This window comes from Sulfitobacter sp. SH22, from assembly GCF_965641905.1.
GTDB lineage: Bacteria > Pseudomonadota > Alphaproteobacteria > Rhodobacterales > Rhodobacteraceae > Sulfitobacter.
On record NZ_OZ282573.1, the window covers coordinates 228,782 to 286,452 of the forward strand.

Annotated in this window: 51 protein-coding genes (2 of these 51 running past the window's edge); 31 read left to right on the forward strand and 20 right to left on the reverse strand. The window is 58.5% G+C overall.

Translation table 11 applies throughout. The features are described from left to right. Positions 1 to 1,046, reverse strand: the 5' portion of a protein-coding gene (locus ACSQ13_RS03235; protein ID WP_295509636.1) for a homoserine dehydrogenase. The gene continues 256 nt to the left of window position 1, outside the view; 1,046 of the gene's 1,302 nt are visible here — the first part of the coding sequence; the start codon lies at positions 1,044 to 1,046; its stop codon lies off the left edge, out of view. A gap of 103 nt (positions 1,047 to 1,149) precedes the next feature. Beyond that, positions 1,150 to 1,446 (reverse strand): hypothetical protein, encoded by a 297-nt coding sequence (locus ACSQ13_RS03240; RefSeq protein WP_176248457.1) that lies wholly within the window; start codon positions 1,444 to 1,446, stop codon positions 1,150 to 1,152. A 79-nt stretch (positions 1,447 to 1,525) separates the two neighbouring features. Between ACSQ13_RS03240 and ACSQ13_RS03245 the strand changes: the two genes are divergently transcribed. Then, positions 1,526 to 2,113, forward strand: coding sequence for a TetR/AcrR family transcriptional regulator (locus ACSQ13_RS03245; RefSeq protein ID WP_295509639.1), 588 nt, complete (start codon positions 1,526 to 1,528; stop codon positions 2,111 to 2,113). 26 nt (positions 2,114 to 2,139) lie between these two features. Here the strand turns inward: ACSQ13_RS03245 and ACSQ13_RS03250 are convergent, their stop codons facing one another. Beyond that, positions 2,140 to 3,051 carry a pirin family protein gene (locus ACSQ13_RS03250; RefSeq protein ID WP_176248455.1) on the reverse strand — a complete coding sequence of 304 codons (912 nt, stop codon included), beginning with the start codon at positions 3,049 to 3,051 and terminating at the stop codon, positions 2,140 to 2,142. Between the two features lie 189 nt (positions 3,052 to 3,240). Between ACSQ13_RS03250 and ACSQ13_RS03255 the strand changes: the two genes are divergently transcribed. Continuing rightward, positions 3,241 to 4,191, forward strand: coding sequence for an NAD(P)-dependent oxidoreductase (locus ACSQ13_RS03255; RefSeq protein ID WP_176248454.1), 951 nt, complete (start codon positions 3,241 to 3,243; stop codon positions 4,189 to 4,191). 291 nt (positions 4,192 to 4,482) lie between these two features. On the opposite strand, the gene ACSQ13_RS03260 is transcribed toward ACSQ13_RS03255, so the two are convergent. The 3 genes from ACSQ13_RS03260 to ACSQ13_RS03270 form a co-directional block, all read right to left on the reverse strand. Next, the gene (locus ACSQ13_RS03260; RefSeq protein ID WP_176248453.1) at positions 4,483 to 5,163 is read right to left on the reverse strand and encodes a nitroreductase; all 681 of its coding nucleotides are present in this window, start codon (positions 5,161 to 5,163) and stop codon (positions 4,483 to 4,485) included. Between the two features lie 92 nt (positions 5,164 to 5,255). Continuing rightward, on the reverse strand, positions 5,256 to 6,629 hold the full coding sequence (locus ACSQ13_RS03265; protein ID WP_176248452.1) for an L-serine ammonia-lyase: 1,374 nt from the start codon (positions 6,627 to 6,629) through the stop codon (positions 5,256 to 5,258). Beyond that, a complete protein-coding gene (locus tag ACSQ13_RS03270) occupies positions 6,629 to 7,315 on the reverse strand; it encodes a glutathione S-transferase family protein (protein ID WP_295509644.1) in 687 nt (228 codons plus the stop codon). The genes ACSQ13_RS03265 and ACSQ13_RS03270 overlap by 1 nt, the downstream gene beginning before the upstream one ends. Positions 7,316 to 7,551: 236 nt before the next feature. Here ACSQ13_RS03270 and rpiA point away from each other — a divergent pair, with 236 nt between their 5' ends. The 7 genes from rpiA to ACSQ13_RS03305 all read left to right on the forward strand — a co-directional run bounded on the left by rpiA (position 7,552) and on the right by ACSQ13_RS03305 (position 15,349). Continuing rightward, complete coding sequence (gene rpiA, locus ACSQ13_RS03275) at positions 7,552 to 8,340, forward strand: ribose-5-phosphate isomerase RpiA (protein WP_176248450.1); 789 nt, start codon at positions 7,552 to 7,554, stop codon at positions 8,338 to 8,340. 23 nt (positions 8,341 to 8,363) lie between these two features. Then, positions 8,364 to 9,836 (forward strand): FAD-dependent oxidoreductase, encoded by a 1,473-nt coding sequence (locus tag ACSQ13_RS03280; protein WP_295509647.1) that lies wholly within the window; start codon positions 8,364 to 8,366, stop codon positions 9,834 to 9,836. A gap of 69 nt (positions 9,837 to 9,905) precedes the next feature. Then, a complete protein-coding gene (hflK, locus tag ACSQ13_RS03285) occupies positions 9,906 to 11,126 on the forward strand; it encodes an FtsH protease activity modulator HflK (protein WP_176248448.1) in 1,221 nt (406 codons plus the stop codon). Next, positions 11,126 to 12,025, forward strand: coding sequence for a protease modulator HflC (gene hflC, locus ACSQ13_RS03290; RefSeq protein WP_295509650.1), 900 nt, complete (start codon positions 11,126 to 11,128; stop codon positions 12,023 to 12,025). The genes hflK and hflC overlap by 1 nt, the downstream gene beginning before the upstream one ends. A gap of 259 nt (positions 12,026 to 12,284) precedes the next feature. Further along, positions 12,285 to 12,779 (forward strand): GNAT family N-acetyltransferase, encoded by a 495-nt coding sequence (locus ACSQ13_RS03295; RefSeq protein ID WP_295509653.1) that lies wholly within the window; start codon positions 12,285 to 12,287, stop codon positions 12,777 to 12,779. Between the two features lie 259 nt (positions 12,780 to 13,038). Next, positions 13,039 to 14,523 (forward strand): DegQ family serine endoprotease, encoded by a 1,485-nt coding sequence (locus ACSQ13_RS03300; RefSeq protein WP_176248445.1) that lies wholly within the window; start codon positions 13,039 to 13,041, stop codon positions 14,521 to 14,523. Between the two features lie 139 nt (positions 14,524 to 14,662). Continuing rightward, positions 14,663 to 15,349 (forward strand): TetR/AcrR family transcriptional regulator, encoded by a 687-nt coding sequence (locus ACSQ13_RS03305; protein WP_295509657.1) that lies wholly within the window; start codon positions 14,663 to 14,665, stop codon positions 15,347 to 15,349. A gap of 37 nt (positions 15,350 to 15,386) precedes the next feature. Here the strand turns inward: ACSQ13_RS03305 and ACSQ13_RS03310 are convergent, their stop codons facing one another. Next, positions 15,387 to 15,809 (reverse strand): Fur family transcriptional regulator, encoded by a 423-nt coding sequence (locus ACSQ13_RS03310; RefSeq protein ID WP_295509660.1) that lies wholly within the window; start codon positions 15,807 to 15,809, stop codon positions 15,387 to 15,389. 173 nt (positions 15,810 to 15,982) lie between these two features. Between ACSQ13_RS03310 and ACSQ13_RS03315 the strand changes: the two genes are divergently transcribed. The 13 genes from ACSQ13_RS03315 to ACSQ13_RS03375 all read left to right on the forward strand — a co-directional run bounded on the left by ACSQ13_RS03315 (position 15,983) and on the right by ACSQ13_RS03375 (position 34,833). Beyond that, on the forward strand, positions 15,983 to 16,837 hold the full coding sequence (locus tag ACSQ13_RS03315) for a metal ABC transporter substrate-binding protein (RefSeq protein ID WP_435988242.1): 855 nt from the start codon (positions 15,983 to 15,985) through the stop codon (positions 16,835 to 16,837). A 13-nt stretch (positions 16,838 to 16,850) separates the two neighbouring features. Further along, positions 16,851 to 17,747 (forward strand): manganese/iron ABC transporter ATP-binding protein, encoded by an 897-nt coding sequence (locus ACSQ13_RS03320; protein ID WP_255200074.1) that lies wholly within the window; start codon positions 16,851 to 16,853, stop codon positions 17,745 to 17,747. Next, a complete protein-coding gene (locus ACSQ13_RS03325) occupies positions 17,744 to 18,619 on the forward strand; it encodes a metal ABC transporter permease (protein WP_176248442.1) in 876 nt (291 codons plus the stop codon). The genes ACSQ13_RS03320 and ACSQ13_RS03325 overlap by 4 nt, the downstream gene beginning before the upstream one ends. Further along, complete coding sequence (locus ACSQ13_RS03330; protein ID WP_176248441.1) at positions 18,616 to 19,467, forward strand: metal ABC transporter permease; 852 nt, start codon at positions 18,616 to 18,618, stop codon at positions 19,465 to 19,467. The genes ACSQ13_RS03325 and ACSQ13_RS03330 overlap by 4 nt, the downstream gene beginning before the upstream one ends. A gap of 92 nt (positions 19,468 to 19,559) precedes the next feature. Continuing rightward, complete coding sequence (locus tag ACSQ13_RS03335) at positions 19,560 to 20,717, forward strand: acyl-CoA dehydrogenase family protein (RefSeq protein ID WP_295509666.1); 1,158 nt, start codon at positions 19,560 to 19,562, stop codon at positions 20,715 to 20,717. 740 nt (positions 20,718 to 21,457) lie between these two features. Further along, the gene (locus ACSQ13_RS03340) at positions 21,458 to 21,748 is read left to right on the forward strand and encodes a hypothetical protein (RefSeq protein ID WP_295509667.1); all 291 of its coding nucleotides are present in this window, start codon (positions 21,458 to 21,460) and stop codon (positions 21,746 to 21,748) included. 89 nt (positions 21,749 to 21,837) lie between these two features. Further along, a complete protein-coding gene (locus ACSQ13_RS03345) occupies positions 21,838 to 28,809 on the forward strand; it encodes a Hint domain-containing protein (protein ID WP_435988146.1) in 6,972 nt (2,323 codons plus the stop codon). Between the two features lie 325 nt (positions 28,810 to 29,134). After that, positions 29,135 to 30,265 (forward strand): TRAP transporter substrate-binding protein, encoded by a 1,131-nt coding sequence (locus ACSQ13_RS03350; RefSeq protein ID WP_176248438.1) that lies wholly within the window; start codon positions 29,135 to 29,137, stop codon positions 30,263 to 30,265. 75 nt (positions 30,266 to 30,340) lie between these two features. Beyond that, positions 30,341 to 30,925: a TRAP transporter small permease subunit gene (locus ACSQ13_RS03355; protein ID WP_176248437.1), complete on the forward strand. Its 585-nt coding sequence runs from the start codon at positions 30,341 to 30,343 to the stop codon at positions 30,923 to 30,925. Beyond that, positions 30,922 to 32,340 (forward strand): TRAP transporter large permease, encoded by a 1,419-nt coding sequence (locus ACSQ13_RS03360; protein WP_176248436.1) that lies wholly within the window; start codon positions 30,922 to 30,924, stop codon positions 32,338 to 32,340. The genes ACSQ13_RS03355 and ACSQ13_RS03360 overlap by 4 nt, the downstream gene beginning before the upstream one ends. After that, positions 32,330 to 33,694, forward strand: coding sequence for an amidase (locus ACSQ13_RS03365; protein ID WP_295513021.1), 1,365 nt, complete (start codon positions 32,330 to 32,332; stop codon positions 33,692 to 33,694). Before ACSQ13_RS03360 ends, ACSQ13_RS03365 begins: the two co-directional genes overlap by 11 nt. Positions 33,695 to 33,707: 13 nt before the next feature. Next, on the forward strand, positions 33,708 to 33,869 hold the full coding sequence (locus ACSQ13_RS03370) for a hypothetical protein (RefSeq protein WP_295513022.1): 162 nt from the start codon (positions 33,708 to 33,710) through the stop codon (positions 33,867 to 33,869). Between the two features lie 4 nt (positions 33,870 to 33,873). Beyond that, on the forward strand, positions 33,874 to 34,833 hold the full coding sequence (locus ACSQ13_RS03375) for a 2-hydroxyacid dehydrogenase (protein WP_295513024.1): 960 nt from the start codon (positions 33,874 to 33,876) through the stop codon (positions 34,831 to 34,833). Between the two features lie 33 nt (positions 34,834 to 34,866). On the opposite strand, the gene ACSQ13_RS03380 is transcribed toward ACSQ13_RS03375, so the two are convergent. Beyond that, on the reverse strand, positions 34,867 to 35,514 hold the full coding sequence (locus tag ACSQ13_RS03380; protein WP_176248432.1) for a GntR family transcriptional regulator: 648 nt from the start codon (positions 35,512 to 35,514) through the stop codon (positions 34,867 to 34,869). A gap of 142 nt (positions 35,515 to 35,656) precedes the next feature. On the opposite strand from ACSQ13_RS03380, the gene dctP reads away from it, so the two are divergent. The 6 genes from dctP to ACSQ13_RS03410 all read left to right on the forward strand — a co-directional run bounded on the left by dctP (position 35,657) and on the right by ACSQ13_RS03410 (position 41,617). Then, a complete protein-coding gene (gene dctP / locus ACSQ13_RS03385) occupies positions 35,657 to 36,643 on the forward strand; it encodes a TRAP transporter substrate-binding protein DctP (protein WP_295513025.1) in 987 nt (328 codons plus the stop codon). Positions 36,644 to 36,717: 74 nt separating this feature from the next. Continuing rightward, on the forward strand, positions 36,718 to 37,266 hold the full coding sequence (locus tag ACSQ13_RS03390; RefSeq protein ID WP_176248430.1) for a TRAP transporter small permease: 549 nt from the start codon (positions 36,718 to 36,720) through the stop codon (positions 37,264 to 37,266). Further along, positions 37,266 to 38,582 carry a TRAP transporter large permease gene (locus ACSQ13_RS03395; RefSeq protein WP_176248429.1) on the forward strand — a complete coding sequence of 439 codons (1,317 nt, stop codon included), beginning with the start codon at positions 37,266 to 37,268 and terminating at the stop codon, positions 38,580 to 38,582. The genes ACSQ13_RS03390 and ACSQ13_RS03395 overlap by 1 nt, the downstream gene beginning before the upstream one ends. Beyond that, positions 38,579 to 39,817, forward strand: coding sequence for a malonyl-CoA decarboxylase (locus ACSQ13_RS03400; protein WP_295513026.1), 1,239 nt, complete (start codon positions 38,579 to 38,581; stop codon positions 39,815 to 39,817). The genes ACSQ13_RS03395 and ACSQ13_RS03400 overlap by 4 nt, the downstream gene beginning before the upstream one ends. An 11-nt stretch (positions 39,818 to 39,828) precedes the next feature. Further along, positions 39,829 to 41,343 carry a malonate--CoA ligase gene (locus ACSQ13_RS03405; protein ID WP_295513027.1) on the forward strand — a complete coding sequence of 505 codons (1,515 nt, stop codon included), beginning with the start codon at positions 39,829 to 39,831 and terminating at the stop codon, positions 41,341 to 41,343. 61 nt (positions 41,344 to 41,404) lie between these two features. After that, positions 41,405 to 41,617, forward strand: a complete 213-nt coding sequence (locus ACSQ13_RS03410) for a DUF2805 domain-containing protein (RefSeq protein WP_295513029.1) — start codon at positions 41,405 to 41,407, stop codon at positions 41,615 to 41,617. A 7-nt stretch (positions 41,618 to 41,624) separates the two neighbouring features. Here the strand turns inward: ACSQ13_RS03410 and ACSQ13_RS03415 are convergent, their stop codons facing one another. The 9 genes from ACSQ13_RS03415 to glpD all read right to left on the reverse strand — a co-directional run bounded on the left by ACSQ13_RS03415 (position 41,625) and on the right by glpD (position 52,020). Beyond that, on the reverse strand, positions 41,625 to 42,767 hold the full coding sequence (locus ACSQ13_RS03415) for an iron-containing alcohol dehydrogenase (RefSeq protein ID WP_295513030.1): 1,143 nt from the start codon (positions 42,765 to 42,767) through the stop codon (positions 41,625 to 41,627). A 29-nt stretch (positions 42,768 to 42,796) separates the two neighbouring features. Further along, on the reverse strand, positions 42,797 to 44,284 hold the full coding sequence (gene glpK, locus ACSQ13_RS03420; protein ID WP_435988147.1) for a glycerol kinase GlpK: 1,488 nt from the start codon (positions 44,282 to 44,284) through the stop codon (positions 42,797 to 42,799). 137 nt (positions 44,285 to 44,421) lie between these two features. Next, complete coding sequence (locus tag ACSQ13_RS03425; protein WP_176248423.1) at positions 44,422 to 46,143, reverse strand: ABC transporter substrate-binding protein; 1,722 nt, start codon at positions 46,141 to 46,143, stop codon at positions 44,422 to 44,424. A 67-nt stretch (positions 46,144 to 46,210) separates the two neighbouring features. After that, positions 46,211 to 46,483, reverse strand: a complete 273-nt coding sequence (locus tag ACSQ13_RS03430) for a DUF2160 domain-containing protein (protein WP_176248422.1) — start codon at positions 46,481 to 46,483, stop codon at positions 46,211 to 46,213. A 12-nt stretch (positions 46,484 to 46,495) separates the two neighbouring features. After that, a complete protein-coding gene (locus ACSQ13_RS03435; protein WP_176248421.1) occupies positions 46,496 to 47,344 on the reverse strand; it encodes a carbohydrate ABC transporter permease in 849 nt (282 codons plus the stop codon). Further along, the gene (locus tag ACSQ13_RS03440) at positions 47,344 to 48,216 is read right to left on the reverse strand and encodes a carbohydrate ABC transporter permease (protein ID WP_176248420.1); all 873 of its coding nucleotides are present in this window, start codon (positions 48,214 to 48,216) and stop codon (positions 47,344 to 47,346) included. The genes ACSQ13_RS03435 and ACSQ13_RS03440 overlap by 1 nt, the downstream gene beginning before the upstream one ends. Positions 48,217 to 48,218: 2 nt before the next feature. Beyond that, a complete protein-coding gene (locus ACSQ13_RS03445) occupies positions 48,219 to 49,298 on the reverse strand; it encodes an ABC transporter ATP-binding protein (RefSeq protein ID WP_176248419.1) in 1,080 nt (359 codons plus the stop codon). A gap of 11 nt (positions 49,299 to 49,309) precedes the next feature. Continuing rightward, positions 49,310 to 50,398: an ABC transporter ATP-binding protein gene (locus ACSQ13_RS03450; RefSeq protein ID WP_295513033.1), complete on the reverse strand. Its 1,089-nt coding sequence runs from the start codon at positions 50,396 to 50,398 to the stop codon at positions 49,310 to 49,312. Further along, entirely contained in the window at positions 50,398 to 52,020 is a 1,623-nt protein-coding gene (gene glpD, locus ACSQ13_RS03455; RefSeq protein WP_295513035.1) for a glycerol-3-phosphate dehydrogenase, read from the reverse strand. Before glpD ends, ACSQ13_RS03450 begins: the two co-directional genes overlap by 1 nt. A 297-nt stretch (positions 52,021 to 52,317) precedes the next feature. Between glpD and ACSQ13_RS03460 the strand changes: the two genes are divergently transcribed. The 3 genes from ACSQ13_RS03460 to ACSQ13_RS03470 are packed head-to-tail and all read left to right on the forward strand — an operon-like array spanning position 52,318 to position 54,795. Next, positions 52,318 to 53,076: a DeoR/GlpR family DNA-binding transcription regulator gene (locus ACSQ13_RS03460; protein ID WP_176248416.1), complete on the forward strand. Its 759-nt coding sequence runs from the start codon at positions 52,318 to 52,320 to the stop codon at positions 53,074 to 53,076. 46 nt (positions 53,077 to 53,122) lie between these two features. Further along, entirely contained in the window at positions 53,123 to 53,989 is an 867-nt protein-coding gene (locus tag ACSQ13_RS03465) for a carbohydrate ABC transporter permease (protein WP_295513037.1), read from the forward strand. Further along, complete coding sequence (locus tag ACSQ13_RS03470) at positions 53,986 to 54,795, forward strand: carbohydrate ABC transporter permease (protein WP_295513039.1); 810 nt, start codon at positions 53,986 to 53,988, stop codon at positions 54,793 to 54,795. The genes ACSQ13_RS03465 and ACSQ13_RS03470 overlap by 4 nt, the downstream gene beginning before the upstream one ends. Before the next feature lie 3 nt (positions 54,796 to 54,798). Here the strand turns inward: ACSQ13_RS03470 and ACSQ13_RS03475 are convergent, their stop codons facing one another. From ACSQ13_RS03475 to ACSQ13_RS03485, 3 genes are all read right to left on the reverse strand, one after another. Next, positions 54,799 to 56,430: an alpha-D-glucose phosphate-specific phosphoglucomutase gene (locus ACSQ13_RS03475; protein WP_295513040.1), complete on the reverse strand. Its 1,632-nt coding sequence runs from the start codon at positions 56,428 to 56,430 to the stop codon at positions 54,799 to 54,801. Between the two features lie 203 nt (positions 56,431 to 56,633). Next, the gene (locus ACSQ13_RS03480; RefSeq protein WP_435988148.1) at positions 56,634 to 56,822 is read right to left on the reverse strand and encodes a hypothetical protein; all 189 of its coding nucleotides are present in this window, start codon (positions 56,820 to 56,822) and stop codon (positions 56,634 to 56,636) included. A 537-nt stretch (positions 56,823 to 57,359) separates the two neighbouring features. Beyond that, positions 57,360 to 57,671: the 3' end of a hypothetical protein gene (locus ACSQ13_RS03485; protein ID WP_295512523.1), read on the reverse strand. Its footprint extends 1,794 nt past the window's final position; the window shows 312 of its 2,106 coding nt (coding positions 1,795-2,106); the start codon falls outside the window, past its right edge; the stop codon is at positions 57,360 to 57,362.

A 57,671-nucleotide genomic window follows, 5' to 3' on the forward strand; every position in this document is an offset into this window, starting at 1 on the left:
TGCGACATGGCGGATGTGGCATCGGTCAGGGTGCTGGCCTTTTGACCAAACACCGGCCCCTGCCAGCCACGGGCAAGATCGCAGATGTCGGACAAAACGGCGCTGGCAGTCGGGCCTTCGCCGGCACCGGGGCCGCGCAACACGATCTGGCCAACGGCGTCGCCCTCAAGCACGATCATATTTGTGCCGCCGGACAATTGCCCCAACGGCGATGTATCAGGCACAAGGCAGGGCTGCATACGTTGCTCAAGCCCGCGACCGGTCATCTGGGCAACCCCCAGCAATTTGATCTTGTAGCCCATGCCAGCGGCCGCGCGGATGTCTTCGATGCTGACCCGCTCGATGCCCTCAAGGTGAATGCCGTTGAAATCAACGCGTGACCCGAATGCGATCGACGACAGGATCGCCAGCTTATGCGCGGCGTCGATGCCGCCCACATCCAGCGCCGGATCTGCCTCAAGATAGCCCAACCCGTCCGCTTCGGCGAACACATCCTCATAGGGCAGGCCCGCGTCTTCCATGCGGGTCAGGATATAGTTGCACGATCCGTTCATCACGCCCATCACGCGGGTGATCTGATTGCCGGCCAACCCTTCGCTCAACACCTTGATCACGGGAATGCCACCCGCGACCGCCGCCTCATAGCGGATATTCTTGCCTGCGGCCTCGGCCTGTTCTGCCAGTGCCTGACCATGGATCGCCAGCATGGCCTTGTTCGCGGTCACAACATCCTTGCCCGCCGCCAAAGCGGCTTCGGTTGCGTCCTTGGCCGGACCTTCGTCGCCACCGATCAATTCGACAAACACATCGACATCATCGCGCTTGGCCAATGCGACGGGATCGTCCTCCCATGCGTAGTCCGACAGGTTCACGCCGCGGTCTTTGCCCTTGCTGCGGGCGGATACGGCAGAAATGGTGATCGCGCGGCCTGTGCGTGCCTCAAGCAAAGCGGCCTGCTTGCGGATAATGCGCACAACGCCCACACCCACCGTGCCCAATCCGGCAATCCCAAGACGAAGTGGCCCAGACTGAAGCGGATGTGACATATGCAGTTCCTTTAAGATGATGCGCGGGCGCGCCAAGACTATTCTATGGCGGCGATGTAACGGGTTCAAACCCTACGTGCAACGCAGCCAGTTACAAATTTGCCTATCTCAGCCCTTGGGACAAACGCTGCTTTTCCACACCCGTCAGAACCGAGCCGCGCAACCGGGCCGCACGCGCCTGCAATCCGGCAACCCGGGCCGCCAAAGCCTGTTCGGTCTGGCCCGTATCAACCTGACCGGCAGTGGCCTGCGCCAAAAGCGGATCAACAGGCACCAAAGCGGGATATTGCGCGGCCAGCATTTCAGGCGTTGCACGGCTATCAAGGGCCGGAAACTGCGTGCAAGCGGCGGGCAGCAGCAGGGCAAGGGCGCAAAGGCCGGAAAGGGCGCGAGTGTTCATGGGGTCAATTCATGCACCAGCAACGGTTTTCGCGCAAGCGGGGTTTGCCTTTGAACGGTTGTTCAATTAGCCTTTGATCATGGCACGCACGACCGGATCACATTCAGACATCACCGGACCCAAAGTCCGAGAGGCCGCCTTGCGGTTGTTCGCGAAAAATGGCTATGCCGCCGTGTCGATGCGGGCCCTCGCGAGCGAGGTTGGCGTGCAGGCGGGCGCACTGTATAATTACACGCCCGACAAGCAAACGCTGCTTTTCACCCTGCTTTGCGCCCATATGGAAGAACTCCTGGAGGCATGGGAGGATGACATCGGGCTTTCCCCCCTGGACCGGCTGCGCAAATTCGTGGATTTTCACATCCGGTTTCACGCCGACCGCCCGGACGAGGTTTTCATTTCCTACATGGAATTGCGCAATCTGACGCCCGAGAATTTCAGCACGGTCGAAGCGCTGCGCCGCAAATACGAGGACCGTCTGGAAGATATCTTGCGAAGCGGTGCCGCGACGGGCGATTTTGCCATAGCTGACACCAAGATCGCGACCCTTGCCGTGATCGCCATGCTTACCGGGGTGAACACATGGTTCCGCGCCGGGGGCCGCCTGTCGCTGGATCAGGTCATTGCGCAATATTGGGATATGGTGCGCAAATCGGTGATGTCGGGGTAGGGCATGGCTGCCCGTACCCCGTTGATTTAATGGGCCGCTTTGATGAACGTGCCGTTGTTCAGATCGCGCATCGCCTGACGCAGTTCGGCCTGTGTGTTCATCACGATGGGGCCATGCCACGCCACCGGTTCATCAATCGGCGCGCCTGATATCAGCAAGAAACGCACCCCCTCTGGCCCGGCCTGCAAGGTCACTTCGTCGCCGGTACCAAAGCGGATCAACGTCCGATCGCCGCTCAGATCGCGGATGTTCACCTCTTCGCCGGCGATTTCCTTTTCCAGCAACACGCCAGAAGGTTTCGACGCATCTGCAAAGGCCGCCGCCCCCTCAAAGACATAGGCAAAGGCACGGCGGTAGGTGTCGATCCTGAAAGTCTTTTTGACACCGGCTGGCACGGTAATATCCAGATATTGCGGATCGGCGGCAATGCCATCGACGGGGCCGGTCTTGCCCCAGAATTCGCCGGTAATGACTTTGACGACGGTGCCGTCATCATCGGTGATCACCGGAATATCCTTGGCCGTGACATCCTGATAGCGCGGCGCGGTCATCTTTTGCGCGGCTGGCAGGTTTCCCCAAAGCTGGAAGCCATGCATCTGGCCGCGCGCATTACCGTGCGGCATTTCCTGATGCAAAATGCCCGACCCTGCGGTCATCCACTGCACATCGCCCGCCCCCAGTGTGCCGACATTGCCCAGCGAATCGCCGTGATCAACCGTGCCGGCCAGCACATAGGTGATTGTTTCGATGCCGCGGTGGGGATGCCACGGAAAACCGCGTTCGAAATCCTGCGGGCGTTCGTTGCGGAAATCATCAAACAGCAAAAAAGGGTCCAGCTCGCTTGGGTCCTGAAAGCCAAATGCGCGGTGCAGCTTGACGCCCGCCCCCTCAAGGGTGGGAACAGCCGCGCGGGTCTCGAGTGTGGGTCTGAGGGACATTGTCGCTCTCCTATCATGGGTTGGGATGAAGATAGGGTCGTGCCGCCTGTCTCGCAATATCGCAGTCGCGAACCAAATCTGTGCAAATCCGCACCTTTGCGCAGTCAGCGGGGCAGGTGTCGCAAACAGGCGCGACCTGTCGGGGTTGGGGCGGTTCACCTATCGTTAACTTTAAAGGGGAGCAGGCAGATGAAAGTTGGGTTTATCGGGTTGGGCAATGTGGGCGGCAAGCTCTCGGGCAGTTTGCTGCGCAACGGCGTGGACCTTTATGTTCATGATCTGAATGCTGATTTTGTGGCGGCCAAGGTGGCGGCGGGGGCCAAGGATGGCGCATCGCCTGCCGATCTGATGCAGACCTGCGATGTGGTGATCACCTGCCTGCCCAGCCCGGCGGCATCGGCGGCGGTGGTAACAGAAATGCTGCCCCATGTCGGCCCCGGCAAGATCTGGATGGAGATGTCGACGACAGATGCCGCCGAGATCAAGCGCCTTGGCGCTGAGGTGATCGCGGCGGGCGGTGCTGCGGTCGATTGCCCGGTTTCAGGCGGCTGTCACCGTGCCGATACCGGCAACATCAGCATTTTCGCCGCCTGTGACAGACCCACGTTCGATCGCATCCTGCCATTGCTGACGCTGATGGGGCGGCGCGTTTTGCATACCGGGGATATCGGCACAGCCTCGGTTCTCAAGGTGATGACGAATTACCTTGCGACCGTGAACCTGATCTCGGTCTGCGAGGCGATGACGGTGATGAAAGCCGCAGGCATGGATTTGGCGACAACCTATCAGGCCATCGCGATGTCTTCCGGCACGTCCTTTGTCCATGAAACCGAAAGCCAGCTGATCCTGTCGGGGTCGCGGGACGTGAACTTTACCATGGACCTGATCCAAAAGGATATCGGGCTTTTTCAAAAGCTTGCGGATGATTTCGCGGTTCCCTTGGAAGTATCCCCGCTGATCATCGACATCATGACAGACGGGCAAAAACGCTATGGGGAACGCGCGCAATCCGACCGGATAATAGAACGGCTGGAGGACGCGACGGGCCTGAAAATACTGGCGGACGGATTTCCACAGGAATTGGTCGATGATGAGCCCGAAGAACGCGGCTATGAGGTCACGGCGCGTTCATCTTTGTAAATTCTAATGTGATGGTGCAGCTGTGTCGTGCAAGGCATTGCGGCGGGTGGATTTCCCTTGATCTAAACCAAGGCAGATCAGGAATCAAAAGGGTCAAACTGTTAAGAAACCCCGCACCGCGCCCCACCGTTTTAACCTCCTGTTCAAGATTAATTCACGTTAATTAATTCTGACGCAAAGCATGAGCAAAGCGCGGCCAAATGCTTGCAAAAAATATATTTTCCGGGCGGCGGCCGATGCCAGTTCGCCCGGAAATGGGCTGCAAAAAGTTAATCAAGCGGACGCCCGATTTCAGCTGTCAAAGCCCACGAACCGCGCCACAGCGTCAACTGGGCGGCGCACCGATTTCACGTCATTCGCCGAGAAACTTTCATCCGGCCACCCAAGCGCCACACAGGTCATGATCACCTGATCGTCGGGGATTTGCGCATGTTCACGCACGACCGGCGATTGCATGATCCCCTGACCGTTGATGACCGACCCCAACCCTTTGCTCCAGGCGGCAAGCACCAGACCATAGGTCACCGCCCCCAGATCGAAATGCGCGATGGTGCCGTTGTCATCCAGCGACTTGTCGAAACACACGACGATGGACACGGGCGCATCGAACTGGCGGAAACCGCGCATCACCCAATCCTGACGGCGTTCCTTGTCTTCGCGTTCAATGCCCATGGCGGCGAAAAGCTGTTTGGCAATGTCGACCTGTCGTTCGCGGTGCACACCGGCATAGGCCCCGTGATCGCTGATTTCGCGGACCGGCGGCACCCCTTGCAACATGCGGGTGGAATTGCCCTCGCGGACGTTTTCGAGCGGTTGGCCCGTCAGGACGTGAAAATGCCACGGCTGGGTGTTCATCGAAGAGGGCGCGCGGTTGGCCAGCGCAATGATCTCTTCCAGCAACTCGCGCGACACCGGGTCTTTGGTAAAACCCCTGATGCTGCGACGCCCCAGCATTGCCTGTTCCAGTTCCATGATGTCGCTCCCTACGTTTCCTGACAGACGTCAGCGTCTTGCAAAGGGCGGGCGGGGTCAAGCGCCGCTTTGCGCGCTGCCGCTGCGTCAGATCAGCAGTTGGGCACGTTCACGGCCAAGCCGCCAAGCGAGGTTTCCTTGTATTTTTCAGACATGTCCGCACCGGTCTGGCGCATGGTTTCGATACAGGCATCCAGCGGCACCAGATGCGTGCCATCGCCGCGCAGCGCCAGTGACGCCGCCGATACCGCCTTGATCGCGCCAAGGCCGTTGCGTTCGATGCAGGGCACCTGCACCAGCCCGCGGACCGGATCGCAGGTCATGCCAAGATGGTGTTCCAACGCGATTTCGGCGGCATTTTCGATCTGTTCGGGGGTGCCGCCCATCACGGCGCATAATCCGGCGGCTGACATGGCGGCGGCCGATCCGACTTCGGCCTGACAGCCTGCTTCGGCACCGGAGATCGAGGCGTTGAATTTCACCAGCCCGCCAATCGCTGCGGCCGTCAGCAGGAAGTCTTCGATATGCGCCTCTGACGCGCCGGGCACGTGATCGAGGTAATAGCGCAAGGTCGCGGGCATGACACCAGCAGCCCCGTTGGTGGGCGCAGTGACAACCTGACCCCCGGCGGCGTTTTCCTCGTTCACCGCCATGGCGTAAACGCTCATCCAGTCGTTGATCGTGTGGGGTGCTTGCTGGTTCAGACCGCGTTCAGCCAGTAATGCGTCATGAATGCCCTTGGCACGGCGTTTGACGTTCAGACCGCCGGGCAGGATGCCACCGGTTTCCAGCCCGCGATTGATGCAATCGTTCATCACCTGCCACAGGCGTTTGGACCCGTCGCGCAGATGCGCCGCACCGCCGCGTGATTCTTCGTTCGCGCGTTTCATACCGGCGATGGATTTGCCCGACGTCTTGGCCATCTCAAGCATCTCGGCGGCGGATTTGAACGGGAAGGGCACGGGCGCGCCTTCATCCGTGTCCTTGCCCGCGGCCAGTTCCGCCTCGGTCATCACAAAGCCGCCGCCGATGGAATAATAGGTCTCGCGCAGGGTGACGTCGCCTTGGGCATCGGTGGCCATCAGCATCATGCCATTGGCGTGGCCGGGCAGCTTCAGATCATAGTCAAAGATCATATCCGTTTTCGGGTTGAACTTTAGCGCGCCGAAATCCGGCAGGGTGATCTGGTTGGTTTCGTGAATTTCGGCCAAGACGGCTTCGGCTTGCGCGTGGTCATATTCCTGAGGGGTGAAACCCGCGAGGCCAAGGATTGTGGCGCGGTCGGTGGCGTGACCGACACCGGTAAAGGCAAGGCTGCCGTGCAGCGACGCGCGCAAACCTGCAAATTTGAACGGTGACGCGCGCATCTGGTCCAGGAACCGCGCGGCGGCCACCATCGGCCCCATGGTGTGCGAGGAGGACGGACCAATACCGACTTTGAACATATCGAAGACAGAGAGAAACATCAGGTGGCACTTCCTTGGGGTGGGGTGGCGTATTGCGGTGCGGAAAACGGCGTGGGGCCAAGCCCTTCGGCCTTTTGGGCGGCAGCCGTACAGGGCAGGGTTTCAAGCGACAGGCACATCGCCTTGAGGTGGGGCAGATCATCCAGATCGAACCAGTCGTGGTCCTTTTGCACGGGGTACAGCACGCACCAGCGCAGCAAGGCGGCAAGGTAAAACTGGAGCGCCATGTCGAAAGGCCCCTGCGCCGCCCGTGCATCGAGCGATTTCAGATGACGTGCCAAGGCGGTTTGCATGGTGTGACGCAAGGCGGACTGATGGGCGGGATCGGGGCCTGCGTATTTTTCAGGGTAAAACGTCATGCGCAACGCCGGATGAACGGTGTTTGAGATGAAAAACAACCACTTGAGGAAATCTGCGCGTTTGGGGTTGTGGATTTTCGGGGCCAATTCGCCATGCCGGTCGGCAAGCCAAAGCAGGATCGCACCGGTTTCAAAGATCGCGCCATCGGGGCATTCCAGCACGGGGATCAAACCATGCGGGTTCAGCGCCAGATAGCCCGGCGACGTTTGCGCCGCTGTGGCACGGTCAACCAGAACGGTGCGATAGGGCTGGCCCAACGCCTCGAGCGCCAATCGGATGATAAGCGACGCGTTGTCGGGCGCATAATGAAGGATATAGCTGTTCATTTTGCTGTGTTAGCCGATTACGGGCGGGCAGAGCGATTGAAAACGACATATTCGCGCGCATTGCAGAAGGCAGCGCGGGAAAACGTGGCTGGTTTGGGCCGTAATGGGGCGCTACAGCGTGCTGCGGACACAAATTGCAGCATCGCGTAAACCTGTCGCGCCGTTGCGGGTTTTGAGGGGTCGCACCCACCGCCGTCAGAGTCTATAAGGGCAGCGATAAATCAGGAGTCGCTATCATGGCCGGAGAACTGTCACCAATTGACAAGGCGAAATTTGTAGCCGCGAAACGTGCCGCGCAATTTGTCGAAGACGGCATGCGCGTCGGGCTGGGCACCGGATCAACCGCTGCCTGGTTGGTGCGCTGCTTGGGCGAAATGGTGCGCGATGATGGTCTGCGGATCAAAGGTGTGCCGACATCGACCCGCACCGCACAGCTTGCCCGCGAAGTGGGAATCGAAGTCATCAGCCTGGACGAGGCGAAATGGCTGGACCTGACCATTGACGGTGCCGATGAATTTGACGGCGAACTGAACCTGATCAAGGGTGGCGGCGGGGCCTTGCTGCAAGAAAAAATCGTGGCGACGGCCTCTGACCAAATGGTGGTGATCGCGGATATCGGCAAAGAGGTCGAAACCCTTGGCGCATTCCCCCTCCCGATCGAGGTGATCCCCTTTGGCTGGCAAACGACCCAGGCCTTGGTCGAAGAAACGCTGATTTCGATGGATGTGCTGGGCCGTACGTCAACCTTGCGGATGAATGGCGACATTCCCTTTATCACCGACGAGGGCAATTACATCATGGATTTGCACCTGAACCGGATTGGCAATGCGCGCCAATTGTCGCTGGTGCTAAATCAGATGCCCGGCGTTGTTGAAAACGGGCTGTTCATTGATATCTGTGATGCCGTGGTCATCGGCTATGGTGATGGCCGCGTCGAAGTGCGCGACATCAACGAAGGTACCGTTGACCGTGACCGTATGGATTTCGTCGAGACGGATAACCTGTTTTCCGACCTGAACGACTAATAGATATTAAAGGCCCGCAACCAATGAGTGATTTCGATTTTGATCTGTTCGTAATTGGTGGCGGTTCGGGGGGCGTGCGTGCTGCGCGTGTCGCGGCCAGCGAACACGGGGCCAAGGTCGGTCTGGCCGAGGAAGACCGCTATGGCGGTACCTGCGTGATCCGGGGCTGTGTGCCGAAAAAGCTGATGGTGTTCGCATCGGGCTATGCCGGTTTGGCGGACGAGGCGCAGGCCTATGGTTGGGACATCAAGCCCGGCACCTTTGACTGGCATGCATTCCGCAAGCGTATGAGCGCTGAACTGGACCGTCTTGAAGCCGTGTACCGCAAGCTGCTGGCCGGGTCCGGCGTTGAAACCTTTGATGCGCGCGCCACGATCAAGGACGCGCATACGGTGGAACTGTCCACCGGCGAGGTGAAAACCGCCAAGCACATCTTGATTGCAACCGGTGGCCGCCCCGTGCGGCCCGATCTGCCGAATGCGGATTTGGGGATTGTGTCGGATGATATCTTTCATCTGGAACAGCTGCCCAAGTCGATCCTGATTGTTGGCGGTGGCTATATCGCTTGCGAATTCGCCTGCATCTTGCAGGGGCTGGGTGTCGAGGTGACGCAGTATTACCGCGGGGCGCAAATCCTGCGCGGTTTTGATGACGAAGCCCGTGGTCTGGTCGCTGAATCGATGCGCGAGAATGGTATCGACATCCACACCGGCACCAACATCGTTGAAATGGCGCTTGAACGGGACCGTGACGAAACCACCAACCCCGGCAATTTGGGCGCGGCCATGGGGGCCACCGTCGATCAGGCCGGAGAGTTGAACCGTCACAATGCTTCCGCCCGCGATGGGACACAGGGCCCGATCTGGGTCAAGTCCACCAATGGCCGCGAAAAAGTCTTTGACATGGTGCTGTTCGCCACAGGCCGCACCCCGATGACTCAGGATATGGGTCTGGAAGAGGTCGGCGTGACCCTCGGCCGGGGCCGCGAGATCAAGGTGAACGAATATAGCCAGACCGGCGTGCCGTCGATCTATGCCATCGGCGATGTGACAAACCGCGTGAACCTGACACCTGTCGCAATCCGCGAAGGCATGGCGTTTGTCCAGACGGTCTTTGCCGGAAACCCGACACCTGTGGATCACGACCTGATCCCGTCGGCGATCTTTACCCAGCCCGAAATGGGCACCGTGGGTCTGAGCGAGGAAGATGCGCGCGACGCTGGACCGGTCGAGATCTATGCGACCTCGTTCCGCCCCATGCAAACCGCTTTTGCCGAACAGAACCAGCGCGTGATGATGAAACTGATCGTGTGTCAGAATACCCGCGTTGTTTTGGGGTGCCACATCGTCGCACCAAATGCGGGCGAGCTGATCCAGCTTGTGGGCATCGCGGTCAAAGCGGGGCTGACGAAAGAGCAGTTTGACGCGACATGTGCGGTACATCCGACCATGTCCGAAGAACTGGTCACGATGCGCACACCAACGCGCACAGCTTGAAATCCGGGCATCTATGCCCAAGTTTGAACGAGACGAGACCGCATTCGCGGTCATAATAGGGAAGAGTTAATGGCTGGAAATACAGGCGGCCCTTGGGGCGGCGGAGGAAACTCAGGCGGCGATAAACCTGGCGGTGACCAGAACAAACCGACTGGACAACGACCAACTGGCGGGGGCCGTGGCCCCGGTGGCGACAAACCACAAATACCCGAAATTGACGAGCTGGTGAAAAAAGGCCAGGAACAGCTGCGCGTTCTGATGGGCGGCAAGGGCGGCAACCGGGGCACCGGTGGTTCCGGCGGCGGCATGGGCAGCAACGGCCCGCGTTTCACCCGTGGCACAATCGGTCTGGGTGCTTTGGCGGCAGTCGTGTTGTGGGGGATGGCCAGCTTTTACACCGTGCGCCCTGAACAGCAGTCGATTGAACTGTTCCTTGGTGAATTTTCGGGCATCGGCACCGAAGGTCTGAACTTTGCGCCTTGGCCCGTTGTCACTGCCGAAGTCTTTGACGTCACCACCAACCGCGCCGAAACCATCGGTGCCGGCCGTACCGGTGGCGACAACGAAGGCTTGATGCTGACCACGGACGAAAACATCGTCGATATCGATTTTCAGGTGGTCTGGAACGTGAAGAACGCGCAGGATTTCAAATTCTCGCTGCGTGACCCCACGGCCTCTGTGCGGGCGATTTCTGAATCGGCCATGCGCGAAATCATTGCGCAATCCGAACTGGCACCGATCCTGAACCGTGACCGTGCCACAATCGAAGCAACGGCCCGCGAGCTGATCCAAACCACATTGGACAACCGCCAGACCGGTATCAACATCATCCGCGTCAACTTTAACAAGGTGGATCCGCCCAGCCAGACGGTCACAGTGACCGATGACAATGGCCGGGTGTCACAAGAATCCGTCATCGACGCCTTCCGCGATGTTCAGGCCGCCGAGCAGGAACGTGACCGGGTTGAACGTCAGGCCGACGCCTATGCCAACCAGCGTACCGCCGAAGCACGTGGTCAATCCGCGCAATTGCTCGAAGCCGCCGAAGGCTACCGGGCGCGCGTTGTGAACGATGCTGTGGGTGAGGCAAGCCGCTTTGAGGCGGTTCTGACCGAATATACGGCAGCACCCGAAGTGACGCGCAAGCGTCTGTACCTTGAAACGATGGAGAAAGTCCTGGGCGATGTCGACAAGATCATTCTTGAGAATAACCAGGACGGAGGCGGGCAGGGCGTTGTTCCCTATCTGCCGCTCAACGAATTGCGTAGCTCGAACCGGGGGTCAAACTGATGCATAAGGCAAATCTCATTATCCCCGTAATCGTGATTGCAGCGATTGCTGTATTGTCCTCGATCTTTATCGTTGATGAACGTGAAAAAGCATTGGTGCTGCGCTTTGGCCAGATCAAGCAGGTGCGTGAAACCGCGGGCATCGGGTTCAAAATCCCGCTGCTGGACGAAGTCGTGCGTTATGACGACCGTATCCTGTCGCTTGAAACCCCGATGATCGAAGTCACGCCAGCCGATGACCGTCGTTTGGAAGTGGATGCCTTCGTTCTGTACCGCATCGGGGACATCCGCCAGTTCCGTCAGGCCTTGGGTGCCGATGGGGCCCGTCAGGCTGAAATCCAGCTCAACGGTATTCTTGATGGTCAGATCCGTGCGGTTCTGGGTTCGCAAGGTGTCACATCGAACACGATCCTGTCGCCCGAACGGTCGGCGCTGATGGATCAGATCCGCGAACGGTCTGATGCACGTGCGCAGGCTTTGGGTCTGGATGTGGTCGACGTGCGTTTGCGCCAGACCAACCTGCCAGAGCAGAACTTTGACGCGACATTGCAGCGTATGATTGCGGAACGTGCCCGCGAAGCGACCGATGAACGCGCCCGTGGCCGCGAGGCCGCACAGCGTGTGACGGCCCTTGCGGATCGTACCTACGAGGAAATCCTGTCGGAAGCCCGCCGTGATGCCCGCATCATCGAAGGTGAAGCAGACGCCGCGCGCAACAAGATCTTTGCCGAGGCCTATTCCAAGGACGCGGAATTCTTTGAATTTTACCGTTCGCTGAGCGCCTATGAAATAGCGTTGCAGGGCAAGAACTCGACCATGGTGATGTCGCCGGACAGCGAGTTCTTCAACTACCTGCGCTCTGATCAGGGCAGCCGCTCGGTCGAGGGTGAAGGCAACTAAAGCCGCTCTCGGTGATCCAAGATTTGAAAGGGCCAGCCATCGCGCTGGCCCTTTTGGTTTTTGGGTTCAGGGATGGGCGCACTCTTATTGTCGACCTTCGAGATGTAGCCTTCAGTCTAAGGCCTAGCGTCTGGTTTGAGCCCGATTACACCAATTCGGCGATGCACATGAACAGCGGCTTTAGTCTGGCACACTGCAACAGCTTAGGTGTTTCAAGATAGGATTTCCGTCAAAGAACTTTGATGGTAAAAGTTACATCATGAGAATACGTGATGAAATCCCCGGCGACGAAGCAGCGATATATACGCTAACAAAAATCGCCTTTGCACCAGTCGAAATGAGCGATGGCAGTGAACCGCAGATCGTTGATCGCCTTCGTGAAAGCGGTAACCTTGTCCTCTCACTCGTCGCTGTGGAGGAAGATCAGATCGTTGGCCATATTGCCTTTTCTCCGGTGACTCTATCGAGTTCTCAGGGACATTGGTTCGGCCTTGGCCCCGTTTCGGTTCAACCGGCGCGTCAACGTGCAGGAATAGGTCGGCAGTTGATTGAAAAAGGTCTGGAGAGGCTTCGGTCACTCGACGCCGCCGGTTGTGTCCTTTTAGGCGACCCGACCTACTATGGCCGCTTCGGCTTTTCATCTCCCGGTGATCTTACATACGGCGAGGTCCCCACGGAATACATGCTGGCGCTCGCATTCCAGACCGAGCGGGCCAAAGGCGAAGTGCTATACGCTTCCGCATTTGGAGGCTAACCGGCTTCTTGCCGATCTTCACTAAGAGGGGGCTTGAGCAAAGCATACCTTCGCCGAACGAACCTGAACCGTAACAAAGTTCGGGTAGCCCCCCAAACACACACTGAATCTTTGGTAACTTGATCTGCCCGCGCCCGATGCCTGTTGAATTGCGCGTGATCGACCCCATCTTTCAGCTTGCAGCACTGGAACTGCGGATGCACTCTGGTGTCAGGAAATGGGGGTCTTGTGGCCCCGCCCTTTGTTCAGGAGATGATGAATGCAGCCGAAGGCCGTATCCGTGTCAAAATCAATCGCCCCGTCGCCACAGTTCAAATGGCTGATGATGGGTATGCTGGCCCTTGCCTTTGTGCTGATGCAGACCGTCATGGCCTATGCCAAGCCGGAAAGCCTGGCACCGCTCGCTGAAAAGATCAGCCCCTCGGTCGTCAACATCACGACCTCGACCACGGTCGAAGGGCGTACCGGCCCGCGCGGCATTGTGCCCGAAGGCTCCCCCTTCGAAGATTACTTTCGCGAGTTTCAGGACCGCAACAACGACGGCCAGACCCCGTCGCCGCGCAAATCATCCGCGCTTGGGTCCGGGTTTGTGATTTCCGAAGACGGGTATGTCGTGACGAACAACCACGTCATCGAGGGCGCGGACGAGATCACGATCGAGTTTTTCTCGGGCGAGGAACTGACCGCCAAGGTGATCGGGACCGACCCCAACACCGATATTGCCCTGCTCAAGGTCGAAGCCCCGAACCCGTTGCCCTTTGTCACATTCGGCGACAGCAATGCCGCGCGCGTGGGCGATTGGGTGATCGCAATGGGCAACCCGCTGGGGCAGGGGTTCTCTGTCTCGGCCGGGATCGTGTCGGCGCGCAACCGTGCATTGTCAGGCACGTATGACGACTACATCCAGACCGACGCCGCGATCAACCGTGGCAACTCTGGCGGGCCGTTGTTCAACATGGACGGGGCCGTGATCGGTGTGAACACCGCGATCCTGTCGCCCAACGGCGGCTCTATCGGGATCGGGTTTTCCATGGCGTCGAACGTGGTGACCCGGGTTGTGGACCAGCTCAAGGAATTCGGCGAAACCCGCCGTGGCTGGCTGGGCGTGCGCATTCAGGATGTGACGCAGGACGTGGCCGATGCGATGGGTCTGTCGACTGCAACCGGTGCCTTGATCACCGACGTGCCGGACGGCCCTGCAAAAGATGCCGGTCTGAAAACCGGTGACGTGATCATGAGCTTTGCCGGCGTCGAAGTCCAAGACACCCGTGGTTTGGTCCGTCAGGTTGGCAACAGCGCCGTGGGGGCCGCCGTGCGCGTCACGGTCCTGCGCGAGGGCAAAACCCAGACGTTGAAAGTCACCCTTGGCCGCCGCGAAGACGCAGAAGACGACAGCACCCCTGCTGCCGACCCCGAAGAAGGTGCAGAGCCGCAAGGCCCCGAAACAGTGTCCATGCTGGGTCTGACCGTCACTCCGCTGACCGATGACATGCGCGAAGAATACGACGCGGATGAAAGCACCAACGGTTTGGCTGTGATCGAGGTCGACGAGGCATCGGAAGCCTTCGAAAAGGGGCTGCGCAAGGGCGACGTGATCACAGAGGCAGGCCAGCAAAGCATCACAACGATTGCGGATCTGGAAGACCGGGTGACCGAGGCTCGCGATGCAGGGCGCAAATCCTTGCTGCTGCTGGTGCGCCGTGCCGGTGATCCACGTTTCGTGGCGATCGGCCTTGATGAATAACCCTTGATCCTGGATCGACGGTTTTTGAAACCCGCCTTTGCCCTGCATTGGCGGGTTTTGCTTTGTCGGTCTGGCGACACCTTCCTAGTTGTTTCACATATCGAAAGTAGCTAGGTTTCTTTGAAAAAAGGAACTCTTGATGCCCGAAACCACGTCTGCGACCGTTTACCCCGAACGTCTTCACGCCCTGCGCAAGCAGACGTTGGCCGAGGCAGACATCACAAGCGTTCAGAACCAGGACCTGATCCAAAGCCGTCGCGAACAGATTTGCGATGCCGCGTTGGAGCTGTTGCTGGAAAAGGGGTTCGCGGCCACCACCATACGCGATATTTGCGCGCGCTCGGGTGTGAATCAGGCCAGCATCTATGACTATATCGCCAACAAGAATGACATCCTGCGCCGCCTGTTGAACCAGCTTTGGTTCCGCGAGGACGTGCCGACCCTGTCGGTGATGCTGCAAGATCAATCTGTGTCCCTTGAGGATGCGATTGAACAGTATTTCCGCGAATGCTGGGCCCATAAACGCAAGGGCACATTGTTGGCCTATCGTTGCGTGCCGCATATGCAAGCCGAAGATCGCCACGCGCTGCATGCCCGCGAATATGCCGCGATGAAGGATCTGGCCGATCAGCTGAGCCTGCGGCTGGGGATCGATACCGAAGACCGCCGCCTTGATATCGTGTCAAACCTGATGGTGTTTCTGTCGGCCTTCGGCCCCATGCGCGACTGGCTGAACCGTGATATTCCGAACGACCTGATTTTGCGCAGTGTCGCCGTTGGTGCCGCCGCGATGGTGCGGTCTTTGGTGGATGCAGACGCCAAGTAGGCAAGGTGTCACGCAGCAAGGCCCGCGCTAGGCCCTGTCACGTCTTGCGGGCGCGGATCACTGTATGGTGGCTGACAATCTGGTACCCTAATTCGGCGGCCACGCGGCCCATAAGTTCGGCGATTTCGGTGCCGGGAATTTCAACCAGATCGCCGCTGTCGACGTCAACCAGATGGTCGTGATCGGTGTGGGGCATCATTTCATAGCGGGCAGGGGCGTCATCCATCACCAGCTTGCGCACCAGACCGGCATTTTCCAGCACAGACATGGTGCGGTAAACCGTGGCGACCGATACCGTATCATCCAGCGCGCGCGCCTTTTCATACAGGTCTTCGACATTGGGGTGGTCATCGGTTTCAGACAGGATCGTCACTATTGACGCCCGCTGCGGGGTGACGCGCAGCCCTGCGTCGCGCAGCAATTGTCTGTAATCGGGGTCGTTTTCCAATGCGGTCACCATCCTTGCGTTGCCCTGACTTTATGCAAGTTTTTCCGTCCCTGCAAGTTTTTGCGAACTATTCTCATTCGCATATTTGACATCTGCGAATAATTCGCATTTACATGTAGCAAGGCAAATGGGGTATGGAGGCTTCGGTGAAGAAATCATTGTTATCGACGGTTGCTGCGGCAGTTATGATGGCGACCGGCCCCGTTTGGGCGGCGGATTTCAAGGTGGTGACAACCTTTACGGTTTTGGCCGACATCGCCCAGCAGGTGGCAGGGGACGCAGCCGAGGTGGTTTCGATCACCAAGCCGGGTGCCGAAATTCACGGCTATGAGCCGACCCCGCGCGATATTGTGGGGGCGGTCGATGCGGATCTGATCTTGTGGAACGGTATGAACCTCGAACTGTGGTTCGAACAGTTTCTGTCCAACCTTGGCGATATCCCGTCGGTGACTTTGACCGACGGCATTGATCCGATTTCGATCTCGGCCGGGGATTACGAAGGCAAGCCCAACCCCCATGCGTGGATGGGTCTGGATAATGCGTTGATCTATGTCGACAACATCGCCGCCGCTTTTGCGCAATATGACCCTGACAATGCAGCGACCTATATGGCCAATGCAGAGCGGTATAAGGGCGAAATCCGTGATACGATCACCCCGTTGCGCGACCGCGTGGCGCAGATCCCCGAAGACAAACGCTGGCTGGTCACCTGCGAAGGGGCGTTCAGCTATCTTGCGCGCGATTTCGGGATGAAAGAGCTGTATCTATGGCCGATGAACGCTGACCAGACCGGCACACCGCAGCAGGTCCGCAAGGTCATCGACGAAGTACGCGCCAATGATATCCCTGTCGTGTTCTGCGAAAGCACCGTCAACACCTCGCCTGCCAAACAGATCGCGCGCGAAACCGGCGCGGCCTTTGGAGGGGTCTTGTATGTTGACAGCCTCAGCACCGCCGAGGGGCCAGTACCCAGCTATCTTGATCTGTTGCGGGTAACAGCGCAGACCATTGCGGACGGGTTATCGGAAAATTTGAAGTGATCGGAAAACAGATATGACGCGCGCCGAAATCCAACACGACGCTGAGCATTTCCCGCCCCAAGACAGCGGCATCTCTGCGCATAATGTGACCGTGACCTATCGCAACGGTCACACCGCGCTTTATGATGCGAGTTTCGAAATCCCGCGCGGTACGATCACGGCATTGGTGGGGGTGAACGGCGCGGGCAAATCTACGCTGTTCAAGGCCATCATGGGCTTCGTGCCCGCCGCCGCAGGCGAAATCAGACTGCTGGGCAAAACGGTGCGCGAGGCCCTGCGCGAGAACCTTGTTGCCTATGTGCCCCAATCCGAAGAGGTCGATTGGGCCTTTCCGGTGCTGGTGCAGGATGTGGTGATGATGGGGCGCTATGGCCATATGGGGTTTTTGCGCCGTCCCAAGGCCGCCGATCACGCCGCCGTGGACGAGGCATTGCGCCGCGTGAACATGACCGAATTCCGCGACCGCCAGATTGGCGAATTGTCCGGTGGTCAACGCAAACGCGTGTTTCTGGCCCGCGCTTTGGCGCAGGATGGTCGGGTGATCTTGTTGGATGAGCCTTTCACGGGCGTCGACGTCAAGACCGAGGACCAGATCGTCGCCTTGCTGCGCGAATTGCGCGACGAGGGCCGTGTGATGCTGGTCTCGACCCATAACCTTGGCTCCGTGCCCGAATTTTGCGACCGCACCGTGTTGGTCAAGGGCACGATCCTTGCCTACGGTCCGACCGAAACGGTCTTTACCCATGACAACCTTGAACTGGCGTTTGGCGGTGTGCTGCGCCACTTTACCCTGGGGGGGGACGACCTGCATGAAGACGATGACGGCCGCGAACTGCGGATCATCACCGACGATGAACGCCCCTTTATTCACTATGGCGAGGCCCGGGTGAAAACCGGGGACGACACATGATCGACCTGCTGCTAGAGCCGTTCGGCTACGGCTATATGTTCAACGCCATGTGGGTGTCGGCCATGGTTGGCGCGGTATGTGCATTTTTGTCCTGCTATCTGATGCTGAAGGGCTGGTCGCTGATCGGCGACGCGCTGAGCCACTCTGTCGTGCCCGGCGTGGCGGGGGCCTATATGCTGGGTCTGCCCTTTGCGCTTGGGGCGTTTCTGGCGGGCGGTCTGGCGGCGGGGGCGATGTTGTTTTTGTCGGGGCGTTCGGGGCTCAAGATCGACGTGATCATCGGCATTATCTTTACCTCGTTTTTCGGGCTGGGGCTGTTCATGGTGTCGCTGTCGCCCATGTCGGTTAGTATCCAGACCATTATCATGGGCAATATTCTGGCCATCGCGCCGTCGGATATCATTCAACTGGCGATCATCGGGGTGGTGTGCCTGACGGTTCTGCTGCTGAAATGGAAAGACCTGATGGTCACGTTTTTTGACGAGAACCATGCGCGGTCCATCGGGCTCAAGCCGGACCTGCTGAAGGCGATATTCTTTATGCTGCTGTCGGCTGCGGTTGTGGCCGCGATGATGACAGTGGGCGCGTTTCTGGTGATTGCGATGGTGGTCACCCCGGGTGCCACGGCCTATCTGCTCTGTGACCGGTTTCCGCGCCTTATTATTGTGTCGGTGATCATCGGCACGCTCACGGGGTTTCTGGGGGCCTATGCCAGCTATTTTCTGGACGGTGCCACGGGCGGTGTGATCGTCACGTTGCAAACCGCGATCTTCCTGCTGGCGTTTGTCTTTGCGCCCAAACACGGCGTGCTGGCGGCGCGGCGCAAGGCGGCCCAGGCGTTGCAATCCTTGCGTCAAGAGGCCCGGTCATGATCGAGACCTTACTGTTCCCGTTCCAGTTTCCCTTCATGCAAAACGCCTTTTGGATCGTGCTGCTGGTGGCCCCGCCCACGGCATTGCTGTCGTGTTTTCTGGTGCTCAAGGGCTGGGCGCTGATGGGCGATGCGGTCAGCCATGCGGTGCTGCCGGGGGTGGTGCTGGCATGGATCACGGGCATCCCGCTGATCATTGGTGCCTTTGCCGCCGGTATGTCTTGTGCCCTGCTGACGGGGTATCTGAGCCATAACAGCCGGATCAAGCAGGACACCGTGATGGGGGTCGTTTTCTCGGGGATGTTCGGGATCGGGATCATCATGTACACGTCGATTTCAACCAACCAGCATCTGGATCACATCCTGTTCGGCAACATGCTGGGGGTCGGCCCGCAGGATCTGTGGACGGCGGGCATCATCTCGGCCTTTGTGACGGCGTTCATGGTGCTGAAGTGGAAAGACCTGCTGCTGCATGCCTTCGATCCGGCCCAGGCGCAGGCCAGCGGTCTGAGAACCGGCGTGCTGCATTACGGCTTGCTTGCGGTGCTGTCGCTGACCATCGTCTCGACCCTGACGGCGACGGGATTGATCCTTGCTGTGGCGTTGCTGATCACACCGGGGGCGATTGCGTTTCTACTGGTGCGCAGCTTTGGCCCGATGCTGATTGCATCGGTGGTGGTTTGCACGCTTTCGATGTTCGCGGGCACCTATCTTAGCTTTTTCATCGACAGTGCACCGGCCCCGACGATCGTGTTGATCCTGACGGCGGTGTTCATCGCGGCCTTCATGAACCGTCTTTACGTGACGCACAAAACCTCGCGGATCGCGGCAGAGGTTGACCCGCGCTGACAGACCGTCGCAGACTGCGAAAGATGCCGCAGGTATGTCAGGGGTCGCTTTGGCGGTAGGGCATCTGTGGCCAGTCCTGACGGAGGCCAGCCATGTCGATTTTTCCCCGCACGTTGTTCACAAACGAGCATGACCAGTTTCGCGACATGGTGCGCCGCTATTGCGAGGAAAAGGTAAAACCGCGTCTTGCCGAATGGGGCGAAAACCAGCGGGTTCCAAAAGCCGACTGGCAAGAGGCCGGTGCCCTTGGCCTGTTGAACGCCTGGCTGGCCGAGGACTATGGCGGCATCGGCCAAGGCATCCTGTTCGACATCATTGTTGCCGAAGAACTGGGCCGCATCGGGGCGACCGGGCCGGGGTTTTCGCTGCATTCGCTGATTGTGACGCCTTACATCAACAATCATGGCAGCGACGAGTTGAAATCGCGCGTGCTGCCCAAGATGGTGACGGGCGACATTATCGGTGCAGTCGCGATGACAGAACCGGGAACCGGCAGCGATCTCGCCGCCATCAAGACCCGCGCCGAACCCCATGGCAACGGCTGGAAGATCAACGGGCAAAAGACCTTTATCACCAACGGGAAAAACGCCGATATCGTGGTGACGGCCTGCATCACCGACCCCGACAAGGGGGCCAAGGGCATTTCCCTTTTTGCGATTGAGCGCGACATGGAAGGGTTCAGCAGGGGCCGTAATCTGCGCAAGATCGGGCAGCACGGCAACGACACGGCTGAATTGTTCTTTGAGGATGTGTTCGTGCCCGCGGAAAACCTGATCGGTCAGGAGAATAGGGGATTTAGCTATTTGATGCAGGAACTGGCGCAGGAACGGTTGCTGATTTCTGTACAATGTCAGGCCCGCGCCGAGGGTATCTTTGACCTGACCGTGGACTACGTCAAAGAACGCAAAGCCTTTGGCAAACGTATCCTGGATTTTCAGAACACCCGTTTTGCACTGGCTGCGGTCAAGGCCGAGCTCATGGCGGGGCGCGCGTTTTGCGACGCGTTGATCCAGCTGCGGATCGACGGCAAGCTGGACCCGGTTCAGGCATCGGCGGGGAAATTGCACCATTCGGAACTGTTGGGACGGGTTGTGGACCAGTGTCTGCAACTGTTCGGCGGCTACGGATATATGGAGGAATACCCCATCGCGCAGGCCTATGTGGATGCGCGGGTCGAGCGTATTTATGCCGGTACATCAGAGATCATGAAAGAGATTATCGGCAGGTCACTTGACGCAGACCGGGCCTGAAAACGCTGCGCTGTCGCCGGGGGCGGGGCCGTCTTGAGCGCGCTGACCCGGTCAGTTGATGGCCCTAAATGGCGTGACGAGGTCTGGGCGGCGATTCGTCCAAAATAAGGCGTTTGGGTCCCGATCGTGAACAAACGGTGCTAATTTTTGGGCATTGGTTCCAATGTGGCTTGAACATATCGTGATGAAGCCGCCGCAGGGCCCCGCATCCAAGCTTTTTGTCCGGTGTTTCCATAAATGACACAATGAACCGGCTGTTTTCCCCAATTTGCTAATTTTCTCTTAATATGTGGGGGTTTCACGGGGGAGGCCGCAAAGCGTGTTTCAGGGATATTGAAACAATAAACACGCGAGGGTTGATGTTACCCTTCCGGCACACTCTCTACCTATGATTTTATGACAATTTGCACTTAACCGTTATGGTATTTTTCCCTTCCAGCAACCTCTTGGCAAGGATATAAAGTAAAGGCCCAACTGGGGGGCAAAGTCTAAAGGTCACGGGGGCGGCCGCATTGAACGCGTACTTTTGTGTACGGGATAGATGTGTTCGCCATGCTGCTAAGCTGTCGAATGTTACATTGGCATAATTTGTGCCGTGTTAAGTCGCTTGCGACTTGTCTTCCCTTCAGAAGGGCCGAAGTTCACTGCGGGTCGTCGTTTGACCGCTGGAGTGCGCCTTGGGTTCATTGCGTTTGCTGCAATCTTGCAGCCCGTTCGGTTGACGGGTGGAGGAGAAGAAGATGATGACCAGATTTGAAAAAGTCGAGATGCTGAAAGCACCGATTGTACAAGCCGGAACCGACCACGGTCTGACCGGCGGCCCTGCCTGTGCATCTTCGTCTAATCACCCCATTCGCGTTAAAACGAAACCACATGTTTTTCCCATGAGCCTTGTCCACGGCACATATATTGCCCGTCTGTTTGCACGATTGCACCCAGTTGATTTGTTTAACCCATTAACCAGCGGCGGTGGAAGTTTTCCACGGTCGCGGCACGAAATTAAAGGCGGCGCACGGCGCGGCTTGAACTGAATACGCTTCGCCCGGTGACCGGGCCTATCACAGATACGAGGCGGACAGCTCAGTCCTAGCGCGCCCAACCAGACTTTGGAGACGACCAAATGACACTTTTTCTTGGCAGCCTGATTGATCTTTGTTTCGGCACAAAGACAAGCTCGACACCAACACCACCCCCTACTGGCAAGGATGGTATCGTTGATGGTTCCGGCAATAATGATCTGATCAACCTGGCCTACACGGGCGACCCCGACGGGGACCGCGTGGATGCGAACGACGCCGTCTTTGGAAATGTCGGATCGAACGACGATATCATTCTGGCGCGCGGCGGGAACGACACGGTTCTGGCTGGCGAAGGCAATGACTCCGTCTTTGGCGGGTCGGGTGACGACAGCATTCTGGGTCAAGACGGCAATGACGTGTTGTTTGGTGACGGGGGTGTGTCCAACCTGGAAGATGCGGCACGCGAAAGCTTTGAATGGTCGAAAGCGCCCGACCCAAGCGGCAACGGCACCTCCATCGACGAAGATGACAACCTCAAGGCGGGCTTTGTGCAAAACACAGGCACCGTGAATGTGACATTCGAGCTGAAGACCTATTCGCCCTATAACTACGCCACCCAAGAATACACCTACGACCAGCAGAACGTATCGGGCATTGTCGGGGACGGCAGTGCAATCAATCAACACAGTGCGTTTGAGACATTGGCAAATAATTCGGGCAAAACAGCCTTTGAATTGCGCTTTGATCAGGCTGTTGGGAATGTGTCGTTCAATATCAACGATATCGACAATGGCGGCCAGGTCAAAGTGCTCGCCTATGATGCGGCTGGCAATCTGATCGATGTCGATCTGACCGGTGGTTCGGGCGTTCAGCTGATCGATTCAGATGGCTTGTTCGGTGTCGACACAGCCAAAAGCCTGGGCGGTGACGAAGCGGCAACCGGCTCGAAATACTCGGTAAACGTATCCATCGAAGGCCCGGTTTCGCGGATCGAATTCATTCACACCGCGACCACCTCCAGCAACTCTGGCGTCAACGTCACGGATGTCTATTTCGACAACCCGGCCTCGTTGATCCTGGATGACGGCACCTTTGGTGACGACACGATTTCGGGTGGCGAAGGTGACGATGTGATCTTTGGCGACAGCGGCAGCCAGACGGCGACCGTCCGCGAGAACTTTGAATGGGAAGGCGTCAGCGGTGCCCAAATCGACAGCGGTTTCACCCAGGATACCGGCAACGTCACCGTTACCTATGCGCGCACTGTTGATTCCGGCAGCCACGAGTCGGACGCAGGAACAGTCCTGCTGAACACCGACGGCATTGTCTCGAACGGTGATCCGGTTGATGACAACAGCTCGCTCCAGTCGATCACAAACGGCTATGGCAACACCGGCGAATTCAGCTGGGACTTCTCGACAGCCGTGACGAACGTTTCGTTCAACGTCAACGATATAGACACCGATGGTGTGGTCAAGATCACCGCATTCGATGTGGATGGTAACCCGATTACCGTAAACCTGACCGGTGGCTCCGGCCTGACATTGCGCGACACCGATCTGGTGGCGGGCGCTGATACGGCTGACAGCAATGGCGGCGACGGTGCCGTAAACTCGGGCACATATAACCTGAATGTCGACATTCCCGGCCCGGTAAGCCGCATTGTTCTGACGCATACGCAGGATGGCTATACCAACTCCGGCATCAACGTGACCGAGATGTACTATGACGCACTAACAGGCGAAGTCGGTGCCGGTGACGAGGGCGGCGACGACGTCATCATGGGCGATGCCGGCAATGACACCATCTTTGGCGAAGGCGGCAACGACTCCATCGAAGGGGGCTCCGGCACCGACTATATCGAAGGCAACAACGGCGATGACACCATCGCTGGCGGCACGGGCAATGACACCATTTATGGGGACAACAACGCCGCAGGTTCCCCCACGCCAACCGGCGAAACCGTGCGCGAAAGCTTTGAATGGGACAAGGCTCCCGATCCAAGCGACAGCACCGCCGTTGATAACAACGACAACCTGTCCGGCGGCTTCACCCAGGACACCGGCAACGTAGATGTCGCATTCTCGGTCACCAATGCGTACAAAACACCTGAAACAACATTCTCGACCGACCAGCAAAAGGTCCATTCGATCACCGGCGATGCCGAGGCGACCAACCCCTACAGCTCGCTGGCATCGCTTGCCAACGAAGACGGAGAACGCGCGACCTACAAGCTTGATTTCTCCAAGGATGTGACCAACGTCAGTTTCCGCATCAACGACATCGACAACGCATCGAAAGTCGTGATCGTAGCCGTTGGCCCCGATGGCACACGCACGCCGATCGACGTATCCACCGGCGGTGGCATCACGGCGCAGAACCTCGATGGCATCGGTGGCAATGAAACCCTGATCAGCACCGGCGGGGAGGGGGCCGATACCGATCCGACCTACTCCGCCTTGGTGAACATCGCAGGTCCGGTTGATTACCTTGAGATCACCCACACAATGGTGCAAACCCTGTCCCCGGGCAATCTGGCCGCGATCAACATCACCGATGTCTATTTCGACGCGCCTGTTGATGCATCTGTTGGCGGCGCGGGCTTTGGCAACGACTCCCTTATGGGCGACGAAGGCGAAGATTTCATTGACGGCGGCGCTGGCAATGACACGATCGAAGGGGGTGCCGATAACGACACGCTGATTGGTGGCGATGACCGTGATTTGCTGACCGGCGGCGAAGGTGCCGACGTCATCAGCGGTGGTGCGGATCAGGATACGATCATCGGAGGCACGGCCGGCGATGTCGTTGACGGCGGCGCGGGCGGCTTTAACCCCGATGCATTGATCAACACCGATACGGATACGCTGGATCTGCGCAGCGTGAACTTCCGCCTGACCGACCTGACCCCTGACAGCAACGGCAACGGCCAGAACGGCACGGTTAACCTGTTTGATAGCGCGGGTAACCCTGCGGGATCCTTCACCTTTACCGAAATCGAAATCATCCTTGGCACCCCCTATGTCGGTCCGGTTGACGGGTTGGAAACGGGCGAGGTGATGAACCCCGGCTATACCGACGCGCAGGGTGACCAGATTGACGGCACCGACGGGGATAACGACACGATCTTTGGCAATGGTGGCGACGACACGATCAACAGCGGCAACGGCGATGACACCGTTGACGGCGGATCGGGCGACGATACGTTTGTTCTGACCGACGGTCTGGACAGCGACGTGATTGTGGGCGGCGAACTGGGCGAGACCGGTGGCGATACCATCGACAGCACCGGCATCAACGACAACCTGACCGTGGTTCTGAGCGCACCGGAAACCGGCACGATCACCGATGGCGTTGACACGACTTCCTTCGAGGAAATCGAGAACATCGCCCTTGGCGGCGGCAATGACACGGTCACCGGCTCTGACGGCGGCGACAACATCAGCACCGGCGGCGGCGACGACAGCGTTGCAGCGGGCGGTGGCAATGACACCATCGCAGGCGAAGGCGGCAATGACATCCTCGACGGCGGCGCGGGCGACGACCTGCTGGACGGCGGCGATGGCAATGACAGCATCGACGGCGGGATCGGCAATGACACCCTGTCGGGCGGCGCGGGCAACGACACCATCAATGGTGGCGACGGGGCCGACAGCATCAATGCAGGCGACGATGCCGACACGATCACGGGCGGTGCCGGTCAAGACACCATCGACGGCGGCGCGGGCGATGACAACATTGCCGCAGGCGACGACGCGGATGTGGTGATCGGCTCCACCGGCAGCGACACCATCGACGGTGGCGCGGGCACGGATAGCTATGACGCGGACGGCTCCCTGCCGGCCGAGCGGATCATCGTCAACGTGGATGACAGCGGCAACGGCACGGTCGAAAAGGTCGTCGACGGCACCACAGATACGGTGACCAGCGTCGAGAATTTCGTGGCCGGCGAACAGCTTGAGCCTGACGTGATCACCCTGACCACGGCGATCAACGCAGGCGATATCCCCACGGATATCATCGGGTTGGACGACAATTCGGTCGGGACCGTGACGGCGCTTGACGGCACCGTGACGGCCTTTGGTCCGGGCGAGGATTACCTGCTCAGCGATATTCTAAGCTATACCTCGCCGGACGGCATTCTGCCCGCAGTGGCACCGCTTGGTGACTTCAAAATCACCGCCGGTGACGAAGCAGGCCAGGTCGGCGACATCACCTTCGAGAACTTCGAAGAGATCAACTTTACCGTTGTGAATGATGGCACGATTGTCGGTCCGGTCGACGGGTTGGAAACGGGCGAGGTGATGAACCCCGGCTATACCGACGCGCAGGGCGACCAGATTGACGGCACCGACGGGGATAACGACACGATCTTTGGCAATGGTGGCGACGACACGATCAACAGCGGCAACGGCGATGACACCGTGGACGGCGGATCGGGCGACGATACGTTTGTTCTGACCGACGGTCTGGACAGCGACGTGATTGTGGGCGGCGAACTGGGCGAGACCGATGGCGATACCATCGACAGCACCGGCATCAACGACAACCTGACCGTGGTTCTGACCGCGCCGGAAACCGGCACGATCACCGATGGCGTTGACACGACTTCCTTCGAGGAAATCGAGAACATCGCCCTTGGCGGCGGCAATGACACGGTCACCGGCTCTGACGGCGGCGACAACATCAGCACCGGCGGCGGCGACGACAGCGTTGCAGCGGGCGGTGGCAATGACACCATCGCAGGCGAAGGCGGCAATGACATCCTCGACGGCGGCGCGGGCGACGACCTGCTGGACGGCGGCGATGGCAATGACAGCCTGGATGGTGGCGATGGCAACGACGTTATCTCGGGTGATGAGCCGGGTGTTGCCGGGGTGCCGGATGCCGATCTGCCTTTGATCTCGGAACCATTCGATCAGGATCCGAACCCGAATGACAACAAAGACACGATCAACGGGGGGGCCGGCAACGACACCATCGACGGTGGTGACGATGCGGATGTGATCGACGGTGGTATCGGTGACGATGTCATCGAAGGCGGGATCGACGACGATACCATCACCGGTGGCGAGGGCGACGATATCATCACAGATATCCAAGGCTCGGACAGCATCTTTGGCAACGATGGCAACGACTCCATCATTGCCGGTGTCGATACGTTCTCGGATTATCCGAACGACCAGCAGTTCATCACGAACCCGCTGACCGGCGCGACAATCCCGAACCCGTTCTTTGGCACAGGTGATCCGAACCCGGACGACAGCCGCGACTATGTCGATGGTGGTGCGGGCAATGACACCATCCGTACTGGCGATGATGCCGACACGATCTTTGGCGGGACGGGCCACGATTCAATCAACGCCGGTATTGACGACGACTTTGTAAGCGGTGGTGACGGCAACGACAGCATCATCGGCAGCCATGGCTCCGATACGTTGCGCGGCAATGACGGCAACGACACGATCTGGGGTGGCTTCGGTCCTGAAACCATTGCAGGTGTCGATGGTGATATCATTGACGCGCTGGATCCACAGCCGAACAACGGCAAGGATCTGATCGAAGGCGGTGCCGGCGACGACGTTCTGTACGGTGAAGACGATGACGACACCATCTTTGGTGGTGCCGACAACGACTATATCGACGGCGGGATCGACGATGACAGCCTTGATGGCGGTATCGGCAATGACACCATTCTGGGGGGGCAGGGCGATGATACCATCCTCGGCGCACAAGGCGATGATGTCATTGACGGCGGCGTTGGCAACGACTCCATCTTTGCGGGCAATGATCACGACAGCGTCCTGGGCGGCGACGGCAACGACACCATTGACGGTGGTCAGGGCAACGACACCATCGACGGCGGCACCGGAGACGACTCTATCACGGGCGGCTTTGGCGAAGACAGCATCCGTGGTGGTGACGGCAACGACACGATCTTTGCGGCTGGCGACAATGACACCGTAGACGGTGGCGACGGCGACGACAGCATCAGCGGTGTACGCGGTGATGACAATCTTTTCGGCGGCGAAGGTAACGATACCATCGACGGCGGCGAAGATAACGACGCGGTGTCCGGCGGGGCCGGCAACGACAGCCTGCTGGGTGGCTTTGGCAATGACGAATTGCTGGGCGGCTCTGGCGACGACACCATCAGCGGTGGCGGCGACAACGACACCATTCGCGGCGGGGCCGGCAATGACAGCATGCGCGGCGATGACGGGCAGGATACCTTCCTTGATGTCAACGGCGGCGACACCATCGACGGTGGCAGCGGGTCTGACCCAAGCGACTTTGACGTCATCGACCTTACCGGTTCGTTGAACGGCGGCGGGTATCGTCTTGAAAACATCACCCCGGATAATGACCCCGGTGATACGATTGACGGTGACAGCCCCAATGACGGTTTCGACGGGACGATTGTCTTGACGGACGCCGCCGGGAACGACACAGGCCGGTTGGACTTTACCAACATCGAAAGCATCGTCCCTTGCTTTACGCCGGGCACGTTGATTGCGACGGCAAAAGGCCAGGTCCGCGTCGAAGATCTGCAACCGGGCGATCGGGTTATCACCCGCGACAACGGTTTGCAGGAAATCGCGTGGGTCGGTCAGAAATCGTTGACGCAAAAAGACTTTATCGCACGGCCAGAGCTGAAGCCGGTTCTGATCAAGGCAGGGTCTTTGGGTGAAAACATGCCAGAGCGTGATATAATGGTATCGCCGAACCACCGGATGCTGATCGCGGATAAAGGAGCGTCGATGTATTTCGACGAGCCGGAAGTTCTCGCAGCCGCCAAGCACTTTGTTGGCAAGGACGGGATCTGTCACGTTGATGTATCCCAGACGAGCTACATCCACTTTATGTTCGAGCGTCACGAAGTCGTGCTGTCGGATGGAACGTGGACGGAAAGCTTCTATCCGGGTGACTATACCATCGACGGCCTTGGGGCAGAGCAGCGCGATGAAATCCTCGCACTCTTCCCAGAGCTTGAGACAGAGGTCGGCATGAAGGGCTACCGGACGGCACGTGCAACGCTCAAGAAGTATGAAGCCAAACTGCTTCTGCGTTAATTCAGGTTTTGGAGCCCGCTGGGAGGCGGGCTCCAAGGCAGCTACAGTTGATTGATGGGGCATCGGTGGGGAGCCGTTCCTGACAAACCGTCAGGCGAAATCAATCAATCCGAAACATAAACCACGCTGATACAATCAGAAGGCCGTTTCATCGGGGCGCAGAGTGCAGTTCTGCGCCCCGATTTTTGTGCATATGCATTTATTTTTCGATGTTTGCGCAAACATTCTTGCTTCTGCGTATGAACGATTTACCCTAGAGCTTCGGGTCGTCCTATGCGCCGCAAACTGCGAGGGCCTAAGCGCGATCACTCTGGGAGGAGAAAATATGACGGAAAATAAAAACCTTAACCGGCGGTCGTTTCTGACAAAATCCGCCGTTGCCGGTGGCGCTGCTGCTGGTGGTATGCTGGCTGCACCTGCCGTTCTTGCGCAAGCGCCGCTTGTGATCAAGATGCAGACATCTTGGAATGACGCCAACATCTGGCAGGACTTTGCCCGCGATTATGCGTCGCGCGTCGAGGAAATGTCGGGCGGCCGCGTCAAGGTAGACGTGTTGCCAGCCGGTGCTGTTGTTGCCGCGTTCCAGGTTCTGGATGCTGTGAACGACGGTCTGATTGATGCCGCGCACTCGGTTCCTGTTTACTGGTACGGCAAAAACAAAGCCGCGTCCCTGTTCGGCACGGGCCCTGTTTTCGGCGGTTCCGCAACGACCATGCTGTCGTGGTTCTATGAAGGTGGCGGTCAGGCGCTGTATAATGAACTGACGCAGGATATCATGGGTCTCGACGTTGTTGGCTACATGGGCTTCCCGATGTTCGCGCAGCCCTTTGGCTGGTTCAAAGAAGAAGTGAACACCGTTGCCGACTTGCAGGGCTTCAAATATCGCACAGTTGGCCTTGCGGCTGACCTGATGGCCAAGCTTGGCATGTCCGTGGCGCAGTTGCCCGGCGGTGAAATCGTGCCTGCGATGGAACGTGGCGTGATTGACGCGTTCGAATTCAACAACCCGTCGTCGGATAAAGACTTTGGCGCGCAGGACGTTGCCAAGAACTACTATCTGTCCTCGTACCACCAGGCATCCGAAAGCTTCGAATTCCTGTTCTCCAAGACCTTCTTGGAAGATCTGGACCCCGACATTCAGGCGATCCTGAAATACGGTGTCGAAGCGGTGTCGACGGCAAACACAGCCAAGGCGATGAACCGGTACTCTGCGGATCTGCAATTCTTGCAGAACGATGCAGGCGTGAACGTACGCCGCACCTCCAAAGAAATCCTCGATGCGCAGCTCAAGGCATGGGACGAACTGATTCCAGAACTGGAAACAGATCCGTTCATGAAGAAATGCCTGGACAGCCAGCGTGACTGGGTCAGCCGTGTCTCGTACTACGAGCTGATGAACGCGCCTGATTACGGGTTGGCTTACGAGCACTACTTCCCCGGCAAGATCAAACTTTGACCGCTAAGGTCTGAGTGGCGAAACGAACCTCGGCATTCTTTATGCCGGGGTTTTTATGCGAGGTAAGGGAGTATCATGTTATCAATTATTCGGTTCGCCGATAACCTCTCCGCTTGGTTTGGCAAATCATTTGCCTGGCTCATTTTGCTGATGTCGATTGGCACCGGTTACGAAGTGTTCGTGCGCTACGTCATGAACAACCCGACCGCATGGGCGCTGGATGTGTCGTTTATCATGTATGGAACGCTGTTCATGATGGGCGGGGCCTATACGCTGTCGCGGGGTGGGCATGTACGGGGCGATTTCCTGTACCGGCTTTTGCAGCCCAAGACCCAAGGCAAAATCGACATTGTCTTGTACATCGTGTTCTTCTTTCCCGGCGTTATCGCGTTGATCCTGGCCGGCTGGAAATATGCCGCCCGGTCGTGGCAATATGGCGAAGTGTCGGTCAACAGCCCCGCAGGCGTGCCGATCTACCAGTTCAAAGCGGTGATCGTAGCGGCGGGTATCTTGCTGTTTATTCAGGGCATTGGACAAGTATGCCGCTGCATCATCGCAATCAGAGACAACTATTGGGTAGAGGCCGACGAAGATGTTTTCGAGACCGAAGACCTTTTGATGCAAGAAGCCAATAAGGCCGAGAAAGACCATATCACATGACCGATCCGCATATTGCCCTGATGATGTTGGGCCTGTTCATCATCTTTGTTTTCCTAGGCTTCCCGATTGCATTCACGCTCATGGCGATGGGCATCGGCTTTGGCTATTACGCCTATTTCGATGCACGCCGCATGTGGCGCAGCTTTGACCGATTAGATGAAACCGCGGGGCAGTGGGACCAATGGTCAACCTGGTTCGAGGGGTTATTTAACAACCGAATATTCGATTTATTCGTGAACCAGACCTTTACGGTGATGTCGAACGAAGTTCTGACCGCCGTGCCGTTGTTTTTGTTCATGGGCTATATCGTCGAGCGGTCCAACATCGTTGACCGTCTGTTCACCACCTTGAACGTCGCGTCCAAAAACGTTCCCGGCTCCATGGGTGTTGCGGCGCTGATCACTTGCGCCTTGTTCGCGACGGCCACGGGGATCGTGGGGGCGGTTGTGACTTTGATGGGCTTGCTGGCGCTGCCTGCGATGCTCAAGGCACGGTATGATCCGTCTTTTGCGGCGGGCATCATCTGTGCGGGTGGTACCTTGGGTATTCTGATCCCGCCGTCGATCATGCTGATCGTTTATGCGGCCGCGACCAACGTCTCTATCGTGCGGCTTTATGCGGCGGCATTGCTGCCCGGCCTGACACTGGTGGGCCTGTATCTGGTCTATATCGTCGGTCGGTCGCTGATCCAGCCATCTTCGGCACCCCGACCCACTGACGACGAAGTGCCAGACATGCCGATGGGCAAACTGGTTTGGATGATCATCACTTCCTTTGTGCCGCTCGCCTTCCTGATCTTTGCGGTGCTGGGGTCCATCCTGTTCGGCCTTGCCACCCCGACCGAAGCGGCATCAATCGGCGCATTGGGCGGTATCTTTCTGGCCTTTATCTACCGCGCGATGACGTGGCAGCGGATGCGTGAAAGCGTCTATCTGACTCTGCGTACAACGGCGATGGTTTGCTGGTTGTTTGTCGGTTCCTATACCTTCTCGGCGGTGTTCTCGTATCTTGGCGGGGAACATGTGATTTCCGAGTTCGTTCAGGGCATGGACCTCACACCCATCCAGTTCCTGATCCTTGCACAGCTGATTATCTTCTTGCTGGGCTGGCCGCTGGAATGGTCCGAGATCATCATCATCTTCGTGCCGATCTTTCTGCCGCTTCTGGCCGTGTTCGGGATCGACCCGTTGTTCTTTGGGATATTGGTGGCGCTTAACCTGCAAACCAGTTTCCTGACGCCGCCCATGGCCATGTCGGCCTATTACCTCAAGGGGATCGCGCCGCCCGAACTCCGGTTGACGCAGATTTTCGCGGGGGTCATGCCGTTCCTGTTCTGCGTGATCCTGTCGATGGTGCTGATGTATATCTTCCCGTCGATCGTGTTCTATTTGCCGGAAATGTTCTATGGCAAATAAGGCCCAGCAATCGGATCGCACAGTGGCGTCACCCAGCGTGACGCTCCTGCGCGACCGTCTGGCATCCGGTGCGCTGGATGCCAGCGTCCTTGTCGAAAGCTATATCGCGCGGATCGAGGTCCGCGAGGCCGAGGTCGGCGCGTGGGCGTGGTTTGACGCCGATTTCGTTCGGGCGCAGGCCAAAACGCTGGATGCCCAACGCCGCGCGGGGCTGCCCTTGGGCCGTCTGCACGGGCTTCCGGTGGGGTTGAAAGACGTCATTGATACCCTGCGCATTCCGACTGAAAACGGCTGCGCGGGCGATGCGGGGCGGGTGCCTTTGCGCGACGCCTTTATCGTTGAACGCCTCAAGAAAGAGGGCGCGATCATCATGGGCAAGACGGTCACGACCGAACTTGCCTTCATGCATCCGGGCAAAACCGCCAACCCGCATAATCTGGCCCATACGCCGGGCGGGTCGTCGCAAGGGTCTGCCGCTGCTGTCGCTGATGGCATGGTGCCACTGGCGATTGGCACGCAAACCGGCGGGTCCGTGATACGACCTGCATCCTTTTGCGGCGTAACCGGGTACAAGCCGACATTCGGGGCGATCCCGCGGCGCGGGGTGCTGACCCAGTCGCCAACGCTGGACACCATCGGTGTTTTCGCCAGCGATCCGGCTGGTGCTGCCTTGCTGGCCGAAGTGCTGTTCGGCCATGATATCGACGACCCCGCAACCACGCTTGCCCCCACACCCGCGCTGCACGCCGCCGCCACATCCAAGCCACCGCTGGCACCTGTGTTCGGTTTCGTGCGCCCGCCCGGTTGGGAAGAAAGCGCAGAACCACAGCTGAAAGAAGCGTTCAACGAATTGATCGAAGCGCTTGGTGATCAGGCATTCGAATTGCCGCTGCCCTCGGTTTTCCAATCGGCGGCAGACCAGCGCAAGCTGATCAACTTTGCCGAAATGGCCTATCACTATTACCCCTATGCCCGCGACATGGGTGATACGCTGGGACAAGTGACCCGCGATGCGATTGCAGAAGGAAACGCGGTGCTTGCCCGCGATTACCAGTCGGCCTGCGATATGCCAAAGGTGCTGAACGCGGCCTTGGGCGAATTGCTGACCCGCTGCGATGCGTTGATCTGCCCGTCGGCAACCGGGCCAGCCCCGCTGGGTCTGGACACAACCGGCGATCCGATTTTCAACGGTCTGTGGACCTTTTGCGGCACACCTTGCATCAGCCTGCCGCTGCTCACCTCGCAAGAGGGGCTGCCGATGGGCGTCCAGCTGGTCGGGGAGCGTGGCAATGACGCGCGACTGATGCGTACCGCGCAATGGCTTTTCGACTGGGCCGATGGCGCAACACAATAAGGAATGACATGATATGAACCGCTTCCTCGCTCTTTTCGCCTTTTTCACGATCACTGTCTTCCTGCTGATTTTGGCGGTCAAGGTCCCCAGTCCGGACCTGGTGATCATCATCGTCGTGACCCTAGGGTTCGTGGCCTATGACTTTGCCACCTCAAGCAAAAACAAACGGGATTAACCATATGACCAAGCCGGTGATCTGGATCACACGCAGCCTTTCGGCGGCGACGCTCAACCGTGCGCGCCGCGATTACGAGGTTATCTGGGACCCTGCCGATGCACCGGGCAGCGCCGAAGATATCATCGCGATGAGCGCCAAGGTCGACGGGATCATCCCGTGCCATTCCGAACATTTCAGCGCGGATGTCGTGGCCCGTCTTGACCCGCGGCTTCGCATCGTCGCGAACCATTCTGTCGGCGTGGATCATTGCGATCTGCCCGCGCTGCGCGCCAAGGGGATCACGGTCACCAACACGCCCGGCGTGCTGTCGGATGCCACCGCCGAACTGGCGATGATGCTGATGCTGGGGGCCGCACGTCATGCGGTTGCCGGCGACCGCACGGTGCGGTCCGGCGCATGGGATTTCTGGTCGCCCGCCTTTCTGGTGGGCAAGCAGGTCACCGGCGCACGGCTGGGGATTATCGGCATGGGCGGCGTGGGCCGCGCTTTTGCCCGCAAGGCGCGCGGGTTCGATATGGAAATCCACTATCACAACCGCAGCCGCCTGTCCGAGGCAGACGAGGCAGGGGCCACCTATCACGAAAACCTTGATGATCTGTTGGCGGTGTCCGATTTCCTGTCGCTGCATTGCCCTGCCACGCCTGAAACGACCGGATTGATGAACGCCGACCGCCTTGCGAAGCTACCGCAGGGATGTGTGATCGTGAACACCGCACGGGGCAATCTGATCGACGAAGCGGCGCTGCTGCAAGCCGTCGAATCCGGCCATGTCGGGGCGGCGGGTCTGGATTGTTTCGTCACTGAACCCGGCGGCAATCCGGCATTTGCGCAGCACGAGAACATCATGATGATGCCCCATGTCGGCAGTGCCACTGTCAAGACGCGCGATGCGATGGGGTTCAAGGCGCTGGATAATCTGGATGCGTTTTTTCGCGGTGACACGCCACCGGACAAGCTGTGATCAACAAACCGTCAGGGGCGGGCAGGCGGCACCCTAGCTGTTGAAATTCGCCATCAACTGATGGAATTTTTCGCCCTGAACGGCCACGTGGTTGCGCAAAACTGTCGCGACCTTTTCCGCATCTTCGGCTTCAAGCGCCTCTACGATCTGGCGGTGTTCGGCCATAGACTGGCCCATGCGGCCGCGAAACCGCAGTTGCATTTTGCGGTAGGCGCGCAGCTTGTTCTGCAACCGCAAGGCTTGTTTTTCCAGATACCCGTTCGCTGACCCGCGATAGATGATCTGGTGGAATTTCTCGTTCTCGGCATAGTATTGCGCGTGGTCATTCTGGGTGATCGCCTCTTGGCAGCGGGCGTTTGCCTCGGCCAGTTGTTGCAATCCCTGCTCTGTCATTCTTGATGCGGCCAGCCGCCCGCAGGACGCTTCCAGCTCGGCCATCATCTCGAACATCTCCATCAGCTCGACGGGGCCGGGCTGGCGCACGAAAACGCCACGGCGCGGAATCTGTTCGGCGATTCCGGCGGCAACAAGCACCTGAAGCGCCTCGCGGACGGGGGTACGTGACACACAAAACTGTTCGGCAAGTTTCACTTCGTCCAGACGTTCGCCGTCGCGATATTTACCTGCAAACACAAGCTGTTCCAGTGTTTCGGCGATCTTGTCTGCGCGTCTGATTTCCATGGGTGCTTTGTAACAGCAGGCGAAAAACAATGCAATATGGAAGAAATTGTATACAAGAAATTTGACTTGGAATGCAAAACGTGGAAAGCATGACATCGTAGAACCGGGGCGTTTGACCTTGGTCACATTCTGGGAGGAATATATGAAATTTACTGCACTCAAGGCAGCCGTGACGCTTGCCTGTTTTACGCTTGGTTCGGCCGCTCATGCTGAAACCCTGCGTCTGTCCCACCAATGGTCGAACGCCGATGTGCGCAATCAGGTCGCACAGATCGTTGCTGATGGTGTCAAGGCGGCGGATGTGGATCTGGAGATCCAGATTTTCGGATCAAAGTCGCTGTTCAAGCCGCGCGAACAATACCGCCCCCTCAGCAGCGGGCAGCTGGATATGACCGTTCTGCCGCTAAGCTATGCGGGTGGACAACAGCCTGCGTTTAACCTGACGTTGATGCCCGGTCTGGTGAAAAACCACGATCACGCCGCCCGTCTGAGCGCCTCGCCCTTCATGGCCGCGCTCGAAGAGAAAATGGCCGATGACGATGTCATGGTTCTGGTTCACGGCTATCTGGCTGGCGGTTTTGTCGGCAAAGACAAATGCATCACCAAGCCCGAAGACGTACAGGGCCTGCAAACCCGCGCGGCGGGCAAGGCGTTTGAACAAATGCTGGCCGGGGCAGGGGCGTCCATCGCCTCGATGGCCTCGTCCGAGATTTACAACGCCATGCAAACCGGCGTTTTGACAGCGGCCAACACGTCGTCGTCTTCCTTCGTGTCCTACCGGATTTACGAACAGGTGTCGTGCTATACCCCTGCGGGCGATGTGGCGTTGTGGTTCATGTACCAGCCATTGTTGATGAACAAATCCAAGTTCGAGAGCCTGACAGAACCGCAGCAAAAAGCATTGCTGGATGCATCGGCCAAAGCGCAGGCCTTCTATCTGGAAGAAGCCAAAAAGCAGGATGCAGAATCCGAGCAGGTGTTCCGTGATGCGGGCGTAGAGATTGCGCAGATGACACAGGCCGACTTTGACGCATGGCGCGCCCTGGCGCAGGAAACATCGTACAAAGCGTTCGTGGCAGATGTGCCGGACGGTCAAGCGTTGCTCGATATGGCGTTCGCGGTCGAATAAACTTCTCAAGGAAGGCTGCACATTTGCGGCCTTCCTTGCACATCTCAAATTCTCAAACTTCTAAGGATGGTGTTATGGCGGGCCAAAGCTCGGCCGTCGCTGCGCGGACAGGGGATAATCTGTTCTTGCGTGTTGTGGCTGCTCTTTCAACGGTTGCAGGTTGGTGTTCGGCGGCGATGATCGTCGCTGCGGTGGGCATTACCTGTCAGATGATCTTTATCCGTTTTGTGCTGAACGGATCGACCGTCTGGCAAACCGAGGCGGTGATCTATCTGGCCATTGCGTCAACGCTGGTCGGTCTGCCCTATGTGCAGCGTTTGCGCGGGCATGTGAATGTCGATCTGGTCCCGCTGTCGATGGGGCCGCGTGCGCGCTATTTCATGGCGATTTTCACCTTGTCGCTGTCCACCGTCATGGTCGCGATCATGCTGTGGCACGGCTATGAATTCTGGCACCTGGCGTTTGAACGCAACTGGAAATCCGACACCATCTGGGGGGTCCGTTTGTGGATACCCTATGCTGCGCTGCCCATCGGATTTGCGCTGTTTTTATTGCAACTGATTGCCGACCTGATCGCGGTTATCCTGAAAATTGATAAGCCGTTCGGCTTGGAGGACAGCTAATGGATCCGCTTACACTTGGTGCGTTTGTCGCCTTTAGCACGATTATCGTTCTGTTTTCCGGTGTGTCTGTAGCCCTTGGCCTGCTGATCGTGTCGACCGGATTTCTGATGATCTTTGACGGGATGCGGTCGCTTGAATTGCTGCCCGAAATCCTGTTTGGAAAGCTGGACAACTTTGCGCTTTTGTCGATCCCGATGTTTATCATCATGGGCTCGTCTATCGCCTCCACACGCGCAGGGGCCGACCTGTACGAGGCGCTTGAACGCTGGCTGACCCGCGTGCCGGGCGGGCTGGTGATTTCGAACCTCGGGGCCTGTGCACTGTTTGCCGCGATGTCCGGGTCCAGCCCCGCAACCTGTGCCGCGATTGGCAAGATGGGCATCCCCGAGATGCGCAAACGCGGCTATCCCGACGGTGTGGCGGCCGGATCTATTGCGGCAGGGGGCACCTTGGGCATTCTGATCCCGCCCTCGGTCACGATGATTGTTTACGGCATTGCCACGGAAACCTCGATCGGGCGGCTGTTTCTGGCGGGGGTGATCCCGGGTCTGATGTTGGTGGCGCTGTTCATGGCGTGGTCGCTTTATTCCACCTGGAAGTCCGGGAACCGTGAATTGCTGGCGACGGGCAACTATACGTGGAAGGAAAAGTTCGAGATCCTGCCGCGCGTCCTGCCGTTTCTGTTTATCATTCTGGGGGTGCTTTACGCGATGTATGGCGGTGTTGCGACACCGTCTGAAACCGCCGCCGTGGGCGCGCTTTTGTGCCTGCTGATCGCGATGGTGATCTATAAGCTGTGGAACCCGCGTGACCTGTGGGTCGTGCTGCGCGACAGCACCAAGGAAAGCGTGATGATCCTGTTCATCATCGCCGCTGCCGGGGTGTTTTCCTATATGCTCTCAAGCCTTTACATCACGCAATCCATCGCCACCTGGATCGGCACTCTGGATGTGAACCCTTGGGTGTTGATGGGCTTTGTCAACGTATTCTTGCTGATTGCGGGCTTCTTTTTGCCTCCGGTCGCGGTGATATTGATGGCGGCACCGATCTTGTTGCCGATCATCACTACGGCGGGGTTTGATCCGATCTGGTTCGCGGTGGTGTTGACCATCAACATGGAAATCGGGCTGATTTCCCCGCCTGTCGGGCTGAACCTCTATGTGATCAACGGCATTGCGCCTGACATCTCGCTCAAGACCATTTTGATGGGGTCCTTGCCCTTTGTGGCCTGCATGGTGCTGGCGATCATCTTGCTCTGCGTCTTTCCCGGCCTTGCCACATGGTTGCCGGACGCGGTGATGGGGGCGGCGGTATGAGCTTTATCGCGGGCCTTTTCGCGTCGGTGTTTGAACGCAGCCATCGCAAGGCCATCAAGGACGAGGTCGAAGGCCATACAACGGCCGATCTGTGTCTCAAGCTGTTGGGCAGCCAGGGTGAAGTGTCGGGAAGCACCCTGGCCCGCCTGATCCTTGACCGCTACGGCGCGATGGATGCCGCCGAGAAGCTGGCGTTTTTCGAATTCATGACCCACGGTCTTGAGATCGACGCGCAGGCGGTCACTGAAACGCTCAAGACCTACAAAGACGCCCCGTCCAAGCAAAGCTACCGCGCCTTTGCCAGCGCCTGCGAACCGCGCCGTCAGGAATTGACCCGGCGCTTGAATCAGGTGCCGGGCGGCACGGGGCAGTTGGTGGCCATGCGCAAGGATTTGCTGGGATTGCTGCGCGATCACCCGTTGCTGGAACCGCTTGATGTCGATCTTCAACATCTGTTTGCCTCGTGGTTCAACCGTGGCTTTCTGGTGCTGCGCCCGATCAACTGGTCCAGCCCTGCGCAAATTCTGGAAAAGATCATCGCCTACGAGGCCGTGCACGCCATCGACAGCTGGGATGACCTGCGCCGTCGGGTGCAGCCCGCTGACAGACGGTGTTTCGGCTTTTTTCACCCCGCAATGCAGGACGAGCCGCTGATTTTCGTCGAAGTCGCGCTGACCAAAGGCACCCCGAATTCGGTCCAGAACCTGCTGGCAAACGGGCGCAACGCGATCAGCGCCGATGACGCGGATACTGCGGTGTTCTATTCGATTTCGAACTGTCAGGCCGGGCTTGCAGGCATTTCCTTTGGCAATTCGCTGATCAAACAGGTGGCAGCGGATTTGTCGCGCGACCTGCCGGGGCTCAAGACATTTGTCACCTTGTCGCCTATTCCGGGACTGAACAAATGGCTGGCCGCGACCTGCACCGTGATCCCGAAAGATGCGGAGCAAACGGCAGTGGCCGCCCATTACCTGCTCGAGGCGAAGCGCCCCGATGGCACCCCCCTTGACCCTGTTGCGCGGTTCCATCTGGGCAATGGTGCCATGGTACACGCAGTTCACGCAGGTGCGGATGTGTCGCCAAACGGGATGAAGCAGTCGAATGGCGCGATGGTCAACTATCTGTACGATCTGTCGCAGATATCAAAAAACCACGAACAATTCGTGAGTGAAAAAACGGTTGTTGCATCCGCAGACGTCCGCGCGCTAAGCGCCACCATAATGTCTGAAGCATAGGAATTTGAAAAATGGCTAATCCGCTTTTTGATAGTCTTTTTGGGAAACACGCTGGCAAGTCGCAGGTGTTTTTGCACCTGCCGGACGGGCAGACCATCACCTATGCCGACTTCCTGCGCATGGCCGCGCAATACGCCGGTGCCTTGACCAAATTCGGCCTTGTCCCCGGTGACCGTCTGGCCGTGCAAATCGCCAAATCCCCGCAAGCTCTGGCCGTCTATGCCGCCTGTGCGCAAGCCGGCGTTATCTTTTTGCCGCTCAACACGGCCTACACCCCCGAAGAGGTGTCGTATTTCGTTGAAAACAGCGGGGCACGGTTGGTGCTGTGCGATCAGTCCAAACACGCAGGCATGGTCCCCGTGGCCAAGGCCTGCGGTGCTAAACTGGCGACGATGAATGCGGACGGGTCGGGCACATTTGCCGATGTGGCAGCCACCATGCCCGACAGCTTTGCCACCGTTGACCGCAGCCTGGATGATCTGGCGGCGTTTTTGTACACTTCGGGCACCACCGGCCGTTCCAAAGGGGCGATGCTGACCCAAGGCAACCTGCTGTCGAATGCGCAAACCTTGGTGGCCGAATGGCAATTCACACAAGACGATGTTTTGCTGCATGCCCTACCGATCTTTCACACCCACGGCCTGTTTGTGGCGTCGAACATCACCTTGCTTGCGGGCGGCCAGATGATCTTTCTGCCCGCCTTTAACGTCGATCAGATCATTGAACATCTGCCCAAAGCGACGACGCTGATGGGCGTGCCGACCTTTTACACGCGGTTGCTGGGCGACAAGCGGTTCACCAAGGAACTGGTGGCGCATATGCGGTTGTTCGTTTCCGGCAGCGCACCGCTTTTGGCCGAAACCCATGTGCAGTTTGAAAAGCTGACCGGCCTGCGCATCCTTGAACGCTATGGCATGACCGAAACCAACATGAACACCTCCAACCCCTATGCGGGCGAACGGCGGGCGGGCACTGTCGGCTTTCCATTGCCGGGGGTGGAGCTGAAGATCACCGACAGCAAGACCGGTGAAACCTTGCCCCAGGGCGAGATCGGCGAGATCGAAGTCCGTGGGCCAAACGTGTTCAAGGGCTATTGGCAGATGCCGGAAAAGACCGCCGAGGAACTGCGCCCGGACGGGTTCTTTATCACCGGCGATTTGGGGCAGATCGACGAAGACGGCTATGTCAGTATCGTCGGGCGCAACAAGGATCTGATCATTTCGGGTGGCTACAACATCTATCCCAAGGAAATCGAACTGCTGCTGGACGAGGAAGAAAACGTGCTGGAATCCGCTGTGATCGGCGTGCCGCATCCCGATTTCGGGGAAACGGTCGTCGCGATTCTGGTGCCGTCACCCGATGGCCAGCCCGATCTGGATGCGATCAAGGCACATATCGCCACCTCGCTGGCGCGGTTCAAACATCCGCAAAAGATGATCGTGATGCCCGAACTGCCCCGCAACACCATGGGCAAAGTGCAGAAAAAAGCGCTGCGAGACCAGTTCAAGGACTTGTTTACAGGCTGATACAGTCGCGGCGCGCAGGTCACGGCTTGCCTTGATCCCGTGCGCCGCTATTTGACCTCTCATGGATCCAAAGACGCTTTCCCCCGCCCATATCGACGACATCGTGCAGATGGCGCTGTCTGACCATGTCAGCTTTGCCGATATCAAAGGCGAATACGGCTTGGGCGACAAACAGGTAAAGGCGCTGATGCGCGAAAGCCTGAAGCCCGGCAGCTACCGTGCGTGGCGCAGACGGGTGCGGGCCTTTGGCGACCGTCGCGAACAGTATAAATAGGCGGCTGTTAGCGGGCGTCCACCAAGATCTCGACAAGTTCTGACTGTGACAGGGCAAAGGGGTTTCCCTTCATCGACGACGCCCCGGCCGAAGCCTGCGCGATGTCGTCCAGATCGGCCTTGATCACGCCCATTTCTGCCAGCCCCCGCAGGCCCATCTTGCGCGACCATGCTTTCAACTGCGCCAGCCCCGCACCATCAGTGCCGTCGCCGAACTGAAGGTCGATCTGCACCAAAACCCAGATCAGGCGGCGGTGAAGCTCTGTCCCGGCCTCTGCCTTGCGCATATGGGAGGCCAGAACCGCCGGTAAAAGCGCGCCGCAGATTTCGCCATGGGGTGCGTTGGTTCTGCCGCCGATCACACCGGCAAAACCATGCACAGCCCCCAGACCGGCATTGGCCAGCGCCAGCCCGCCCCAAGTGCTGACCCGCGCCATATCATCCCAAGCAGCGGGCGCATCGTTTTCGACCAACTCCCTGATCGCGCCAAGGCCGGTGGGGATGGCCGACAGGCACAGGGCATCGGTCATCGGGTTTGCCTTGATCGAAAGATAGGGTTCGATGACTTGGGTAATGGCATCGAGCCCCGCCGCAAGCGCAACGCGGCGCGGGGCCCCTTGCATCAAACCGGCATCGACGATGGCAATGTCGGGGATCATCCTCTGGTCGCGCAGGCTGACCTTGATACCCTGTTCGGGCACCGAAATCACCGCGTTCTTGGTGACCTCTGCGCCGGTGCCAGCGGTGGTGGGCAGCGCGATCATGGGCAGCGGGGCGTGGTCAAGCGGGCGTCCGGTTCCCACGACCTCCAGATAGTCTTGCGGCGGGGCAGAGCAGGGGATCAGTGCCGCCAGTGCCTTGCCAAAATCAATCACCGCGCCGCCGCCCAAGGCGATAACGACATCAGGGGAAAACCCTTTGAGGTCGGCCAAGGCCCCTTCGATATCGGGCAGGCTGGGTTCGGTTTTGCAGGCAAGGGTCCGCACCGTCAGTCCGGTCTGTTTGCACCCGTCGATCAGCCATTTTGCCCGTCGCACGGTCGCCCCGTGGACCAACAGCACATTGCCCCCGAATGCTTTTGCCAAATCGGGGGTTTGCGCGCTTTGAGCCCGGCCAAAGTGGATCGCTTGGGGGCTGAAGAATGAAAACATGCGAAAGATCCTTGTGCAGTGGCGGGCAATCAGACGCTGAGCGTAGCCTGAACGGCCCGTTTCCACGCGCTGTATTTTTGATCGCGCAGGGGTTCGTCCATGTGGGGGGCAAATTGCGTCTCGCGGGCCCATGCGGCGGCAAAGCCTTGTTGATCGGGGTAAACCCCCGCCCGCATCCCCGCCAGCCACGCCACACCAAGGGCCGTGGTTTCGTGGTTCACCGGGCGGTCCACGGGGGCTGCGATGATGTCGGACAGAAACTGCATCGCCCAGTCATTTGCCGACATGCCACCATCCACGCGCAAGGTGGGCTGTACGCCAGTGGCTTTCCAATCTGCCGAAATCGCCTCGAGCAGGTCACGGGTCTGGAAGCCGACGCTTTCTAGGGCCGCCTTGGCCATCTCGGCAGGGCCGGTGCCACGGGTCAGCCCAAAGGTGGCCCCGCGGCAATCAGGGTTCCAATAGGGCGCGCCAAGGCCGACAAAGGCAGGCACAAGGATAACGTTTTGATGCGGATCGGCCTGTTCGGCCAGCGCTTGGGTCTGTGCCGCGTCCGAGATGATTTTCAACCCGTCCCGTAGCCATTGCACCACAGCACCGGCGACAAAAATAGACCCCTCAAGCGCGTAGGTGGGTTTGCCGTCCAGTTGATAGGCGATGGTCGTCAGCAAGCGGTTGTTCGATTGCACAGGCGTGTCGCCGGTATTGAGCAGCGCAAAACACCCCGTGCCATAGGTCGATTTCAACATGCCCGGTTCAAAGCAGGCCTGCCCGATGGTGGCTGCCTGCTGGTCGCCCGCAACGCCGTAGATCGGGACCGCACTGCCAAGGATACCGGCTTGTGTCAGGCCGAAATCGGCGGCGCAATCCTTGACCTCGGGCAGCATTTCCATGGGGATGTTGAGCAGGCCGCAGATGGTCTGGCTCCACCGGCCTTTGTGAATGTCATAGAGCATGGTGCGCGCGGCATTGGTGGCGTCGGTGGCATGGACGGCCCCGCCGGTCAGCTTCCAGATCAGAAAACAATCGACAGTGCCAAACAGCAATTCGCCCTTGGCGGCGCGGTCGCGGGCACCGTCAACATGGTCTAGAATCCAGCCCAGTTTGCTGGCCGAAAAATACGGGTCCAGCAACAGGCCGGTGCGTGCGGTGATCATCGGTTCGTGACCGGCATCGCGCAGGGTCCGACAGGTGTCGGCTGTGCGGCGGTCTTGCCAGACGATGGCGTTGTAAATGGGGGTGCCTGTTGTCTTGTCCCAGACAATGACGGTTTCGCGCTGGTTGGTGATGCCGATGCCGGAAATATCAGATGCAGCAATGCCCGCGCCTGCAATGGCATCGCGGCAGGTCGCGACGGTGGTGTCCCACAAATTCGCGGGGTCATGTTCAACCCAGCCCGATTGCGGAAAATGCTGGGGGAATTCTTGCTGCGCTTGGGCGGTCACAGCCATCGCGCCATCAAATACGATCGCACGGGTCGACGTTGTGCCCTGATCAATTGCAAGAATATAGGTCATGTGAATCCCCGTTGCGTTAGGTGAAAAAAAGCGGCCGGCACGAGAACCAGCCGCTGATCTGACCATCGGCTAATTGCCCCGACGGTTCAAGAAGTTGGGAAGGTCCGGGGCCAGTTTCGTGGCCCCGGAAAGGTCGTTTACTGCCAGGATTTGATCAACTCGTCATAGGAAACAGTGACGGGCGTTTCATCTTCGTTTTCAAGCTTCGGCTTTGGCGAACCGGGCTGCGACAGCCAGTACTCCGCATCCTTTTCTTCGTTCATCACCGGGCCAAGTTCACCCTGAACCCCTGCACGCTCAAGACGGATCAGGACTTTTTCCTGATCGGCGCAAAGGGAATCCAGCGCTTCTTGCGGGGTTTTCGCACCGGACATTGCGTCGCCGATGTTCTGCCACCACAGTTGGGCCAGCTTTGGATAGTCAGGGACGTTGGTGCCGGTTGGCGACCACTGAACCCGTGCAGGCGAACGGTAGAATTCGATCAGGCCACCCAGTTTAGGCGCGCGATCGGTAAAGCTTTGGTGCTGGATCGTGGATTCACGGATGAATGTCAGACCAACATGGCTTTTCTTTACGTCCACAGTCTTGGAGGTGACGAATTGCGCATAAAGCCAGGCGGCTTGTGCACGGTCCACAGGTGTGGATTCCATCAGCGTCCAGGAACCGGCGTCTTGGTAGCCGATCTTGGTGCCCTCAACCCAGTATGAACCGTGTGGCGAAGGGGCCATGCGCCATTTTGGCGTGCCGTCTTCGTTCATCACGGGCAGATCAGGTTCAACGGATGCTGCGGTAAAGGCAGTGTACCAGAACATCTGCTGGGCGACGTTACCTTGGGCAGGGATTGGGCCCGCTTCAGAGAATGTCATACCGGCAGCGGCAGGCGGCGAATATTTTTGCAGCCATTCGATTGCTTTGGTCACAGCGTAAACAGCCGCTGGCCCGTTTGTGGCACCACCACGCGCAACGCACGACCCGACGGGCTGTGATTTCTCGTTGACGCGGATACCCCATTCGTCGACGGGCAGACCGTTTGGTTCGCCCACGTCACCAACGCCAGCCATGGACAGCCACGCGTCAGTGTAACGCCAACCCAGTGACGGGTCTTTCTTGCCGTAGTCCATGTTGCCAAAGACTTCGCCTTCGACGCCAAGACGCGACAGATCGCGACCGGTGAAGAATTCAGCGATGTCCTCATAGGCAGACCAGTTGACCGGAACACCCAGATCATAGCCGTATTTCGCCTTGAAGTCGGCCTTGTTCTGTTCGTCGTTAAACCAATCGTAGCGGAACCAGTACAGGTTCGCGAACTGCTGGTCGGGCAGTTGGTAGACCTTGCCATCGGGACCGGTCGTGAAGGACAGACCGATGAAATCTTCGAGATCGAGGTTGGGGTTTGTCACAGCCGCACCTTCGCCCGACATCCAGTCGGTCAGGTTGCGCGCCTGCTGGTACCGCCAGTGGGTGCCGATCAGGTCGGAGTCGTTGATATAGGCGTCATAGATGTTTTCGCCCGACTGCATTTGCGTTTGCAGCTTTTCAACAACGTCGCCTTCGCCGATCAGGTCATGTGTGACCTTGATGCCGGTGATGGCCTCGAACGCGGGGGCCAGAACGTTGGCTTCGTATTCGTGGGTGCCGATTGTCTCGGAGACCACGTTGATGGACATGCCTTTGTAGGGCTCTGCCGCATCTACGAAAAACTGAAGTTCGGCTTCCTGGTCGGCGCGGGACAGCGTTGACAGATCGCCGATCTCGCTATCAAGGAATGCCTTTGCGGCATTCATGTCTGCGAACGCAGGCGCGCCAAGCATGCAAGCAGCAAGCCCGATCGCCGTGGTTCCTTTAAGTCGCAAGTTCATTGTTGTTCCTCCCTAAATTAGAACAGTGAAAGCAGCCCGGTTCTTGCACGCCGGGGTACCTGATCGACTACACCCAGCGAAAAACCGCGATGGCGTAGAAGAAACACACAATCAGTGCCCCCCATTGGGGTGCGCTGAGCAGTCCGAGCCAGGCCAGATTGATAAAGGCCGAACCCAGCAGCGTGATGAAAAGACGGTCACCACGGGTCGTTTCGATCCCCAAAACACCGTTGCGCGGCGTTTCGGGAAATTTGATTGCCAGCACGGTGAAGGTCACCAATGTGGCCGCAATGATTGCGAAGAAAGTGGCGGTCGGCCATGTCCATGCCATCCATTCCATTAGGTTTCTCCCTTAGACGCGCCCAAGGGCAAAACCCTTGGCGATGTAGTTGCGAACAAAATAGATGACCAAGGCACCGGGCAGGATGGTCAAAACCCCGGCTGCGGCCAGCACGCCCCAGTCGATACCCGATGCGCCCACGGTGCGGGTCATGGTGGCGGCAATCGGTTTGGCATCGACGCTGGTCAAGGTGCGGCTCAGCAGCAGTTCAACCCAGCTGAACATGAACAGGAAAAATGCCGTCACCCCGATGCCCGAGGCGACCAGCGGCGTGAAGATCTTGATGAAAAACCGCGGAAACGAATAGCCGTCGATATAGGCGGTCTCGTCGATTTCCTTGGGCACACCGCGCATGAACCCTTCGAGGATCCAGACCGCCAGCGGGACGTTGAACAGGCAATGCGCCAAGGCAACAGCGATATGCGTGTCAAACAACCCGACCGAGCTGTAGAGCTGGAAGAACGGCAGGGCGAAAACCGCGGGCGGGGCCATCCGGTTGGTCAGCAGCCAGAAGAACAGGTGCTTGTCGCCCATGAAGGAATAGCGGCTGAACGCATAGGCCGCCGGCAATGCCACCGCCAGCGAGATGACCATGTTCATCACCACATAGGCCATCGAGTTCAGATAACCGGTGTACCACGAGGCATCCGTCAGGATGGTCAGGTAGTTGTCAAAGGTCAGGTCCTGCGGCCACAGGGTAAAGCTGTTGAGGATCTCTGTGTTGGTCTTGAGGCTCATCATCACCAACCAGTAGATCGGCAACAACAAAAACAGCAGATACAGGCCCATCACCACGGCGCTGCCATTCACAGAAGGCAGACCAAGCCCGCGTTTCTGGGGGGACTGGATAAAGTCGGACATCAGTTGCCATCCCTTTTATCAAGGTTCGTCATGACGGTGTAGAACACGTAAGACACCAGCAGGATCACCAGGTAATACATGATCGAGAACGCCGCCGCGGGGCCAAGGTCGAACTGCCCCAGGGCCATCTTGACCAGATCGATCGACAGGAAGGTTGTCGCGTTGCCGGGGCCACCGCCCGTGACCACAAACGGTTCGGTGTAGATCATGAAGCTGTCCATAAACCGCAGCAGAATGGCGATCATCAACACGCCCATGATCTTGGGCAGCTCGATAAAGCGGAACACTTTCCAGCGGCTTGCCTGATCGATTTTCGCGGCTTGGTAATAGGCGTCGGGGATGGATTGCAGACCGGCATAGGCCAGCAAGGCCACCAGCGACGTCCAGTGCCAGACATCCATCACGATGACTGTGATCCAGGCGGCGGTGGAATCCTGCGTATAGTTGTAATCGATGCCAAGTGCTGCCAGCGTGTGCCCCAACAGGCCGATATCGACGCGGCCAAAGATCTGCCAGATCGTGCCAACCACGTTCCACGGGATCAGCAGCGGCAACGACATCAGCACCAGACACAGCGATGCCCAGAACCCTTTCTTGGGCATGTTGAGCGCGACAAAGATGCCAAGCGGAATTTCGATGGCCAAGATGATTAGCGAAAAGATGATCTGACGCCCCAGAGCATCCCACATCCGTTCAGAGCCAAGCATTTCCTCGAACCACTCAAGCCCCGCCCAGAAGAACTGATTGTTGCCAAAGGTGTCTTGGACCGAATAATTCACCACGGTCATCAGCGGGATGACGGCAGAAAAGGCGACCAGCACCAGCACGGGCAGAACAAGAAACCATGCTTTTTGATTGACTGTCTTGTTCATGATCAAGCCCCCATCGGCGCGATGCGCCAGCTGTCGGAATACACATTCACACCTGCGGGATCGAACACGATGCGGTTCATATCGGGCGTTATTTCAGCCCCTTCGGCAGCGATCACGTTGATCTCGGTGCCTTGGAAATCGGCGCGCACGATTTTGTGGCGGCCTACGTCCTCGACCCGTTTGATGGTGACGGGCAGGCCGCTGCCGCCTGCGTGCAAACTGGTGAACTCGGGCCGCACGCCCAGTTCGACATTGCCCTTTGGTGTGCCGAAACCTTTGCCCAGCGAAATCTCTGTCCCGCCCAGCACGGCCTTGTCACCATTCACCTGCGCGGGCAGCAGGTTCATACCCGGAGAGCCGATGAAATAACCGACGAACGTATGCTCGGGCGTTTCGAACAATTCCTGCGGCGTGCCCATCTGGACGACGCGGCCATCATACATCACGACGACCTTATCGGCAAAAGTCAGCGCCTCGGTCTGGTCGTGGGTCACGTAAATCATCGTGTGACCGAATTCATGGTGCAGCGATTTCAACTGCGTGCGCAATTCCCATTTCATATGCGGGTCGATCACGGTCAGCGGTTCGTCAAACAGCAACGCATTCACGTCTTCGCGCACCATGCCACGGCCCAGAGATATCTTTTGCTTGGCATCTGCCGTCAGTCCGCGCGCCTTGCGGTTCAACGTGTCTTCCATCCCGATCATCGCGGCGATCTGTTGCACCCGGTCCTTGATATAGGCCGGATCAGCACCCCGGTTGCGCAGCGGAAACGCCAGATTGTCGCGCACGGTCATGGTGTCGTAGACCACGGGAAACTGGAACACCTGCGCGATATTGCGCTGTGTGGTGGGGGCCATCGTCATGTCTTTGTCATCAAACAGGATGCGACCCTGACTGGGGTGCAACAGGCCAGAGATGATATTGAGCAGGGTGGATTTGCCGCAGCCCGATGCCCCAAGCAGCGCATATGCTTCGCCGTCGGACCAATCAAGGTTCAGTTCCTTGAGCGCAAAATCGTCTTCGGTGACGGGTTTGGGCAGATAGGAATGTGCCAGATTATCGAGGGTGATTTTTGCCATGTCGTGCTCCCTCAGGCTGCTGTTGCATAGGATGCAGGGGCGACCGACGTGCCGTCTTCTGCAAAAATATAGACGTGGGCGGGGTCCAGATAGACATCCAGCATCGTCCCGATCTTGAGGTTTTTGACCCCGTGGATCAGGCCAACCCAGTTTTCCCCGTGGTGATCCAGATGCACGAATGTTTCCGATCCGGTGATCTCGGTCACGTGCAGCTTGGCACTAAAGGACAGCGCAGTCGGGTTGGGCTTTGACAGCTCCAGATGGTTGGGGCGGAACCCGGCCAGATAATCGCCATCGCCAAGGGTTGCGAATGTGCCGGTGGCAGGGGCGGTTTGACCGTCGCCAAAAGACAGGCTGTCGGCGGATTTACGGACGCTGACGAAATTCATCGGCGGGTCGGAAAATACACGGGCTGTGGTTGCATTGACGGGTTGGCGGTACACGATCGGGGTGCGGTCAAACTGGGTGATCCGGCCTTCCCACATCGCGGCGGTATTGCCGCCGAGCAACAGTGCCTCTTCGGGTTCGGTGGTGGCATAGACAAAGATCGAACCGGCTTGCTCGAATATCTTCGGGATTTCGGCACGCAGTTCTTCGCGCAGTTTATAGTCAAGGTTGGCGAGCGGTTCGTCCAGCAGCACCAGTCCGGCGTCCTTGACCAAAGCGCGGGCAAGGGCGCAACGCTGTTGCTGCCCGCCCGACAATTCCAGCGGTTTACGGCCCAGAAACGGGGTCAGCTTCATCAGTTCGGCAGCATTCAGGACGGCCTGGTCAATCTGGTCTTTCGACTTGCCCAGCAACCGCATCGGGCTGGCGATGTTGTCATAGACCGACATCGACGGATAGTTGATGAACTGTTGATACACCATCGCCACGCCACGGTCTTGCACCCGCATTCCGGTCACGTCCTTGCCGTTCCAGATCACCTTGCCGGTGTTGGGCACATCAAGGCCCGCCATCAACCGCATCAGGGATGTCTTGCCCGCCGAAGTAGGCCCCAGCAGCACGTTCATCGTACCGGCGCGCAGTTCCAAATCCGTGGGGTGGATATGTGTCTTGCCGTTCACGACCTTGGACACACCCTCTAGAACGAGTGACATTAACCTCTCCCTTTTCGCAGCGATTGCTGCGTCTCGCTGGTGGTTTGCGGCGCGTTTTGCGCCATCCAAACATCCAGTTTTTCAATTTCTTGCGCCGTCATGCGCAGCCCCAGTTTCGAGCGCCGCCAGACCACGTCGGTGGCCTTGCGGGCAAATTCATTCTTGATCAGCCAAAGCACTTCCTGCGCGGTCAGCTTGGCCCCGAAATTCTGCCCCAGGTCGGCCTCAAGGGCCGCATCGCCCAATACCTCGAAGGCATCGGTTCCATAGGCCTTGACCAGACGGGTCGCCCAGGCGGGTGTCAGAAACGGGTACCGCGCCGCAAGCCGTGCGGTCAGATCGGCAACACCATCGACCGGAAAATCACCACCGGGCAGGGGCACGCCGGCAGTCCACGGCCCCGTGATTTCGGGGAAATACGGCGTGATTTTTTCAAGCGCGGTTTCCGCCAGCCTGCGGTAGGTTGTGATCTTGCCGCCAAAGACATTCAGCATCGGCGCGCCTGCGGTTTCATTTACCTTGAGCACATAATCGCGCGTGGCCGCCGTCGCCGATGTCGCCCCGTCATCATACAAGGGGCGCACGCCCGAATAGGTCCAGATAATGTCGTCGGTCGTTACGGGTTTCTTGAAATAGCTGGACGCGAAATTGGCGAGATAGGATTGTTCTTCGGGGGTGCATACCGGCTTGGTGCCGACATCGGTGTGTTCGGCGTCGGTGGTGCCGATCAGGGTGAAATCAGTCTCGTAGGGGATGGTGAAAATGATCCGCCCGTCTTCGCCTTGGAAGAAATAGCATTTGTCGTGGTCATAGAGCTTTGGCACCACGATGTGACTGCCGCGCACCAGACGCACCCCTTCGGTGGAATTGATCCGCACGGTGTTGCGAATGACGTCTTCGACCCAAGGGCCGCCAGCGTTCACCAACATCCGCGCGCGCACCACACGGGTTTCGCCATCCCCTTGGGGGGCCAGCGTGACGTGCCAGATGCCCTTTTTCTGTTCGGCTGACGCCACTTTGGTTTGGACATTGATCCGGGCACCGCGGGCTTGGGCGTCGCGGGCGTTCAGAACGACCAAGCGGCTGTCTTCGATCCAGCAGTCGGAATATTCATAGGCCTTTTCAAAGCGGTCCTGCAGCGGGGCCCCTTCGGGCGTGCCGCGCAGATCGAGCGACGTCGTGCCCTTGAGGATCTTTCGGCCGCCCAGATTGTCATACATGAACAGACCCAGCCGGATCAGCCAGGCAGGTCTGCGCCCTTTCATCCACGGCATCACGACATTGAGCAGTTTCGATGTGGGGGTGTCGCCCTCGAAGCGCATATCGCGGTGATAGGGCAGGACAAAGCGCATCGGCCACGAGATATGCGGCATGGCGCGCAACAGGGTTTCGCGTTCGATCAGCGCTTCGCGGACAAGGCGGATTTCCCAATATTCAAGATAGCGCAGCCCGCCGTGAAACAGCTTGGTCGAGGCAGATGACGTCGCCGAAGCCAGATCGTTCATCTCGGCCAGTTCAACACTCAGCCCACGGCCTACAGCGTCACGGGCGATACCGCATCCATTGATGCCACCGCCAATGACGAACAGATCGACCACGTCATGATGTTCGTGCTGGCTCAATGAAGCCCCCCCCGCATTCATTTTGCGTCGCAGCCTCCCAGCGTGCGATTGGCCACAAAGGAACACCTAAACCCGATAGAACGCAATAACGAATGTTCGTTTTTGTTCCTTTTTGCAGAACATGCTGGAAACAGGCGATTTTTCGGAAGGTTTATTTTCTGTCTTGGGCGGTTTGTTCGGATTTGCGACGATTCGAGCACTTGACGCTCGGGCAAGACTGCTGATTGTTGCAGGGGCGGCGCATTTGGCAGGGTAGGGCCTTGGCCGCAGGATCCGGCTGGTACCAAGGAGGGGGCGATGGTCTCGAACTTCAGGCAAAAAGAGATACTCGAGCTTGCGCGCAAGGACGGCAAGGTCATGGTCGACGACCTTGCCCAGCACTACGAGGTGACGGTGCAGACCATTCGCCGTGATCTGTCCGATCTGGCCGAAACCGGTCAGCTTGAGCGGGTGCACGGCGGCGCAGTGGTGCCCTCGGGTGTGGTCAACATCATTTACGAAGAACGGCGGCGGCTGAACGATGCGGGCAAAAAGGCCATCGGTGTCAAATGCGCCCAAGCCATCCCCGAGGGCGCGTCGGTGTTCATGAACATCGGCACCACGACCGAAGCGGTCGCGCGCGAATTGCTGGATCACGAAAACCTGCTGGTGGTCACGAACAACCTGAACATCGCCAATATTCTGGCCGCCAACCACAGTTGCGAAATCATCCTTGCGGGGGGCGTCTTGCGCCGCGCTGATGGTGGCATTGTCGGGGGGATGACCGTCGATATGGTGAAGCAGTTCAAGTTTGATTACAGCGTTCTGGGCTGTTCGGCGATTGATGCGGATGGGGATCTGCTGGATTTCGACGGTCAGGAGGTCATGGTCAGCAGCACTGCAATCCAGCGGTCGCGCAAGGTCATGGTCGTGGCAGATCACCTCAAGTTCCAGCGCACCGCCCCGCTGACGATCGGGACCTTGGGCGATGCGGATGTGTTGTTCACCGATGGCGCGTTATCGGCTGAACTTATGGCGAATTGCGCGGCATGGGAAACCGATGTGGTGATCGCATAGCGCGCGGTTTGGCTGACACCGAGGCTGGCACCATGAAAGGGCAGGGATGAAGGAACGCGACAACACCGGCTGGATCTTCGTGCTGCCCGCCGTGCTGGTACTGGGCCTTGTGGGGCTGGTGCCGCTGATCACCGTGGTGAACTATTCCTTCTTCGAGATTTTCATTCTGGATGCGCGGTTCTGGATCGGCATGGAATGGTACGAGGCGATCATCGGGTCGGGCCGGTTCTGGGCCAGCTTTGGCCGCAGCACCTTGTTTTCGATGCTGATCCTGAGCGTGCAAATCCCGCTTGGTATCGCCATTGCGCTGTGTATCCCCAGACGCAAGATGTGGGTCGGGATCACCCTTGCCGTGGTGGCGCTGCCGCTGTTGGTGCCGTGGAACATGATCCCGTCGCTGTGGCTGGCGTTGCTGAACCCGGACAGCGGCATTTTGGGGCGCGGGCTGGGGGCTGTCGGGTGGCCTGCGGATTGGAAACTGTCGATCCCGCATACTTGGGCCGTGTTGGTGGCGATGGATGTCTGGCACTGGACCAGCCTTGTGGTGATCTTGTGCTATAGCGCGCTGACGACGATCCCCGCGTCCCATTATCAGGCCGCCGCGATTGACGGGGCGGGCCCTTGGCAGGTGTTTCGTCACATCCAGCTGCCGCAGCTTTATCATGTGTTGCTGATGGCGGTTTTGCTGCGGTTCATGGATTCCTTCATGATCTATACCGAAGCTTTCCCGATCAATGCTGGCGGGCCGGACGGGGCCACGATGTTTCTGGCAGTCGACTTGGGCGAAGAGATCAAGGCCTTCAACTATGGCCCCTCGGCGGCACGGTCGGTGATCTATTTCCTGATCGTGTTGACCGTCGCCTACAGCTTTAGCAAAGCCCAATCCAAGCTTAGCGAGAGGCAAGCGGCATGACGGGCACCACAGGTCTGATACGCATCGTCAAAGCCGCCTTGTTGCTGGCCTTTGTGGTCTTTGTCAGCCTGCCGCTGGTGCAGATGACGATGATCAGCTTTGTCGCCACGCTTGGGCACCCCGATGCCGAACTGGGGGCGTTCACCCTGCGCAATTACCGTGGCATTTTCACCGACCCGAACCTGCGGTCGGCTTTCGCCAATTCCATCGCCTATGTTGTGATCAATATTTGCATCACCGTGCCGGTGGCGATCCCTGCCGCCTATGCGTTTTCGCGCCTGTCCTTTGTGGGGGACAAGCACTTGTTTCTGGCGTTCATCGCATTTCGCATCACCCCGCCCGTGGTGTTGACCCTGCCGATCTTCCAGCTGTTTTCATCGCTCGGGATTGTGAATTCCGTCTTTGGCATCGCGCTGGCGCATTGCCTGTTCAACCTGCCGATTTCGATCTGGATCTTGCAGGGGTTCATATCGGCAGTCCCAAGGGAAATGGACGAAACCGCCTTTCTTGACGGCTATTCGCGCCGTCGGTTTATCTGGAAGATCCTGCTGCCCCTGATCGCGCCGGGCATCGCGGTGACGGCATTCTTTTGCTTTATGTTCTCGTGGGTCGAGGTCGTGTTCGCCCGCATCCTGACCACCACAAACGGCAAGCCGATTTCGATGGCGCTGAACGCCTTGTTCGGGTTTCAGACCGATATCGGGTTGGTGATGGCGGTCACGGTCGCGTCGATGCTGCCGGGGGCCGCGCTGCTGTTTGCGATGCGCAGCCACCTGTCACGCGGGTTCAAGATCGGGCAGGTCTGACGTTCAGGTGATCACATCAGGCGTGGTCCGGCCAATGGTCGCGGCCATGTCGCTGACGTCCTGAGCGGCGGCCCAAACATCGGCAAGGGCCGCTTGGGTGTCCAGCGTGATGTCGCCATCAGCCCCTGAATACTGCTCAAGATACAGGCGGATGGTAGCCCCTTCGGTACCCGTACCAGACAGACGGAAAACCGCGCGCGCACCGCCCTCAAAGCCGATCCGCACCCCTTGGTTTTTGCTGACGGACCCGTCGACCGGATCAAGATACGAAAACTCGTCAGCGGTTTTCACCGTCAATCCGGCCAGTGTTTTTCCCGCCAGATCAGGCAGTTTCGCGCGCAGGTTTTCCATCAGACGGTTGGCCTTGTCCGACGCGACTGCCTCGAAATCATAGCGCGAGTAATAGTCGCGCCCGTAGGTCTGCCAGTGCTGCGTTAGAATGTCGGCGACCGATTGCTTGCGCACGGCCAGAATATTCAGCCACAACAGCACGGCCCACAACCCGTCTTTCTCGCGCACATGGTTTGACCCGGTACCGGCGCTTTCCTCGCCGCACAGGGTAACCTTGCCGGCGTCCAGAAGGTTGCCAAAGAACTTCCAGCCGGTGGGGGTCTCGTAGGCTGCGATGCCCAGCTTTTCGGCGACACGGTCGCTGGCGGCACTGGTGGGCATCGACCGCGCGATCCCTGCCAAACCGTCGCGATAGGCGGGGGCCAGATGCGCGTTGGCCGCCAGAACGGCAAGGCTGTCGGACGGTGTCACATAGGCCCCGCGGCCCACAATCATGTTGCGGTCGCCGTCACCGTCGGACGCGGCCCCAAGGTCTGGCGCATGTTCGGACATCATCAAATCCATCAGCGATTTTGCCCAGATCGGGTTGGGGTCCGGATGGCCTTTGCCAAAGTCCTCAAGCGGGATGCCGTTGACCACAGTGCCTGCGGGTGCCCCCAAACTGCCTTCGAGAATGGCCGTGGCATAGGGGCCTGTGACCGCATGCATGGCGTCAAACTGCATGGTGAACCCACCGGCGAACAAGGCGCGGATCGCGTCGAAATCAAACAGATCGGCCATCAGCGCCTGATAGCTTTCGACCGGATCAACCACGCGGATCACCATATCGCCCTGTCGGGTTTCGCCCAACTGGCCAAGGTCCACATCGTCAAAATCGGCGATCTTGTAGCGGCTGATGGTTTGGGTGATCTCGTATATCTGCGCGGTCAGTTTTTCAGGGGCAGGGCCGCCGTTGCTGGCGTTAAACTTGACGCCGAAATCCTCGTCGATGCCGCCGGGGTTATGGCTGGCCGACAGAATGAAGCCGCCATTGGTCTTGTTCAGCCGGATCAGATGCGACACGGCGGGCGTGGACAAGATACCGTTTTGTCCGACGATCACTTCGGAGGCACCATTGGCTGCGGCCATTTTCAGGATCGTCTGGATGGCCTGCTTGTTGAAATAACGACCATCACCGCCCAGAATGAGCCGCCCCCCGGCACCGCCGCCGATGGCATCAAAGGTCGCCTGAATGAAATTCTCAAGGTAGTTCGGTTCCATAAAGACGCGGGTTTTCTTGCGCAGACCAGATGTGCCGGGAAGCTGCCCTGCAATAGGTGTTGTCGGGGTGATCTGGCTGGTCATCGTGGTCTTCCTAGGCTTGGCAAATTCTGCCCCCTACTGCGCATCAGACCAGCAGCGCCGTCAAGGCGTGTCTTGGGGTTAAATTGGATGGTTTGTGGGAAATGGCTTTGTTTTGCCAATCGTGACGGGCCCGTGTTGCGGCTTTTCATCCCCCCGCAGAACCCGCACGTGGACGTTTTCGCGCCGATCACCTAATAGTCCCCTTAAAGGGCCGTTTTGCGCGGTCCCTCGATGCTGGAAATATGGGCTGCCAAGGGCGCATGAGCGATCAAAAGACGCGAGAATATGCCGGAACTGTCTGAAAACCCGAACGCTGCAAACACACCGCGGTCCCCGCCGATCAGGAGCAGCGCCTTTGTCACAAGGGCCGCGCGCCCGTCTGTGGCACCCATGATAGATTGAATGGCTTCGTCATTAAATTCATTCAGTTGAGGGGCGTTGTCTGCGCTATGTGTGCAACGTGAAATCGCGCTTCTAGCGCGCTTTGTCGGGCTTTTGACGGTTGCGAGGGATTGGTTGAACAGACGCGCGTTGGAAGCCGAACGGCTTAGGGAGCGCACCAACCCCGCAGGCGGGGGGGGGGGGGAGGTTGGCTTGCTGCTGGGGCGTCAGCAGCCCTTTCTTGCCGACCTCGGATCACATTTTGATGATCGACTAATCTGGTGACCAGTAAAAGCGGACCTTGTCTGCGCGCGCGGCGAATGTCTCGGATGCAGGGCAAAGTACCAATGCGTCGGACACGTTGTGAAAATATGGCACCGCAAGGCAGATACTTCTAGCAACACCTAAATGACCGTCACGCTTTTGATCACGCAGGACGATAGTTTCTTAAATTGTTATCAAACTGACTGGTCTAGCGATTATTTGAAGGCCTCTGGGTTGTCGAAACGGAGTTGTTCCGACGCCCAGTGACATAAATGCGCCCAACCCTAATCTTCGTCGTCAGCGGGTGGCAGATCATCGTCTGGTGGCGGCTGGTCCTCTGGAGGTACGGGTTTGCCGTAAAGGCCCATTTCCCAGTTCTTGTAAATCATATAACCAAAGGAACTAACCACGACAACTGCGACCAATGCAATACCCAGAGTGAATAGCGTATCCTCATTGTCACCGCCGCGACCTGCGCTCGTGGGGAAGTTATTGGGAGTTCTGGCAGGAAGCCTCCGCCCTTCCAAATAGGCAAGTTCCCTTGATCCGATACTGTTTATCCCAGGTGCCCGTGCGTTGACATACCTTGATATGTA

Excerpts from the sequence above, each read along its gene's own strand:
- ACSQ13_RS03475 (WP_295513040.1), bottom strand. The coding sequence starts at position 56,430 with ATGACCAGCCAGATCACCCCGACAACACCTATTGCAGGGCAGCTTCCC.
- ACSQ13_RS03345 (WP_435988146.1), top strand. The coding sequence starts at position 21,838 with ATGACACTTTTTCTTGGCAGCCTGATTGATCTTTGTTTCGGCACAAAG.
- ACSQ13_RS03480 (WP_435988148.1), bottom strand. The coding sequence starts at position 56,822 with ATGGGTGCCACAGACGGGCGCGCGGCCCTTGTGACAAAGGCGCTGCTC.
- ACSQ13_RS03305 (WP_295509657.1), top strand. The coding sequence starts at position 14,663 with ATGCCCGAAACCACGTCTGCGACCGTTTACCCCGAACGTCTTCACGCC.
- ACSQ13_RS03365 (WP_295513021.1), top strand. The coding sequence starts at position 32,330 with ATGGCAAATAAGGCCCAGCAATCGGATCGCACAGTGGCGTCACCCAGC.
- ACSQ13_RS03440 (WP_176248420.1), bottom strand. The coding sequence starts at position 48,216 with ATGAACAAGACAGTCAATCAAAAAGCATGGTTTCTTGTTCTGCCCGTG.
- ACSQ13_RS03390 (WP_176248430.1), top strand. The coding sequence starts at position 36,718 with ATGGCGGGCCAAAGCTCGGCCGTCGCTGCGCGGACAGGGGATAATCTG.
- ACSQ13_RS03370 (WP_295513022.1), top strand. The coding sequence starts at position 33,708 with ATGAACCGCTTCCTCGCTCTTTTCGCCTTTTTCACGATCACTGTCTTC.
- ACSQ13_RS03350 (WP_176248438.1), top strand. The coding sequence starts at position 29,135 with ATGACGGAAAATAAAAACCTTAACCGGCGGTCGTTTCTGACAAAATCC.
- hflK (WP_176248448.1), top strand. The coding sequence starts at position 9,906 with ATGGCTGGAAATACAGGCGGCCCTTGGGGCGGCGGAGGAAACTCAGGC.
- dctP (WP_295513025.1), top strand. The coding sequence starts at position 35,657 with ATGAAATTTACTGCACTCAAGGCAGCCGTGACGCTTGCCTGTTTTACG.
- ACSQ13_RS03465 (WP_295513037.1), top strand. The coding sequence starts at position 53,123 with ATGAAGGAACGCGACAACACCGGCTGGATCTTCGTGCTGCCCGCCGTG.
- ACSQ13_RS03255 (WP_176248454.1), top strand. The coding sequence starts at position 3,241 with ATGAAAGTTGGGTTTATCGGGTTGGGCAATGTGGGCGGCAAGCTCTCG.
- ACSQ13_RS03335 (WP_295509666.1), top strand. The coding sequence starts at position 19,560 with ATGTCGATTTTTCCCCGCACGTTGTTCACAAACGAGCATGACCAGTTT.
- ACSQ13_RS03460 (WP_176248416.1), top strand. The coding sequence starts at position 52,318 with ATGGTCTCGAACTTCAGGCAAAAAGAGATACTCGAGCTTGCGCGCAAG.
- ACSQ13_RS03395 (WP_176248429.1), top strand. The coding sequence starts at position 37,266 with ATGGATCCGCTTACACTTGGTGCGTTTGTCGCCTTTAGCACGATTATC.
- ACSQ13_RS03245 (WP_295509639.1), top strand. The coding sequence starts at position 1,526 with ATGGCACGCACGACCGGATCACATTCAGACATCACCGGACCCAAAGTC.
- ACSQ13_RS03445 (WP_176248419.1), bottom strand. The coding sequence starts at position 49,298 with ATGGCAAAAATCACCCTCGATAATCTGGCACATTCCTATCTGCCCAAA.
- ACSQ13_RS03450 (WP_295513033.1), bottom strand. The coding sequence starts at position 50,398 with ATGTCACTCGTTCTAGAGGGTGTGTCCAAGGTCGTGAACGGCAAGACA.
- ACSQ13_RS03375 (WP_295513024.1), top strand. The coding sequence starts at position 33,874 with ATGACCAAGCCGGTGATCTGGATCACACGCAGCCTTTCGGCGGCGACG.
- ACSQ13_RS03295 (WP_295509653.1), top strand. The coding sequence starts at position 12,285 with ATGAGAATACGTGATGAAATCCCCGGCGACGAAGCAGCGATATATACG.
- ACSQ13_RS03330 (WP_176248441.1), top strand. The coding sequence starts at position 18,616 with ATGATCGAGACCTTACTGTTCCCGTTCCAGTTTCCCTTCATGCAAAAC.
- ACSQ13_RS03410 (WP_295513029.1), top strand. The coding sequence starts at position 41,405 with ATGGATCCAAAGACGCTTTCCCCCGCCCATATCGACGACATCGTGCAG.
- ACSQ13_RS03425 (WP_176248423.1), bottom strand. The coding sequence starts at position 46,143 with ATGAACTTGCGACTTAAAGGAACCACGGCGATCGGGCTTGCTGCTTGC.
- ACSQ13_RS03260 (WP_176248453.1), bottom strand. The coding sequence starts at position 5,163 with ATGGAACTGGAACAGGCAATGCTGGGGCGTCGCAGCATCAGGGGTTTT.
- ACSQ13_RS03300 (WP_176248445.1), top strand. The coding sequence starts at position 13,039 with ATGCAGCCGAAGGCCGTATCCGTGTCAAAATCAATCGCCCCGTCGCCA.
- ACSQ13_RS03360 (WP_176248436.1), top strand. The coding sequence starts at position 30,922 with ATGACCGATCCGCATATTGCCCTGATGATGTTGGGCCTGTTCATCATC.
- ACSQ13_RS03435 (WP_176248421.1), bottom strand. The coding sequence starts at position 47,344 with ATGTCCGACTTTATCCAGTCCCCCCAGAAACGCGGGCTTGGTCTGCCT.
- ACSQ13_RS03320 (WP_255200074.1), top strand. The coding sequence starts at position 16,851 with ATGACGCGCGCCGAAATCCAACACGACGCTGAGCATTTCCCGCCCCAA.
- ACSQ13_RS03415 (WP_295513030.1), bottom strand. The coding sequence starts at position 42,767 with ATGTTTTCATTCTTCAGCCCCCAAGCGATCCACTTTGGCCGGGCTCAA.
- ACSQ13_RS03315 (WP_435988242.1), top strand. The coding sequence starts at position 15,983 with ATGATGGCGACCGGCCCCGTTTGGGCGGCGGATTTCAAGGTGGTGACA.
- hflC (WP_295509650.1), top strand. The coding sequence starts at position 11,126 with ATGCATAAGGCAAATCTCATTATCCCCGTAATCGTGATTGCAGCGATT.
- ACSQ13_RS03280 (WP_295509647.1), top strand. The coding sequence starts at position 8,364 with ATGAGTGATTTCGATTTTGATCTGTTCGTAATTGGTGGCGGTTCGGGG.
- ACSQ13_RS03310 (WP_295509660.1), bottom strand. The coding sequence starts at position 15,809 with ATGGTGACCGCATTGGAAAACGACCCCGATTACAGACAATTGCTGCGC.
- ACSQ13_RS03340 (WP_295509667.1), top strand. The coding sequence starts at position 21,458 with ATGATGACCAGATTTGAAAAAGTCGAGATGCTGAAAGCACCGATTGTA.
- ACSQ13_RS03380 (WP_176248432.1), bottom strand. The coding sequence starts at position 35,514 with ATGGAAATCAGACGCGCAGACAAGATCGCCGAAACACTGGAACAGCTT.
- ACSQ13_RS03355 (WP_176248437.1), top strand. The coding sequence starts at position 30,341 with ATGTTATCAATTATTCGGTTCGCCGATAACCTCTCCGCTTGGTTTGGC.
- rpiA (WP_176248450.1), top strand. The coding sequence starts at position 7,552 with ATGGCCGGAGAACTGTCACCAATTGACAAGGCGAAATTTGTAGCCGCG.
- ACSQ13_RS03470 (WP_295513039.1), top strand. The coding sequence starts at position 53,986 with ATGACGGGCACCACAGGTCTGATACGCATCGTCAAAGCCGCCTTGTTG.
- ACSQ13_RS03270 (WP_295509644.1), bottom strand. The coding sequence starts at position 7,315 with ATGAACAGCTATATCCTTCATTATGCGCCCGACAACGCGTCGCTTATC.
- ACSQ13_RS03325 (WP_176248442.1), top strand. The coding sequence starts at position 17,744 with ATGATCGACCTGCTGCTAGAGCCGTTCGGCTACGGCTATATGTTCAAC.
- ACSQ13_RS03240 (WP_176248457.1), bottom strand. The coding sequence starts at position 1,446 with ATGAACACTCGCGCCCTTTCCGGCCTTTGCGCCCTTGCCCTGCTGCTG.
- ACSQ13_RS03400 (WP_295513026.1), top strand. The coding sequence starts at position 38,579 with ATGAGCTTTATCGCGGGCCTTTTCGCGTCGGTGTTTGAACGCAGCCAT.
- glpK (WP_435988147.1), bottom strand. The coding sequence starts at position 44,284 with ATGACCTATATTCTTGCAATTGATCAGGGCACAACGTCGACCCGTGCG.
- ACSQ13_RS03250 (WP_176248455.1), bottom strand. The coding sequence starts at position 3,051 with ATGTCCCTCAGACCCACACTCGAGACCCGCGCGGCTGTTCCCACCCTT.
- ACSQ13_RS03405 (WP_295513027.1), top strand. The coding sequence starts at position 39,829 with ATGGCTAATCCGCTTTTTGATAGTCTTTTTGGGAAACACGCTGGCAAG.
- ACSQ13_RS03265 (WP_176248452.1), bottom strand. The coding sequence starts at position 6,629 with ATGTTTCTCTCTGTCTTCGATATGTTCAAAGTCGGTATTGGTCCGTCC.
- ACSQ13_RS03430 (WP_176248422.1), bottom strand. The coding sequence starts at position 46,483 with ATGGAATGGATGGCATGGACATGGCCGACCGCCACTTTCTTCGCAATC.